This window comes from Streptomyces sp. URMC 129, assembly GCF_051386415.1.
GTDB lineage: Bacteria > Actinomycetota > Actinomycetes > Streptomycetales > Streptomycetaceae > Streptomyces.
Genome location: NZ_JBPQTQ010000031.1, coordinates 1 through 48,006, shown reverse-complemented (window position 1 = coordinate 48,006; position 48,006 = coordinate 1). Strand labels below are relative to the sequence as shown.

Annotated in this window: 37 protein-coding genes, 2 tRNA genes and 1 pseudogene; 20 read left to right on the top strand and 20 right to left on the bottom strand. The window is 73.3% G+C overall.

Going from position 1 to position 48,006, the window contains the following annotated elements:
- Positions 1-73 precede the first annotated feature (73 nt).
- Positions 74-1,189 (bottom strand): acyltransferase family protein, encoded by a 1,116-nt coding sequence (locus tag ACSNOC_RS09350; protein ID WP_436746827.1) that lies wholly within the window; start codon positions 1,187-1,189, stop codon positions 74-76.
- Between the two features lie 137 nt (positions 1,190-1,326).
- On the opposite strand from ACSNOC_RS09350, the gene ACSNOC_RS09345 reads away from it, so the two are divergent.
- Positions 1,327-1,710: a globin gene (locus ACSNOC_RS09345; protein WP_436746826.1), complete on the top strand. Its 384-nt coding sequence runs from the start codon at positions 1,327-1,329 to the stop codon at positions 1,708-1,710.
- A gap of 63 nt (positions 1,711-1,773) precedes the next feature.
- On the opposite strand, the gene ACSNOC_RS09340 is transcribed toward ACSNOC_RS09345, so the two are convergent.
- The 7 genes from ACSNOC_RS09340 to ACSNOC_RS09310 all read right to left on the bottom strand — a co-directional run bounded on the left by ACSNOC_RS09340 (position 1,774) and on the right by ACSNOC_RS09310 (position 11,970).
- Positions 1,774-2,745 (bottom strand): FHA domain-containing protein, encoded by a 972-nt coding sequence (locus ACSNOC_RS09340; protein ID WP_436746825.1) that lies wholly within the window; start codon positions 2,743-2,745, stop codon positions 1,774-1,776.
- A 29-nt stretch (positions 2,746-2,774) separates the two neighbouring features.
- Positions 2,775-4,121: a VWA domain-containing protein gene (locus tag ACSNOC_RS09335; protein ID WP_436746824.1), complete on the bottom strand. Its 1,347-nt coding sequence runs from the start codon at positions 4,119-4,121 to the stop codon at positions 2,775-2,777.
- A gap of 52 nt (positions 4,122-4,173) precedes the next feature.
- Positions 4,174-5,499, bottom strand: a complete 1,326-nt coding sequence (locus tag ACSNOC_RS09330) for a protein phosphatase 2C domain-containing protein (RefSeq protein ID WP_436746831.1) — start codon at positions 5,497-5,499, stop codon at positions 4,174-4,176.
- 2 nt (positions 5,500-5,501) lie between these two features.
- The gene (locus tag ACSNOC_RS09325) at positions 5,502-8,030 is read right to left on the bottom strand and encodes a tetratricopeptide repeat protein (RefSeq protein WP_436746830.1); all 2,529 of its coding nucleotides are present in this window, start codon (positions 8,028-8,030) and stop codon (positions 5,502-5,504) included.
- A gap of 41 nt (positions 8,031-8,071) precedes the next feature.
- Positions 8,072-9,370 (bottom strand): hypothetical protein, encoded by a 1,299-nt coding sequence (locus tag ACSNOC_RS09320; RefSeq protein ID WP_436746823.1) that lies wholly within the window; start codon positions 9,368-9,370, stop codon positions 8,072-8,074.
- Between the two features lie 69 nt (positions 9,371-9,439).
- Positions 9,440-10,537: a glutamate ABC transporter substrate-binding protein gene (locus ACSNOC_RS09315; RefSeq protein WP_436746822.1), complete on the bottom strand. Its 1,098-nt coding sequence runs from the start codon at positions 10,535-10,537 to the stop codon at positions 9,440-9,442.
- A 20-nt stretch (positions 10,538-10,557) separates the two neighbouring features.
- Positions 10,558-11,970 (bottom strand): hypothetical protein, encoded by a 1,413-nt coding sequence (locus ACSNOC_RS09310; protein ID WP_436746821.1) that lies wholly within the window; start codon positions 11,968-11,970, stop codon positions 10,558-10,560.
- Between the two features lie 205 nt (positions 11,971-12,175).
- Here ACSNOC_RS09310 and ACSNOC_RS09305 point away from each other — a divergent pair, with 205 nt between their 5' ends.
- A complete protein-coding gene (locus ACSNOC_RS09305) occupies positions 12,176-12,733 on the top strand; it encodes a GNAT family N-acetyltransferase (protein WP_436746829.1) in 558 nt (185 codons plus the stop codon).
- Positions 12,734-12,751: 18 nt separating this feature from the next.
- Here ACSNOC_RS09305 and ACSNOC_RS09300 read toward each other — a convergent pair.
- Positions 12,752-13,687, bottom strand: a pseudogene (locus tag ACSNOC_RS09300) (mechanosensitive ion channel family protein); the annotation flags it as partial.
- A 250-nt stretch (positions 13,688-13,937) separates the two neighbouring features.
- Between ACSNOC_RS09300 and ACSNOC_RS09295 the strand changes: the two are divergent.
- The 4 genes from ACSNOC_RS09295 to ACSNOC_RS09280 all read left to right on the top strand — a co-directional run bounded on the left by ACSNOC_RS09295 (position 13,938) and on the right by ACSNOC_RS09280 (position 17,247).
- Complete coding sequence (locus ACSNOC_RS09295; protein WP_436746820.1) at positions 13,938-14,474, top strand: HNH endonuclease; 537 nt, start codon at positions 13,938-13,940, stop codon at positions 14,472-14,474.
- 180 nt (positions 14,475-14,654) lie between these two features.
- Entirely contained in the window at positions 14,655-14,918 is a 264-nt protein-coding gene (locus tag ACSNOC_RS09290; RefSeq protein WP_436746819.1) for a hypothetical protein, read from the top strand.
- Positions 14,918-16,990 (top strand): 4-alpha-glucanotransferase, encoded by a 2,073-nt coding sequence (gene malQ / locus ACSNOC_RS09285; protein WP_436746818.1) that lies wholly within the window; start codon positions 14,918-14,920, stop codon positions 16,988-16,990. Before ACSNOC_RS09290 ends, malQ begins: the two co-directional genes overlap by 1 nt.
- 44 nt (positions 16,991-17,034) lie before the next feature.
- Positions 17,035-17,247 carry a hypothetical protein gene (locus ACSNOC_RS09280; RefSeq protein WP_436746828.1) on the top strand — a complete coding sequence of 71 codons (213 nt, stop codon included), beginning with the start codon at positions 17,035-17,037 and terminating at the stop codon, positions 17,245-17,247.
- Positions 17,248-17,274: 27 nt separating this feature from the next.
- Here ACSNOC_RS09280 and ACSNOC_RS09275 read toward each other — a convergent pair whose 3' ends face one another.
- The 5 genes from ACSNOC_RS09275 to ACSNOC_RS09255 form a co-directional block, all read right to left on the bottom strand.
- A complete protein-coding gene (locus ACSNOC_RS09275; protein WP_436746817.1) occupies positions 17,275-19,065 on the bottom strand; it encodes a caspase family protein in 1,791 nt (596 codons plus the stop codon).
- A complete protein-coding gene (locus ACSNOC_RS09270; RefSeq protein ID WP_436746816.1) occupies positions 19,062-19,421 on the bottom strand; it encodes an effector-associated constant component EACC1 in 360 nt (119 codons plus the stop codon). The genes ACSNOC_RS09275 and ACSNOC_RS09270 overlap by 4 nt, the downstream gene beginning before the upstream one ends.
- 146 nt (positions 19,422-19,567) lie before the next feature.
- Positions 19,568-22,135, bottom strand: a complete 2,568-nt coding sequence (gene pepN / locus ACSNOC_RS09265) for an aminopeptidase N (RefSeq protein ID WP_436746815.1) — start codon at positions 22,133-22,135, stop codon at positions 19,568-19,570.
- Positions 22,136-22,268: 133 nt separating this feature from the next.
- Positions 22,269-25,604 carry a S8 family serine peptidase gene (locus ACSNOC_RS09260; RefSeq protein ID WP_436746814.1) on the bottom strand — a complete coding sequence of 1,112 codons (3,336 nt, stop codon included), beginning with the start codon at positions 25,602-25,604 and terminating at the stop codon, positions 22,269-22,271.
- 106 nt (positions 25,605-25,710) lie between these two features.
- Positions 25,711-26,697 (bottom strand): hypothetical protein, encoded by a 987-nt coding sequence (locus ACSNOC_RS09255; RefSeq protein WP_436746813.1) that lies wholly within the window; start codon positions 26,695-26,697, stop codon positions 25,711-25,713.
- 240 nt (positions 26,698-26,937) lie between these two features.
- Here ACSNOC_RS09255 and ACSNOC_RS09250 point away from each other — a divergent pair, with 240 nt between their 5' ends.
- Complete coding sequence (locus ACSNOC_RS09250; RefSeq protein WP_436746812.1) at positions 26,938-27,081, top strand: hypothetical protein; 144 nt, start codon at positions 26,938-26,940, stop codon at positions 27,079-27,081.
- A gap of 424 nt (positions 27,082-27,505) precedes the next feature.
- On the opposite strand, the gene pepN (ACSNOC_RS09245) is transcribed toward ACSNOC_RS09250, so the two are convergent.
- Complete coding sequence (gene pepN, locus ACSNOC_RS09245) at positions 27,506-30,097, bottom strand: aminopeptidase N (protein ID WP_436746811.1); 2,592 nt, start codon at positions 30,095-30,097, stop codon at positions 27,506-27,508.
- 167 nt (positions 30,098-30,264) lie between these two features.
- Between pepN (ACSNOC_RS09245) and ACSNOC_RS09240 the strand changes: the two genes are divergently transcribed.
- A complete protein-coding gene (locus ACSNOC_RS09240) occupies positions 30,265-30,894 on the top strand; it encodes a DsbA family oxidoreductase (RefSeq protein WP_436746810.1) in 630 nt (209 codons plus the stop codon).
- Positions 30,895-31,000: 106 nt separating this feature from the next.
- On the opposite strand, the gene ACSNOC_RS09235 is transcribed toward ACSNOC_RS09240, so the two are convergent.
- Positions 31,001-31,642, bottom strand: coding sequence for a superoxide dismutase (locus tag ACSNOC_RS09235; RefSeq protein ID WP_436746809.1), 642 nt, complete (start codon positions 31,640-31,642; stop codon positions 31,001-31,003).
- 179 nt (positions 31,643-31,821) lie between these two features.
- Between ACSNOC_RS09235 and ACSNOC_RS09230 the strand changes: the two genes are divergently transcribed.
- The 3 genes from ACSNOC_RS09230 to ACSNOC_RS09220 are packed head-to-tail and all read left to right on the top strand — an operon-like array spanning position 31,822 to position 33,727.
- Positions 31,822-32,403 carry a biotin transporter BioY gene (locus ACSNOC_RS09230; RefSeq protein ID WP_436746808.1) on the top strand — a complete coding sequence of 194 codons (582 nt, stop codon included), beginning with the start codon at positions 31,822-31,824 and terminating at the stop codon, positions 32,401-32,403.
- Between the two features lie 38 nt (positions 32,404-32,441).
- Positions 32,442-32,918, top strand: coding sequence for a ribose-5-phosphate isomerase (locus ACSNOC_RS09225; protein ID WP_436746807.1), 477 nt, complete (start codon positions 32,442-32,444; stop codon positions 32,916-32,918).
- On the top strand, positions 32,918-33,727 hold the full coding sequence (locus ACSNOC_RS09220) for an Fpg/Nei family DNA glycosylase (protein ID WP_436746806.1): 810 nt from the start codon (positions 32,918-32,920) through the stop codon (positions 33,725-33,727). The genes ACSNOC_RS09225 and ACSNOC_RS09220 overlap by 1 nt, the downstream gene beginning before the upstream one ends.
- A gap of 91 nt (positions 33,728-33,818) precedes the next feature.
- On the opposite strand, the gene ACSNOC_RS09215 is transcribed toward ACSNOC_RS09220, so the two are convergent.
- Entirely contained in the window at positions 33,819-35,051 is a 1,233-nt protein-coding gene (locus ACSNOC_RS09215; RefSeq protein WP_436746805.1) for a GNAT family N-acetyltransferase, read from the bottom strand.
- A 127-nt stretch (positions 35,052-35,178) separates the two neighbouring features.
- Here ACSNOC_RS09215 and ACSNOC_RS09210 point away from each other — a divergent pair, with 127 nt between their 5' ends.
- Complete coding sequence (locus ACSNOC_RS09210; protein ID WP_436746804.1) at positions 35,179-36,333, top strand: PP2C family protein-serine/threonine phosphatase; 1,155 nt, start codon at positions 35,179-35,181, stop codon at positions 36,331-36,333.
- Between the two features lie 165 nt (positions 36,334-36,498).
- The gene (locus tag ACSNOC_RS09205; RefSeq protein WP_436746803.1) at positions 36,499-37,218 is read left to right on the top strand and encodes a M23 family metallopeptidase; all 720 of its coding nucleotides are present in this window, start codon (positions 36,499-36,501) and stop codon (positions 37,216-37,218) included.
- Here ACSNOC_RS09205 and ACSNOC_RS09200 read toward each other — a convergent pair.
- Positions 37,215-38,366, bottom strand: coding sequence for an acyltransferase family protein (locus tag ACSNOC_RS09200; RefSeq protein WP_436746802.1), 1,152 nt, complete (start codon positions 38,364-38,366; stop codon positions 37,215-37,217). The two genes, ACSNOC_RS09205 and ACSNOC_RS09200, sit on opposite strands and share 4 nt — an antisense overlap.
- 427 nt (positions 38,367-38,793) lie before the next feature.
- Here ACSNOC_RS09200 and ACSNOC_RS09195 point away from each other — a divergent pair, with 427 nt between their 5' ends.
- A complete protein-coding gene (locus ACSNOC_RS09195) occupies positions 38,794-39,012 on the top strand; it encodes a hypothetical protein (RefSeq protein ID WP_436746801.1) in 219 nt (72 codons plus the stop codon).
- Between the two features lie 68 nt (positions 39,013-39,080).
- Here the strand turns inward: ACSNOC_RS09195 and ACSNOC_RS09190 are convergent.
- Positions 39,081-39,151 (bottom strand) — tRNA-Gly (locus tag ACSNOC_RS09190).
- Between the two features lie 125 nt (positions 39,152-39,276).
- Here ACSNOC_RS09190 and ACSNOC_RS09185 point away from each other — a divergent pair.
- The 5 genes from ACSNOC_RS09185 (at position 39,277) to clpX (ending at position 43,914) form a co-directional block, all read left to right on the top strand.
- A tRNA-Pro gene (locus tag ACSNOC_RS09185) sits at positions 39,277-39,353 on the top strand.
- A gap of 109 nt (positions 39,354-39,462) precedes the next feature.
- Positions 39,463-40,863 carry a trigger factor gene (tig, locus tag ACSNOC_RS09180; protein WP_436746800.1) on the top strand — a complete coding sequence of 467 codons (1,401 nt, stop codon included), beginning with the start codon at positions 39,463-39,465 and terminating at the stop codon, positions 40,861-40,863.
- A gap of 215 nt (positions 40,864-41,078) precedes the next feature.
- Positions 41,079-41,693 carry an ATP-dependent Clp protease proteolytic subunit gene (locus ACSNOC_RS09175; protein ID WP_436746799.1) on the top strand — a complete coding sequence of 205 codons (615 nt, stop codon included), beginning with the start codon at positions 41,079-41,081 and terminating at the stop codon, positions 41,691-41,693.
- 67 nt (positions 41,694-41,760) lie between these two features.
- The gene (locus ACSNOC_RS09170) at positions 41,761-42,411 is read left to right on the top strand and encodes an ATP-dependent Clp protease proteolytic subunit (protein ID WP_436746798.1); all 651 of its coding nucleotides are present in this window, start codon (positions 41,761-41,763) and stop codon (positions 42,409-42,411) included.
- 201 nt (positions 42,412-42,612) lie between these two features.
- The gene (gene clpX, locus ACSNOC_RS09165; RefSeq protein ID WP_436746797.1) at positions 42,613-43,914 is read left to right on the top strand and encodes an ATP-dependent Clp protease ATP-binding subunit ClpX; all 1,302 of its coding nucleotides are present in this window, start codon (positions 42,613-42,615) and stop codon (positions 43,912-43,914) included.
- A 79-nt stretch (positions 43,915-43,993) separates the two neighbouring features.
- Here clpX and ACSNOC_RS09160 read toward each other — a convergent pair whose 3' ends face one another.
- Complete coding sequence (locus tag ACSNOC_RS09160; RefSeq protein ID WP_436746796.1) at positions 43,994-45,070, bottom strand: hypothetical protein; 1,077 nt, start codon at positions 45,068-45,070, stop codon at positions 43,994-43,996.
- A 123-nt stretch (positions 45,071-45,193) separates the two neighbouring features.
- Between ACSNOC_RS09160 and ACSNOC_RS09155 the strand changes: the two genes are divergently transcribed.
- On the top strand, positions 45,194-47,824 hold the full coding sequence (locus ACSNOC_RS09155) for a valine--tRNA ligase (RefSeq protein WP_436746795.1): 2,631 nt from the start codon (positions 45,194-45,196) through the stop codon (positions 47,822-47,824).
- Positions 47,825-48,006 lie beyond the last annotated feature (182 nt).

The window sequence follows — 48,006 nt, the reverse complement described above, 5'->3', positions numbered from 1 at the left end:
ACAGCGTCAACGGCGGAATCCTCGGTCCAGGTCGCGTCACACCCGACCAACGACGAATCTCCGACTCAGGACACTAGCTCCGCGTAGCGGCGGCCGGGTCGGCGGCCTGGCGCTGGCCCGGGACGGCGGGCTCGGTCCCGGGCCCTCCGGGGCTCCCCGGCCGCGCGGACTTCCCCGGCTTCCCCGGCTTCTCCGGCTCGGTCCGGAACAGCCAGTCCAGCGAGGGCTGCACGATCGGCCGGAAGACCCTGCGCACCGGTGCCGAGCCGAGGACCACGCTGAGCGCGATCGCGGCCAGCGGCATCAGCGCCTGCTCGTACCAGGGACCGACCCAGTCCACGCCCCACCAGCGCAGGGCCGGACGCAGCACCAGCGGGTGCAGCAGGTAGATGTACAGGCCGCCCGCGCCGAGATAGGTGACCAGCGGCAGCTTGCGGCGCGGCACCAGCCGGACGAAGGCGAGCGCGATGACCATGCCGCAGCACAGCACCCCGCCCCGGACGACCCAGTCCCACGGCAGCGGCAGCTCGTACGTGGCGTCGTACGGCTTGCTCATCCGCAGCCAGCTGAACGCCACCTCCTCGCGCGCGAACCACGCGGCCACGCAGGTGACGGCGATCACCGCGAGCGCGGCCCAGCGGCTCCACGCCGCCGCCAGCGCCTCCGCGAACAGGCCCTGCCGCAGCTTCCAGCCGAGCAGGAAGAACGGCAGGAAGCACACCGTCCTGGACAGCGACATGAAGTCGCCGAAGTCCGAGAGGTAGCCGACGGCCAGCGCCGCGACGACGGAGGTGGCCAGCGGGTGGCGGAGCTGCACCAGGTACGGCAGCCCCACGCGCCAGAAGAGCAGCGACAGCAGGAACCACAGCGCCCAGGGCGGCTGGGCGATCTGGAAGTTCCAGTCGCCCCAGAAGTACCGCTGCTGGAGCGTGTGCAGGAACCCGATCGCCAGATAGGGCACCAGGATCGACTCGACGAGCCGCCTGGCCTCGCGGGCGGTGAGGGTGTCGGCCCGGCTGAAGTACCCCGCGACCATCACGAAGACGGGGACGCGCAGCGCCCAGGTGGCGATCTGGAGCCAGCGGAGACCGTCACGGTCCATGATCGTGTCGGTCAGGTGCCCGAAGACCACCAGGGTGCCGGATATGTAGCGCAGGTTGTCCCAGTGCGGATCACGGCTCTTGGTCATCGAATCCCGGTGGCGCGAGGGGCCGCGCAGTCGTCCTTTCACTCTGCATTAGACATGCCACCGGTGCCCCGGGGTGCGCTTCCGGGGTGAACGATCAATAACGATTCGGCGTGTCGGGGATCTGCGACCATGGAGGGGTGACGGACCAGCAGTCGTTCTATGAGCAGGTCGGGGGCGAGGAGACGTTCCGCAAGCTCGTCCGCCGCTTCTACGAGGGAGTCGCGGCGGACCCGGTGCTGCGGCCGATGTACCCCGAGGAGGACCTCGGCCCGGCGGAGGAGCGGCTCGCGCTCTTCCTCATGCAGTACTGGGGCGGCCCGCGCACCTACAGCGACCACCGCGGCCACCCCAGGCTGCGGATGCGGCACGCGCCGTTCGCCGTGGACCAGGCGGCGCACGACGCGTGGCTGCGCCACATGCGCGAGGCCGTGGACGCGCTGGGCCTGGCGCCCGAGCACGAGCGGCAGCTGTGGGGGTACCTGGTCTACGCGGCCCGCTCCATGGTCAACACCCCCGGCTGACGCCGCCGCGCGGTCCGGGCCGCGACCGCCGTCGGCACCGCGGTGAACGGCGGCGGCCCGGGGTCAGCCGCGGTAGAGGGTCAGGGTCGTCCAGGCGCCGACGTGGACGCGGTCGCCCTCGCGGAGCGGGACCGGGACGTAGGGCTGGATCGGGTCCTCGGCCCCGTTGACGGTGGTGCCGTTGGTCGAGTCCTGGTCCACCACGGCCCAGCCGCCGTCCGGCTGCTGGACCAGGACGGCGTGCTGGTGGGAGACGCCGGGGTCCTCCGTGGGCCGGGAGAGGTCGATGTCGGGGGCCTCGCCCGTGGACTGGCGGCGGCGGCCGATGGTGACCTGCGGCCCGTTCAGCGGCATCCGCTGCTCGGGCGCGTAGGCGGGGAGGGAGAGCTGGGCCGCTTCCGGGCCCGAGCGTCTCATCATCGCCGCGAAGTACACGGGGTCGGGGCCGATGGTGACCATCCAGCCGGCGGTCCGCTGCTGCGGCGGCTGCGGCTGGGGCGCCGACGGGTACCCGGGCGGGCCCTGGTGGGGCGGCGCCTGGTGGGGCGGCGGCAGCATCCAGTCACCGCTCGGCTGCGGCTGCTGCTGCGGCGGCGGCTGGGTGTGCAGCGAGTGCTCGGTGTGCTGCGGGCGCTGCTGGTGCGGTGGCGCGGACGCCGGCTGCTGCTGGCCGTACACCGGCCGGCGGGGGCCGGGCGGCGTCGGCGGTATGTACGTGGTGGGGGAGTTGGTCAGGAAGTTGTACCGGCACTCCTCGCAGAACGGGGCCTGCCCCTCGCGCGGGGTGTGGCACTGCGGGCAGAGCTGGGTCCGCGCCATCGGCGCGGTGGCCGGGGCGGCCTGGCCGGGGTAGCCGGGGTAGCCGGGGTAGCCGGGGTAGGGCGGCGGGCTCTGGCCCTGGCCGCCGGGGAAGCCGGGGGGTGGCGGTGCCGGTGCCGGCTGCGCGGGAACGGCGGCGGGCGGAAGCATGCGGTGACCGCACACCTCGCACCAGTCCTCGGCCACCGACTGGTGGCCGTTCGGGCAAGTCGGCATGGTGGTGCCTCCCCCTCACGTCACGCGCGTCACTCGTCTTCGCTCGGCTTCTTCTTCACTCCGACCGTCTTCGTCGACCGGGTCTCCAGGGTCATCTCGTCGACCTCGGCGACCGTGGTCTTCAGTCGAACAGTACCGGTCGCCGCGTCCTCCACGTCCACTACCTTGGCGAGCAGTTTCGCCGTCGCCTCGTGCCCCGAGAGGTGTGCCAGCCGCACCGCGCGGCCGAGGCGCGCGCCGGCCCCGGCGGCGTCGCCGCGTCTGCGCAGCTCCAGCCCCTCCCTGATCGCCCGGGCCAGCTCCGCCTGACCGGCGTAGTGGGCGACCTGCGGGTTGACGGCCGCCGCGGCGGCGAGGTCGTCCGTCCACACCACCCGGATCAGCCCGTGGCCGAGCGAGGCGGCGGGCGGCCCGGCCGGGTCGGCGGGGTCCCGGACGACGAACGCGACGCGGGCGGCCAGCAGTTCCCGGCCGACCCCGGCGTCCGGCACCCGCACGCACACGTGGTAGTCGCGGGACTCGTCGCCCCAGGAGCCGGTGGGGTAGTCGCCGGAGCGCGGCGGGGACGCGGTCCGGCGGCCGGTCAGGTCCTCGACGCTGGGCGCGACCTGCCTGACGAACCGGACCGACGCCCCGTGCGGCGTCCACAGCCGCAGGCCGACGTCCCCGATCTCCTTGCCCGTCGCGGCCGTCATCATCGCCGTGAAGTCGGCGGTCAGCCCCTCCGGTTCGGCCACGATGTCGGCGGTGCCGAGCAACGCGGAGGCGATCGAGGTGACCTCGGCCACCCGCCAGTCCGTGCCCACGCCCCGCGCGTCGCAGGTGAACCGGCCCGCGCAGGCGTCCAGGGCCTCCCGCAGCCGCGCCGGGGTCTCGTGCTCGTCCCGGCCGTCGGTGAGCAGGACGCCGTGCCGGACGCCGGCCGGAGTGGTGGCGAACAGCCGCGCGGCCAGCCGCAGCCAGGTGCCGATGGCCGTGCCGCCGGAGGCGGTCAGGCCGCGCACCGCCGTCCGGGCGGCGGCGCGGGTAGCGGGGTCCGCGACGGCGAGCCGGCCGCCGCCGGGGAAGACCTCGGCGGCCCGGTGGTTCCCGGCGACGACCGCGAACGCCACCCCGTCGGGCAGCGCGCCGATCGCCGCCTCGGTGGCGAGCCGCGCGTGCCGCAGCTTGTCCGGCGGGCGGTTCATCGATCCGGAGCAGTCCACCATCAGGACCACGGCGGCCCGGGGACCGTCGGCGGGCAGCGGCCGGCCGCCGCTGCCGGTGGCCGTGACGGTGACGACGGCGTGCGTCTCCCGGGCGCCGCGGGGCAGATACGGGTTCTGGTGGACCTCCACGGTGAACCGCGGGGTGTGCGACTTCGCGAAGTCCGCCATGGCCGTGCCCTCCTGACGCCGTTGTCGTCCCCGGGGGTGGAACGGCCGCCGGTCAGGCGCTCCCGGACCGGTCCGCCTCGGCCGGGAACGGGATCACCGCGACCGTCACGTTGTCGTGGCCCCCGGAGTCGAGCGCGTGCCGCACCAGGTGCCGGGCGCCGGCCAGCGGCGCGGACCGCGCCTTGGCGGGCACCACGCGCGCCATCTCCTCGGCGGTCTCCGCGTAGTTCCACAGGCCGTCGGTGCAGACGATGACGACGCCGGGCCGGTCCGGCTCGAACGAGCGGGTGTGCGGCTCGATCTCCTGCGCGTCGGCGCCGAGCCAGGCGGTGATGGCGTGCGCCCGGTGGTCGTTCATCGCCTCGGCCTCGCTGAGCAGCCCGGCCGCGACCATCTGCGCCGCCCACGAGTCGTCCTGGGTGAGGCGGGCGGGCGCGGCGCCCTCCTCCTCGGGCACCCAGTAGGCGCGGCTGTCGCCGATCCAGCCGATGGTGAGGGTGCGGCCCGCGGTGATCGCGCTGACGATCGTGCAGGCCGGCGCGTTCCGGCCGGGCTCCTGCTCGGCGGGGTCGGCCAGCGCGCTGACCGCGCCCGCGGCGGCGACCAGCGCCTCGTGCATGGCGCGCCGGCTGTCCACGCCGCGCGGCAGCGCGTCGAGGAGGAACTCCTGCGCGGCCTCCGCCGCCGCCGCGGACGCCTCGTCGGGGCGGCTGGAGGAGGAGACGCCGTCGCAGACGACGGCGATGACGGCGGGGGAGCCGTCGGACAGGGCGGTGGCCGAGACGGTGAACGCGTCCTCGTTGCGGTGGTGGCGCAGGCCCAGGTCGCTGACGGCGGCGACGCCGCCGAGGGCGCGCTCCACGTGGTCGCGCTCGCCGGGCTGCGGACGCCCGCACTCCGTGCAGTAACCGTCCTCGGCGACCTGCCCGTTGCCGCACACCGCGCAGCGGGTCGGCGCGGCGGCGCGCGGGTCGGCGGCGGCCAGCGGCGCGCGGGGGTCGACCGCGCGCGGGTCGGCGGCCGGAACGCGCGGCGGCGTCGTCGGCATGGGCGGGATCCCGGCGGGCGCGGGCGCGGGGGCGGGCGCGGGGCCGGATTCCGGTTCGGGCCGCGGTTCGGGCCGCGGCGCGCTCTCCGCGCCGGGCCCGGTCCCGGGCTCCGCCTCGTGCCCGGTGGCCGGGGGCGGCAGGGTGAAGTCGTGCTCGGTGGGCGTGTACGACCGCGGCGGCGGCGCGGGCGCGGCGGCGCCGGACGCCGGGGGCGGGGTGCGGCGCCCGGCCGCTCGCAGATCCCTGCCGCACACTCCGCAGAAGCGGTCGTCGTCCTCGAGGGGCTCGCCACAGCCGGGGCAGGCGGAGAGTTGATCGAGCTGCGGCATTGTCACACCCATGTCCTCGGGCGGAAGCGGTTGGCCGCTTCCACCAGTTCGGTCCGTTCACTACTGGTTTGCGCCAGCCGGGCCAGGCGCCGGTAGGAGCGTTCAAGGCCCAGTCTGATACCGGTCTCGTCGAGCGGAGCACCGAGGAGCTCGGTCGGGTGCTCCGTTTGCTGACGGGACTGTCCGGGAGGTTGGGACAATACCCAGTCCAGCGCGCAACCCAGCACTTCGCAGGACAGTTGTTCACCCAGTGATGGTTCCAGTCCGGCGCGACGCAAACTGGCAACTTGCTGTCCGGCGGCCAGCAGATCGGGCAGCAGGTCCTCGGTGGACGGCCGTTGCCGCAGCCGGGCGCGCACCGCCGCGACCCGCGCGGCGGTGTAGTGGGCCGACGTCTCCGGTATCGACTCCAGCGCCCGGACCGCGCGCCGCCGGTCCCCGGCCGCCAGCCGCACCCGGGCCAGGCCGAAACCGGCGCTGACATGGCCGGGGTCGCTCGTCCACACCAGCTCGTAGTAGTCCGCCGCGTTGTCCAGCTGCCCGAGCGCCTCGGCGCACACCGCGAGCGCCAGCTTGGGCGCCACCTCGCCGGGGAACGCGTCGTAGATCGCGTCGAACGAGAGCGCGGCCAGCTCCCAGTCCTCCCGCACCAGCGCGGCCAGGCCCTGGTACCAGACGACGCGCCAGTCGCTGGCGTTGCGGGCGGCCAGCGCGGCCAGCGTCTCCCGGACCGCCCGCTCCGCCTCCTCGCCCGGCATCTCCAGATAGGCGCGCAGCTCCCTGACCCGGCGTTCCACCGAATCGGTCGGGGCCGAGCGCAGCGCCACCACCAGGTCGGCCGGCGAGGTGGCCGCCAGGCCCGCCAGGAACCCGGCGTTGGGGTCGCCCGGATCGACGCGCGGCACCGGCAGGGCCAGCGCGATCTGCCGCAGGTCGAGGGTCACGGTCTGGGGCGCGGCCGGGAGCGGCGGCGTGGCCGGCCGGGGCGGTGGCACCGTCACGGCGGGCGCGCCGGTCCCGGCGGCGGGACCGGCGGCGGATCGCGCGCCGCCGCCGCGCCGCCGTTCGCGGGTGCCGAGCTGCGACACCGGGCCGCTGGGCGGCGGCACCAGCTCGGTGTGCACCACGCGCGACTCCGGCCCGAACATCCGGGAGAGCGCCGGGCGCGGCTGCCCGGTCCTGATGGCCACGATCTCCCGCAGCACCCCGGTCAGCTGGTCGGCCATCTCCTGCGCCGAGGCGAACCTGCGGCGCGGGTCGGGATCGGTGGCGCGCACCAGGAAGCGGTAGAACGACTCGTACCGCCGGAAGACCTCGATGTGCTCCGGCTCCGGCAGGCTGTCCGCGAAGACCGTGGTGTAGCCCTGGAAGTCGAACGTCAGCACCGCCAGCGTGCGCGCCACCGTATAGAGGTCGGAGGCGACGGACGGGCCGATCTCCGCGACCTCCGGCGCCTGGTAGCCGACCGTGCCGTAGATGGCGCTCTCGTGGTCGTCCATCCGCCGCACCGCGCCCATGTCGATCAGCTTGAGCTGGTCGTCCTGCTGGATGGCGTTGTCCACCTTGAAGTCGCAGTACAGCAGGTTGCGGCTGTGCAGATAGCCGAGCGCGTCCAGCGCCTCGATCCCGTACGCGCAGGCCTGCTCCACCGGCAGCGGGTCGCGGCGGCCGTCCGGGGCGCGGCGCGCGTTGGCGATCTCCTTCAGCGACTTGCCGCCGACGTACTCCATCACGATGTAGCCGTCGACGCTGCCGGTGCGCCGGTCCAGGTGCTCCACGAAGTTGTAGATGCGGACGATGCTCGAATGCTCGATCTCGGCCAGGAAGCGGCGCTCGGAGATCGCGGCGGCCATCGCGTCCTCGTCACCGGTGTCCAGCAGGCCCTTGAGCACCACCCACCGGTCGGACACGGCCCGGTCGATGGCCAGATAGATCCAGCCCAGGCCGCCGTGGGCCAGGCAGCCCGCGATCTCGTACTGGCCCCGCACCACGTCGCCGGGCTCCAGCTTGGGGATGAACGAGTACGGGTGGCCGCACTTGGTGCAGAAGCCCTCGGTGCGGCCCGGCCGCCCGCCGCGGGAGCGGCCGACCGGCGTGCCGCAGTCGCTGTTGCCGCAGAACCGTTTGCGCTCGGGGACCTCCGGGTCCTCCAGGACGGCGGAGAGCGGGTCGGGCCGGGGCACCTCCGGCATCGTCACCAGTCCGGCGCCCAGCCGCGCGCGGGCCGAACTCCCGGTGCTCGTACGGGAGCTGCGCACCGTGACCGAACGGCCCGGCAGCCCGCCCGAGACGGCACGCCACAGCCGCCCGGACACCGAGCGGCGGGAGAACTGCGAGTGCGACGAGCCGCTGCCGCTCGAACTGCCCCGCCCGCCGCCCGAGCCCGAGCCCTCGCCCGAGGAGGAGGAGTCCGCGCCGTCCGCGCCCCGGGCCGAGCCCGTGACGCCGGTCGCGGCCGAGCCGATCATGCCCTCCGGCGAGACGACGGGCGCCAGCCCGCACACGCCGCAGTACAGCTCACCGCCGCCCATGTCCTCGTACGCGCCCGCGCAGCCGGGCCGCTGACAGGCCGTCACGGGTCGCTCCTCCCGTCCGCCGGCCGGTCCTCCTCGCCGGGGACCAGGATCTCGGCCGCCGCCCGCTGATAGCGCAGCACCGCGTTCTCCGCGGCGCGCAGGTCGCAGGGCGCGGTCCACAGCAGCCGCCGCGCCTGGTCGTACCGCTCGGCCAGCATCGGCTCCTCCGCCTTGCCGTACCGGGCGGCCTTCGCCCGGCAGGCGTCGAGCCGGCCGCGCAGCTCCGCCCGCACGGCCAGCGGCGCGGTGACCGCCGCGAGGGAGGCGCGGGCCCGCTCCAGCTCCTCCTCGGCGCGCTGCTCCAGCGACTCCAGCAGCGGGGACAGCCGGTGCCACTGCGCGCGGCGCCGGTAGTCGGCGGCGGTGGCCACCTGCTCGTGCAGCACGCTGTTCGGGCCGCTGACCGCCGGCACCTCCGAGGCGGCGATCTTCGCCAGCACCTCGCCGCGCGCGGTCCGCGCCTCGGCCAGCGTGCGGTCGGCCCGGGAGAGCACGTCGCGCAGCCGGATCAGCCGCTCCTCGGCGTCCTTGCGCACGCCGATCACGGCGTCCACCTCGCGCCGGATGTCGTCCAGGGCGCGCGCGGCGTGGTCGTAGCGCGCGGTGTCGGGCCGCCCGCCGCCGGGCGCGCTGCTCCCGCCGTCCGGGATCCAGAACGCGAGCGGGTCGGCGATCACCTCGGCGCGCAGGGCCGTCAGTTCGCCGGTGACCCGCTGGAGGTCGTCGCCCGCCGGGTGCGCGCCGGGGCGCACGCCGACGGAGTGCGCCAGCTCGCTGAGCCGGCGCAGCTCGGCGGAGAGGAGGTCTATACGGGCCGGGAGCGCCGACCAGACGGCGTCGGCGGCGATGACGACGTCGAGGACCTCGGCGTAGCCCGTGTTCATCCGGTCGACCAGCTCGGCCCAGGTCAGCCGCTCGGCGGCGTGGCCCTCACCGGGGCCGGAGGCGATCAGGTGGTCGCCGTCCACCAGCGCGCTGAGCCGGAGCAGGTCGTCCGGGCCCGGGAAACGGCTTCTGGCCCGCAGCTCCCTGGCGGTCTCCAGGGCGTCCGTGCAGGCGTCGAAGTACGCCCACAGCCGGGACGCCGTCCGCTCGGCCCGCGCCCACCGCTCCCGGGTGACGCCGGACAGGTCGGCGCCTTCGAGGAGCCTGCGGCCCGCGTGGTCCTGCAACGCGAGCAAGGAGGACTCGATCGCTTCGTGCTCGGCGCCGAGCCGCGCCAGCGCGCGGTCCACCTCCTCCCGGCTCAGCACCTGCCCGCCGGAATCCGGGGCCATCGCTCTCCCCTCCGTCATGTTTCTCCGTCGTGTCACGCCGTCCGCCGCGTGCGGCGTCCGGCTGATCCTTCCCCGGCCGGAGCCGGGTCACGGATCGGTCGGGTCCCGGTACCGCGGTTCCGGCGGCGCGGGCGGGGGATCGGTGGCGGGGTCGTACAGATAGCGGGCCAGCCACCGGTCGTACGACCGGAGCCACTCGCTCGGCTCGCCGTCCGGACCGGGTGCCCGGTAATCCTCCAGCACGGCGTTGACCCAGCTCACCAGGTCGGTGTCGGCCAGGTTCATCGCGACGCCGTAGGACTCGTGGGTGAGCGCGGTGTCGGCCAGCCGCATCGAGGGGTCCTGTGCCAGGTGCCCGGCCGCCAGCGCCCCGTCGGTCATCAGGGCGTCGGCCAGGCCGAGCTGGACCCGCACCAGGCAGTCCAGGTGGTTGTCCGCGCCCACCAGCTGCGCGCCGTGGCTCTCGCTGTCCAGCAGCCGGGCGGCGGTGGAGCCGTTGGCCCGGCACACCCGCATGCCGTCGAGCGAGTCGTCGAACCCCTCGATCGGGGAGTCGTCCGGCACCAGGAGCTGCTGGCCGGTCTCGAAGTAGGCGGTGGAGAACGCGACCTCCTCCCAGCGCTCGCAGGTGATCGACATGGTCCGCACCACCATGTCCACGACCCCGTCGCGCAGCGCGGGGATGCGCTGGTCCGTGGGGATGGCCAGGAATCTGACCTCCGCGCCCGGGCCGAGCAGGTCCTCGGCGATGGCCCGCACCAGGTCGATGTCGAAGCCGACGATCTCGCCGGTCTGCGGGGAGCGGTACCCCCACAGGTAACTGTTCTGGTCGATGCCGACGACGAGCTGGCCGCGCTCCCGGATGTCCTCCACGGCGGAGCCCGCGATCCGGGCCGGCGGGTAGCTCTCGACCGGGTCCCTGCCGTCCGCGCACCGCTCGGGGACGGCGGCCGGGGCCGGTCCGTGGTCGGCGTGCCGGGCCTCGGTGGCGCGGGTCCGCCCGGCCTCCGGCGACCCGGCGAGGGGGCCGGGCGGCAGCGAGCCGGCGAGCACGCCGCCCGCCAGCGCGAGCCCCGCCGCGGCCAGGAACAGCGCCCGCCGGTCGCGCCGCCGCGCGCGCCCGCGCCTCCCCGGCAGGGCGCGGCGCGCCGCGCCCTGCCGCTCGTCCGGTCCCCGCTCCGGCATGGTCCGCACCTCCCGCGCCCTCACCGGTACTCCGACAGCCTGCGGCCGATGCCCAGCGCCGCGCCCACGGCCCCGAGCACGGACAGCAGCACGACCCCGGTCCGCAGGCCGCCCAGCGCGGCGTGGCCCTCGTCCGCGGCCCGGGTGAACTCCGCCTTCTCGTGCGCCACCGCCTCGGCCAGCGACTGGTCCACGGCGTCGAAGCTCTCCCCCGTGGAGCCCTCGGCCCCGATCACCATCTCCACGGCCTCCTCGTACGCCCCGGCGAGCTCCAGCGCGCGGGCGTCGGTGTGCCGGGCCCGCCACTCCCCGGTGGCGGTGATGGCCAGCTCCACGGGGGCCCGGCCCTCGTCGTCGTCGGCCAGGGCGCGGGCGTCGTCCAGCAGGCCGCTCCCCGGCTGCCCCTCCGGCCCGGCGAGCCGGGTCATGTGCCGCTGGTAGCTGTCCTCGGACTCGCTGCCCGCGCCGCGCGCGATCAGCGTGATGCTCTCGTCGCCGCGCGCCTTGAGCGCCTCGGTCCGCGCGTCGTACAGCGAGCTGAGCGACTGGGCCGCGCCGTGGTCCGCGTCGTTCAGCGCCGCACGGGCCATGGCGTGCGCGCCCGCCATCCACAGCAGCAGCACGGTGGTCGTGGCGGTGGCGGCCAGCAGGCCCTGGTTGAAGACCCGGTTGGTGCGCAGGTAGTGCCTGCGCTGCGCCCAGAGCAGCACCGCCAGCACGGCCAGGCCGGTGACGACCGACACCCACGGCCAGGCCCTGGCGTCGTCCAGGTCCTGCTGGAACCGTTCGGTCTCCAGCGCGTACAGCTCCGCGGCCTCCGGCAGCATCGTCTGCTGCATCTGTTCGTCGGCGTACCGCAGATACGCGCCGCCCAGCGGCAGCCCCTGCCGGTTGTTGGCGCGGGCCGTCTCGACCAGGCCGGTGTAGTCGGGCAGCGCCTCGTTGAGCGCGGCGATATGGCTCTGCGCCGCCGCGGAGGCCGCACTGTGGGCGGCGGCCTCGGCCAGCAGCGCGGCGGCGGTGTCGATGGCCTCCTCGTACCGCCGGCGGGTCTCCCGGTCCTCCTCGGCCCCGGCCAGGAAGCCCACGGCCGCGGTGGTGTTGGCGTCGGCGAGCGAGCGGTAGATCTCGGCCGCGCGGGCGGCCAGCGGCTGGCTGCTGGCCCGCACGGTCTGGACGTCGTCGGCCCGCGCGGAGATCTCCGCGAACGTGACGCCGCCCAGGAGCAGCAGCAGCCCGGCGACGACGGCGCCGATGATGCGCAGCCGGCCGGGCTCGGTGCGCGCGCCGGCCCGCAGCCGGGCCGCGCCCTCCGCGAAGGCGGAGCGGCGGCGCGGCACCTCGGGCGGCGCGGTGGGAGCCGGCCGGGCGGGCGCCGGCGGCGCCGCCGGGGCGGGCGGCGCGCCGGGTGGCGCGGTCGGCGGGTCAGTCACGTTCCGGGCCCTCCCCCTCACGTATCCGGCACGGGCCACGGCCGTCAGTATGCCGCCCGGCCCGAGCGGCCACACAGCCCTTGCGAGATCTTTGCCGTGATCGCCGACGCGCGGGGCTTCTCCGGTCCCGTTCCCCGCAATCACGCGGGTGGCCGCCGGGCGGTTCCGCACGCACGGCAGGATCGTCCTATGACCAGTCAGCCCGATTTCGTGCTGCCGACCACTGTCCGCCTCTCGGGGCACGGCGTCCACCTCAGGCAGTGGACCGAGGAGGACGCCGGACTCATGGCGGACCTCTTCGACGACCCGGAGATCGCCCGCTGGACGCCGCTGCGGTCGCCGTTTCGGCCAGGACGCCGCCCGCGAGTACCTGAGCAACGCGCTGGCCCGCGCGGCGGCCGGCACCCGGATCCAACTGGCCATCACCATCGATGGGTTGACGCCGCTGGGTGAGGTGGTGCTGCTGCCGGACGAGGACGGCCGCCGCGAGGTGGAACTCGGCTACACGGTCGGCCGCGCCCACCGCCGCAAGGGACTGGCCGCGCGGGCGCTGCGGGTGCTCACCGGCTTCGCCCACCGCGAGCTGGCGCCCGCCCGCGTGGTGCTGCGGATCGACCGGGACAACGTGGCGAGCGCCGCGGTGGCGCGCGCCGTCGGCTACCGGCTCACGGACGACGAGCCGATGGCCAGGGACGGCGCGCACCACCGTTTCACGCTGCTGACGTGGGAGCACGCGCCGGAGTCCGCCCCCGCGCGGCACTGACGCGCGCGCCGCCGCACGTTACGCCTCGCCGCCCCCGCCCCCGCCGCCGTCCGCCGGGGCCGGGCCGCCGGCCGCCGCGCCGGGCGCGCCCGCGGGCAGCGACGGGCCCCCGGTCTCCGCCCGCGCGATGCCCGCGCCGTCCAGCGCCCGCTTGATCCGCCAGCGCAGCTCCCGCTCCACCACCGGGCCCTTGCCCGGCTGGGTCCTGGCGATGACCCGCAGCACGAGCTGCTCCCCGGCGACCGACTCGACGCCCAGCACCTCCACCGGCTCCCACAGCAGCTCGTCCCAGGGCGGGGTCCCGGCCAGCTCGTCACCGACCATGGCGATCAGCTTGCGCACCTGGTCGAGGTCGGCGCCCGCGTCGACGGACACGTCGACCGCCGCGGTGGCCCACCCCTGGCTGAGGTTGCCCACGCGCTTGATCTCGCCGTTGCGGACGTACCAGGTCTCGCCGGTGTCGCCGCGCAGGGTCGTCACCCGCAGCCCGATCTCCAGCACGGTCCCGGTGGCCTCACCGACGTCGATGGTGTCCCCGACGCCGTACTGGTCCTCCAGGAGCATGAACAGGCCGCTCAGCACGTCCGCCACCAGGCTGCGCGCCCCGAAGCCGATCGCCACGCCCGCGATGCCCGCGCTGGCCATGAGCGGCCCCAGCCGCACCCCCAGCTCGTCCAGCACCATCAGGCCCGCCGTGCCGAGCACCAGCACCGAGGCTGTGCTGCGCAGCACCGAGCCGATGGTCTCCGAACGCTGCCTGCGCCGCTCCGGGTTGACCAGCAGCCCGCCGAGGGCGGCCGAGCGGCGCTTGGCGCTGTCCTCGCGGTTCAGCCGGGTGATGAGCCGGGTGATGGCGCGGCGCACGACGAAGCGCAGGGCGAACGCGATACCCAGGATCAGCGCGATCCGCAGCCCGGACGCGAGCCAGGCCTCCCAGTTGTCTCCCATGCGTCCCCTTCAGTCCTCTCCCGCCCGCCGCACTGCCCCTGTCACCGGTCCACGGTAGTCAGGGCGCCCGCCCCGCGAGAACGGACAGGCCACGCGGGGAAGGTGGGAAAAGCGGGAGACAAGGGAGCCGTGTGGCGAACGACACAATCAGTACATTTCGCGATCGTGGTGGCGCGGGCGGCCGTGCGCGGGACACACTGAGGGAGATCGTCCCGGCGCGAGCCACGTGCCGCCGACGGAAACGGAGGGCGTTTTCGTGCCACACGTCTTGGTCCTCAACGCGTCGTACGAGCCGCTTGGGGTCGTACCTGTCCGCCGTGCTCTGATCCTGCTCCTGAACGACAAGGCCGTCAGTCTGGAGGACTCCGGCTCCTTCATGCGCAGCGCCACCGACGCGATACCCGCCCCGAGCGTCGTACGGCTGAAGCGCTTCGTGCGCGTCCCCTACCGCACGGCCGTGCCGCTCACCCGCCGGGCGCTCTTCGCCCGCGACGGAGGCCGCTGTGCCTACTGCGGCGGCGTCGCCACCAGCGTCGACCACGTCATTCCGCGCAGCAGGGGCGGCCAGCACGCCTGGGACAACGTCGTCGCCGCGTGCCGGACCTGCAACCACATCAAGGCCGACCGGCATGTCTCCGAGCTGGGCTGGCGGCTCCGACATACGCCCGGGCCGCCGACCGGACTGGCCTGGCGCATCATCGGCACCGGCCACCGCGACCCGCGGTGGCTGCCGTACCTGCGGCCCTACGGCGCCGACGACGCCCTGGCCAGAATCGAGGGCAGACCCGCCTGACCCCGACGGGCCGCCCCCTCCCCGCCGCGAAAAATCCCGCCCGGCACCGGCCGCCGCGGAAAATCTTCCGCCGCGGAGCACGTGAGCTGCGTCGCTTTCCCGTCGCGGGAATGGATGCGGTGCCGTTGACTGGGTAGAGCACCCCCGACAGCCCGCCGCCGTCACCGAACGGAGTTCCCCGTGGCCGGAGCCGCCCGGACCATCGACGACCTGGTACCCGACCTGGCAGTGCCTCCCCGGACCGCGTCCCGGCCGGTGCCCCATCCGGACGGGCCCGCCCTGACCCGCATGCCCGAGGGGACCTCCGCCCGCGAGGTCCCGCTGACCAGCGAGCCGCCCCTGGGCGACCTCACCCCCCTCACCGCCGAGCAGCCGCTGGCCGTCCAGCCACCCCTCACCGCGGAGCCCAACGGCCGCGGCGGCGCGGAGGCCGGCGAGGTCTGATGGACCGGCTGTCGCGCCTGGCCGCGACGCATGGCGTCGCCACCTCCTACGAACCGGCGCCCGGCCGCCGGGTCACGGTCCCCAGGGACACGGTCGTCGCCGTCCTGGCCGCCCTCGGCGTGGACGCCGGCGACCCCGGGGCCGCCGCCGCGAAGCCCCGGCTCCTGCCGCCCACCGTGGTGGTCCGCGAGACCGGCCACGACCCCGGCCGTGCCGCCGCGCCGCCCCTCGTGCCCGTGCCCGGCCTCCCGGCGGGCACCGCGCTGCGCGTCGGGACCGAGGACGGCACCGACCGCGCCTACGACGACGGCCCGCTCCCGCCCGGCTGCCACACCCTGCGCGCCGAGGCTCCCGACGGCCGCACCGCACGCGCCACCCTGATCGTCGCCCCCGCCCGGCTGCCCGCCCCGAAGGGCCGCACCGCGGGACTCCTGGTCCAGCTCTACTCGGTGCTGTCCGACCGCTCCTGGGGCATGGGCGACCTGGTCGACCTCGCCGACCTCGCGAGCTGGGCCGGCCACACGCTGGGCGCGGGCTTCATCCAGGTCAACCCGCTGCACGCGGCCGTCCCCGGCACCTCCGGCGAGGCCACCGACCCCTCCCCGTACCGGCCCGGCACCCGCCGCTTCGCGGACCCCGTCTACCTGCGCGTCGAGGACATCCCCGAGTACGCCTACCTCGACGCCGACGCCCGGCACCGCACCGACCAGATCCTGGCCCGCGCCGCCGCCCTGCGCGCCGCCGTCCTGGGCAAGGGCGCGCCCATCGACCGCGACGCCGTGTGGGCGCTGAAGCTCCAGGCGCTGGAGACCGTCCGCCGGGTCCCGCTCGGCCCCGGCCGCGCCGCCTCGTACTGGGCCTACCTCGCCCGCCAGGGACAGGCGCTGGAGGACCACGCCACCTGGTGCGCCCTGGCCGAGCTGTACGGGCCCGACTGGCGCGCCTGGCCCGCCGGGCTGCGGGACCCGCGCTCGGCCGAGACCGCCCGCGCCCGGGGCGACCACCTGGAGCGCATCGACTTCCACAGCTGGCTGGCCTGGCTCACCGACGTCCAGCTCGCCCGCGCCCAGCGGACCGCCGAGCTGGCCGGCATGCCGATCGGCCTCGTCCACGACCTGGCCGTCGGCGTCCACCCGCACGGCTCGGACGCCTGGGCCCAGCAGGACGTGCTGGCCTCCGGCATCTCCGTCGGCGCGCCGCCCGACGCGTTCAACGACCGCGGCCAGGACTGGGGCCTGCCGCCCTGGCGCCCCGACGCGCTGGCCGAGCGCGGCTACGTCCCCTACCGCGAGCTGCTGGCCGCCCTGACCCGGCACGCGGGCGCGCTGCGCGTCGACCACGTGATGGGCCAGTACCGGCTGTGGTGGATCCCCGAGGGCGCCGCGCCGCACGAGGGCACCTACGTGTCGTACGACGCCGACGCCATGCTCGGCGTCCTGGCCGTGGAGGCGCACCGCGCCGGTGTGCCGGTCATCGGCGAGGACCTGGGCACCGTCGAGCCGGGCGTGCGCGCGGACCTGGCCGGGCGCGGGGTGCTGGGCACCTCGGTGCTGTGGTTCGAGCGGCACTGGGAGCGGCGGAAGCAGCCGCCGCTGCGCCCCGAGGAGTGGCGCGCGGCCTGCCTGGCGACGGTCACCACGCACGACCTGCCGCCCACCGCGTCCCGCCTGGACGGCAGCTACGTCCGGCTGAAGGAACGGCTCGGCCTCCAGGACGACCCGGCCGAGGCGCTGCGCTCGCTCATGGCGGAGAACGCCGAGTGGCTGGACACCTTCGCCCGCCTCGGTCTGCTGCCGCGCGGCGCCCCCGAGGAGCAGCGGATCGCCGCCGCCTACCGCTTCCTGGCCCGGACCCCGGCCGCGATGGTCGGGATCTGGCTGCCGGACGGCCTCGGGGACCGCCGCCCGCAGAACCTGCCGGGCACGTGGCGCGAATACCCGAACTGGCGCCTGCCGATCGCCGACGCCACCGGCCGCCCGGTCACCCTGGAGGAGCTGACCGCGTCGTCCCGCGTCGCGGCCCTGGTCGCAGCGGTGCGCGAGGAGCTGGCCCGGCCTGCGGCGGGGCCGTGAACGGGCGGCGGAGGGCGTTGGCTACTGTGGTGTCCGTGGTCAACCTGAACAAGAAGCGCGCCCTCGCCGTCTCGCTCGGCACGGTGCTGCTGACGCTGATGACATCCCCGGCGGCCCAGGCCCTGAACCGGGACGACGGCGACGACCCGGGCAGCGGCCTGAGCGTGGCCGAGACGCTCGGCCTCTTCGTGCTGACCCCGATCGCCCTCTTCGCCCTGATCGCCGGCCTGGTGGTGCTGAGCGACCGCAGGCGCTGACGCCCCGCCGCCCGGCGGCCCCCGCCGTCAGGCGTACGGCAGCCGGGCGACCACACGCGCGCTCTCGCGCTCCACGGCCACCTTGCCGTACTTGTTCACCAGAGCCAGGTAGAACAGGCCCGGCGCCGAGGGGGCCCAGAGTCCGGCGCGCTCCGGGTCGAAGATGAACCGGGTCACCGGCTCGATCTCGAAGTCCACCAGTTCGTGGCGGTCGTGCTCCCACTTGTCGGACACGCCGCGGGACCGGCGGGCGATGAACTCGTGCGAGGTCACCTGGCGCAGCCGCGCGTAGAACAGGGCTCCCCACTGGTGGGTGCTCTTGTCGAGTGTCAGCGCCAGCAGGGACAGCCGGTACTCGCCCGCGCTGAACCCCAGTTCCTCGCTGACGCCGCGGCGGGCCACGTTGAAGAGGCTGGGGGCCTGGCGCGCCGCGTTGTCCACCACCCGGGACAGGGCCTCGTTGGCCGAGGAGTTCCAGGTGCCGGGGTGCGAGCCCACCATCTGGCTGCGCCGCGAGACGATCAGCTTCTCGTCGCGGGTGACCACGGCGACGTTCGTGCCGAAGGACGACGCCATGAACGCGGGCACCTCCAGCGGGTCGTACGGGTCGAGGTACCGGCTCCTGGGTGTGGTGCCGTCCGCGAACGGCCGGTCGAGCTCCTGCGTGGCCCGGAAGGTGTAGTAGTCGGAGTTCTGGAGCTGGATGTAGATCTCCGGGGCCTCCGTCTCCGCGACGCGCCCGATCGTGATCCGGTCGACGGCGTAGTTGAGCCCGTTCCAGAAGTACGGCTTCCCCGCGCGGCGCAGTGCCTCCTGCTCGGCCTCGATCTCCGCGCGCCACTGGGCCATCTCCTCCGGCAGTTCGACATCCTCGTCGATCGTCCGCACGTGGACGGAGCCCTCCTGGATGACGCTCTCCCCGTCGCCCTCGACGATCAGCAGATCGGTGCGCATCGGGCCCCACGTGAACGGCTCCCAGGACGCGCTGCCCGCGAACTGCTCGACGGCCCGGTCCAGGCCGGGCGTGGCGGCCTCCCCGGCGCCGGCTCCGGCGGCCGGCGTCCGGGCGGCCCCGGCCAGCGCGCGGTTCCGCACCAGGGCCAACTGGCCGCCCAGCGCCCGGTTCTGCTGGTCCGGCCGCGGAAGGTCCCGGGCGACCAGGTTCCGGCTGACCCGCTTGAAGATGGTGTCCATGTCGAGGATGTCGGGCGCGCCCTCGATGCCCGCCTCAAGGGTGCGTACCAACTCCCCGGTGAACGCGGTGTACTCGGCGTCGACCGGGGCGACGGCCAGCCGGGTCGGCGTGGTGGCTGCCCAGACGACGGCCCCGTGTACCTCCATCTGCCCGGACCCCATGAGCACCCCCATCTCCTCGCTGGCGGCGTGGCCGCTGTGGCAGCAGTCGAGGATGACGATGCGGCGAGTGGCGGGCGAGTCGCCCTGGAGCAGCGCGGAGCGCACCCAGTCGTAGTGGACGGAGTTGTAGCGCGCGGCCGACCGGGGCTTGCGGGTGTTCCTGAGCGCCAGGTACAGACCGCCCTCGTCGGCGAGCCCGTGCCCGGCGAAGTAGAAGATCAGCGCGTCCGTGGCGCGTTCGGCCGCGGTCTCCAGCACTGTCATCACCTGGTCCGCGTGCTCCGGGTTCCGGACGACGTGGCAGTTCGCCCGGGGCAGCCCCCAGTAGGCCGGGTCCGTGAGGATCCGGCACAGCGAGTCCAGGTTCCGGTCCACCGACTCGATGTCGGGGTGGTATTCGTACCGCGAGCCGCCGACGAGGACCGCCTGCGACCGCCGCGGGTGCGGCAGCCGGGAGTTCACCTGGCGTCCTCCCCGTTCTCGTGGAGTTCCCGCAGCAGCGCGCGGACGTCATCGACGGTCGCGTCGGGCGGCAGGACCCGGTCCTGCCCGTCGAGCCTGATGGTGCGGGACCGTTGCTTCGTCCGGGACGACAGCCAGGTGGCCACGGACACGGCGAGCCCGGCGACCGTGACCACGTCCCCGGCGATCACGTGCACGGCCTCCAGCACCCCGCCCATGGTCCCCGGCGGTTGCTCTCCCTCGACCAGCTTGACGGTGGCCGTCCCGGTGAGCTCCGGATCCTGCCTGAGCCAGCGGACCAGGGACAGCAGTTCCGCCTCGTCCTCCGGCCCCGTCCCCACGATGGTGAATTCCACGGCGAACCCCCTGAGGCATCAAATCCCCTTGAGAGAACAGGATTCAGCGCCCGGGGGACCCGGTCAACCCGCTACCGCCGACGGCACCGGCCCGGGGTCGCGGCGGCTGTGGCCGCGGGCCCGGGCCGGTCGGTGTCGGCCGGGGATCAGACGGCCGCCGCCGCGTCGGCGGCCTGGGCGTTCAGGGCGCGTTCGATGCCCGCGCGGGACTCCGTGACCAGGCGGCGCAGCGCCGGGGACGGGTCGGCGGAGTCCAGCCAGGCGTCCGTGGCCTCCAGGGTGGCCCGCGCGACCTGGATCGCCGGGTAGAGGCCGACCGCGATCTGCTGCGCCATCTCGTGGCTGCGGCTCTCCCAGACGCCCTTGAGCGCCTCGAAGTACCTCTCCGTGTACGGCGCCAGCAGCTCCCGCTGGTCCGTCTGCACGAAGCCGCCGATGACCGCCTCCTGCACGGCGTTGGGCAGCTTGTCGTCCTCCACCACCGAAGCCCACGCCTCCGCCTTGGCCTCGGCCGTCGGGCGGGCGGCCCGGGCCGTGGCGGCGTGGCGCTCGCCCGCCGAGGTCGGGTCGCGCTCCAGCTCCGCCGCGATCTCCGCCTCACCCGCCCGGCCGGTGGCGGCCAGCCGCTGGAGGAACGCCCAGCGCAGCTCGGTGTCGACGGTCAGCCCCTCGACCGTCTCGGTGCCCGCCAGCAGCCCGGCCAGCAGCGCGAGTTGCTCGTCGGTGCGGGCGGTGGCCGCGAACGCCCTGGCCCAGGCGAGCTGGTGGTCGCTGCCGGGCGCCGCGGCCCGCAACTGCTCCAGCGTCGTCGCGGACCAGGTCGCCAGGCCCGTCTCGCGCCAGGCGGGCGCCGCGTACAGGTCGAGCGCCAGCTTCACCTGCCGGTGCAGCGACTGCACCACGCCGATGTCCGTCTCCTTGGTGATGCCCGAGAGCACCAGCGACAGGTAGTCGCGGGCGGCCAGCTCGCCGTCGCGCGTCATGTCCCAGGCCGAGGCCCAGCACAGCGCGCGCGGCAGCGACTCGGTGAAGTCGCCCAGGTGCTGGGCGACGACCGCCGTGGAGTCCGGGTCGAGGCGCACCTTCGCGTACGACAGGTCGTCGTCGTTGAGCAGCACGACGGCCGGGCGGGCGCGGCCTTCCAGTTGCGGCACCTTCGTCAGCTCGCCGTCCACGTCCAGTTCGACGCGCTCGGTGCGGACCAGCGCGCCGTCGGTCAGCTCGTACAGGCCGATGGCGATGCGGTGCGGGCGCAGCACGGCCTCGCCCTTGGCACCGGCGGGCAGCGCGGGGGCCTCCTGGCGGACGGCGAACTCCGTGATGTTCCCGGCCTCGTCGAGGATGATCTCGGGCCGCAGGATGTTGATCCCGGCGGTCTCCAGCCACGCCTTCGACCATGCCTTCAGGTCACGGCCGCTGGTCTCCTCCAGCGCGGTCAGCAGGTCCGTCAGCCGCGTGTTGGACCACTCGTGCCGCTTGAAGTAGGTCTGGACGCCCCGGAAGAACTCCTCCTCCCCGACGTAGGAGACCAACTGCTTCAGCACGCTGGCGCCCTTGGCGTAGGTGATGCCGTCGAAGTTGACCAGGACGTCGTCCAGGTCGCGGATCTCCGCCATGATCGGGTGGGTGGAGGGAAGCTGGTCCTGCCGGTAGGCCCAGGTCTTCATGGAGTTGGCGAAGCTGGTCCACGCCTGCGGCCAGCGGCTGCCCGGGGCGTGCGCCTGGCAGGCGATGGAGGTGTACGTGGCGAACGACTCGTTCAGCCACAGGTCGTTCCACCACTCCATGGTGACCAGGTCGCCGAACCACATGTGGGCCAGCTCGTGCAGGATGGTCTCGGCCCGCATCTCGTAGGCCGCGTCGGTGACCTTGGAGCGGAAGACGTACTGGTCGCGGATGGTGACGGCGCCCGCGTTCTCCATCGCGCCCGCGTTGAACTCGGGCACGAAGAGCTGGTCGTACTTGGCGAACGGGTACGGGTAGTCGAACTTCTCCTGGAACCAGTCGAAGCCCTGCCGGGTGACGTCGAAGATGGCCTCGGCGTCGAGGTGTTCGGCCAGCGAGGGCCGGCAGTAGATCCCGAGCGGCACGGTGCGTCCCTCGCCCTGCCAGCTGCTGTGCACCGAGTGGTACGGGCCGGCGATCAGCGCCGTGATGTACGACGAGATGCGGGGCGTCGGCTCGAACCGCCAGATGTTGTTGTGCGGTTGGGGTGTCGGGGAGTTGGAGATGACGGTCCACCCGTCGGGGGCGGTCACGGTGAACTGGAACGTCGCCTTCAGGTCCGGCTGTTCGAAGCAGGCGTAGACCCGCCGCGCGTCCGGCACCTCGAACTGCGTGTACAGGTACGCCTGCTGGTCCACCGGGTCGACCGAACGGTGCAGCCCCTCACCGGTGTTGGTGTAGGCGCAGTCCGCGACGACGCGCAGCTCGTTGTGTCCCTGCGCCACCGAGGGCAGCGCGATGCGGGAGTCGGCGAAGACCTCGGACGGCGACAGGGCCACGCCGTTGAGGACCACCTCCTCCACCTCGGGGGCGATGAGGTCGATGAAGGTCGAGCCCGCCTCGCGGGCGGTGAAGTGCACGGTCGTCTCCGAGCGGAAGGTGCCCCCTTCCTGCGCGCCGGAGAGATCCAGGGTGATCTCGTAACTGTCCACGCCGAGCAGCCGTGCCCGCTCCTGCGCCTCTTGCCGGGTCAGATTCGTGCCAGGCACCTGGTGGTCTCCTTCTTCCTGTCTCTTCGCCGCCATCCTTCCACGCCGAGCGCCACCGGGGCGGGTGCGGCGGATGCGCCGCCCCCGCCCCGGTGAGGTGTTCCGGACACGTTGGTGAGGCAGCGTCAGGGAGTCACTCGGTCACGTGCTCCACGAGGATGTGGCCGGTGCCGACGAGCGTGCCGGCCTCGTTGACGAGCCGGACCTCCCCGAAGACCTGGCGGTCGGCGCCGGCCGCGAGCGCGGCCCCGGCCACCGTGACCTCCGCCGCGACCTCGGCCGACTCGCCGGTGCCCAGGTCCACGGACTGCCCGGTGTCCACGGCCACCGTGCCCAGGCCCGCGCTGAGGTACGCGTCGCGGTAGGCGAAGGTGGTGCTGCCGCTGGGCACCGCGTACCCGTGCACCTCGATGGTGTAGGTGCCGGCCGCCGGGTCGTCGATGCGCACGACCTCGTCGTCCGTCGGGCTGGTGGAGGCGCCCACCTCCTCGCCGTCCAGGTACACGTACAGGTCGAGGTCGGCGCCCGGGTCGGACGCGTCGCTGATCCCGACGGTGAACGAGGAGGCGCCCTCGGGCAGGCGCACCTCGCTGGTGACGTACTCACCGGGCGTGATGGTGGGCGTGGCCGACAGGGCGGAGCCCAGCTCCCCGGCCTCCAGCGAGCCCTCGACCGGCGCGAAGCCGTTGGTGACGTCCCAGGTGACCGGGACCGGCGTGCCGACCCGCGCCTCCTCCACGGTCACCGTCCCGGGCTCGAACGTGGCGCCGAGCGCGGTCGCCGTGACCGTGTACGGGTTGTCCAGCAGCGGCGACGTCCGCCGGGACTCGACCTCGATCTCCCACACGCCCGGCGCCGGGTCGGCGTAGGACCGCAGGTCGGGCCGGCAGGCGTTGGCCGGGTTGTCGTAGTTCGGGTAGCACTGGGTGGTGGCGGACTCGTCGGCCGGGGTGCCCTCGGGCGTGATGGCGATCCAGCGGGTCTGGCTGCCCTCCGCCAGCCCGCTCATCGCGACCTGGAGCGTGCCGGTGCCCTCGGGCACGGTGACGAAGTACGAGGTGGTGCTGTTGCGCTGGGCCGTGCCGGACTCGGACAGGGTGTACGCCGGGCCGTCGAGTTCCTGCGGCACGACGACGGTGGACAGGATCTGCTTGTCGGTACCGCGGGTCGCCGGGTCGTCCACGGTGAGGATCGCGCTGTGCGCGCCGAGCGAACGCGGCTTCGCCTTGATCTTCACGGTGACGGGCGTGTTCAGCGGCAGCTTGACCGAGCCGGAGCCGACGATCCGGAAGGTGTCCTCGTCGTTGTCGGCCAGGTCCAGCTCGTGCCGTACGGAACGGTCGGGGCCGGTGGTGCGGGTGATGGTGATCTCGTAGGTCTCGGACTCGCCGACCGCCGGGGCGGATTCGCGGTCGTAGACGCCGTCGCCGGAGCCCGGGGTGTCCAGGAAGCCGTCGAGGGTGTGGTCGACCGGGGCCGAGACGGTGTACTCGTGGGCCGTGGCGCCGCGGGTGATCAGCCGCCAGGCGCCCTCGGTGTCCATCAGGCCGGTGCCCTGCTCGTGGGCCTGGACGCCGCGGATCGGGTCGGCCGAACTCATCAGCGCGGTCCGCAGATCGGCGGCCGACAGGTCGATGCCGCGCTGCTCCGCGGCGGACAGCAGCAGCGCCGAGGCGCCCGCCACCTGCGGCGAGGACATGGAGGTGCCCTGGAGCATGGCGTAGCCCGGCGGCAGGTCGTACCCGGCCTCCGCGACCGGGGCGCCGGCCATCCAGGTGGGCACGGTGTTGATGGAGGAGCCGGGACCGACGATGGTCGGCTTGAACCCGCCGTCGTCGCGCGGGCCGACGCCGGAGAACGGCATCATCGCGTAGTCGGTGCGCACCTCGGAGCCGTAGTTGGCGGCCCAGGTCTCGCGGGAGACGGCGGCGCCGACGCTGACCACCCGCTCGGCCACGGACGGGTCGCTGACGGTGTTGGTGCCGGGGCCGTCGTTGCCGGCGGAGATGAACAACTGCACGTCGTGGGTGTCGATCAGCTCGTTGTAGAGCTGCGCCCGCGCGTTGTTGCCGTCGTTGAGGGCGGGCAGGCCGCCGATCGAGACGTTGACGAGGTCGACGTCGCGGTTGACGACGAGGTCGATCATGCCCTCGAAGAGCGCGGTGTAGGTGCAGCCGCCGGTGAAGAGGCAGGCGCGCGAGGAGACGATGGTGGCGCCGGGCGCGGCGCCGTTCATCTCGCCGCCGAACAGGCCGTTGGCGGCGGTGATGCCCGCCACGTGGGTGCCGTGGTCGCTGGAGACGATGCCGATGTTGACGAAGTCGCGGACCTGGCCGACCCAGTCGCCGCCCAGGGGGTCCATCGGGACGTCCTCGCGGATCTCGACCACGAACGGCATGGTCTCCGCGACGGCGGTCTCCGGGTCGTCGGTGCCGAACCAGCCCACCTGCCCGCTCTCGCCGTACGGCTCCATCGCGGCGTCGTCCGTGAAGTCGGCGTCGCCGTCCAGGTCGACGCGGACCGTGCCCGCCTCCGGGTCGTACAGCAGCGGCCAGGAGTCGGTGGTGTCACCGTCCCGGTTGACGTCGCCGCCGACCTCGCCGACGGCGACGGACTCGCGGAAGGTGCTGATCAGGAAGGTCCTGGCGGGCGCGGTGAACTCCCGCCCGGAGTAGGTGAACGACGGGCCGGAGACGGAGGTGAGCATCGCCCGCCACGAGGCGTCGCCGTCGATGATCGGGTCGGTGGCGGTCACCCAGTCGGTGATCTTCCGCTCGCCGGTGGTGGTCTCCCGCAGCGCCGGATGGGCCAGGTCGACGCCGCTGTCGAGGACGCCGATGGTGATGCCGCGGCCGTCGTAGCGGGGGTTGTCCTCGACGAACTCCACGGCGCCGGTCTCGTGGGACGGCTGGTAGGGGTTGACCGCCGGGGTGTCCTCGTCGGGTCCCGGGTAGGTCTGCTCCACGGTGGCCCGGTCGCCCGCGCCGGACTCGGGTGCCGGGTCGGGGACCTCGATGACGTCGTTGAGGTCGATGGCGAGGACCGAGGACAGCCCGGCCACCTCGTCGATGGCGGCCTCGGCCCGGCCGGTGGGAACGGTCGCCCGGACATAGCCGATCTCGTCCTCGGTGAAGCCGACGGAGGCGCCCGAGACGCCGTCGAGCTGCTCCGCCACCTCCGCCGTCTCGCCCGGCTCGGCCGCGATCATCATCGTGACGAACGGCTTGTCGGCGGCCCTGGCCTCGGCGAGGAGCGCGGCGTCCTGGGTGCCGAACTTCTCGCCGAGCGGCTTGTCGGTCCCCGCGTCGGTCCCGCCGTCGGCCGGGTCGCCGGCCGCCACGACCGGGGTGGCGCCGGTCAGCGCGAGGGCCGCCACCAGGCCGGCGGCCAGCGCCGTGCGGCGCAGGCGACCGCGGCCGGGGTCGCCGGCCGGTGGGGTTATGGGCTGGTGTCTCAGTGACATGGGCATCCTTGTTCGGAATCCGGAGCAGGATGACCGGTCATCATACGGAAGGGACCGTGGGGAAGGGAGAGGGCCTTGGAGTTGACGCGTTCCGGCCCGTCGCGTTCGCGTGTCAGCGCGGCATGACCACGACGTAGGTGGCCTGGGCCCGGCCGGGGGACGCCCGCAGGGCCTGCCGCACCGCTTCGGCGGGTAGCCCGGGCGATTCCCGGAGTTTGCGCGGCGTCACCCGGATCAGGGTGATGCCGAGCCCGGCCAGCGTCTGCCGGACGCGGTCGTGCTCGGCCCGCTCGGCCTCGTCCGCCCGCTGCCGAGGCAGCCGGGCGTCGATCTCCACGGCGACGGCCTGCTCCGGCCAGTACGCGTCCACGGCGCACAGGAACGGCCCGTCCGGCAGCCACAGGCCCACGTTCCAGCACGGGTCGGGCAGGCCCGCCGTCCGCACCGTCTCCAGCAGCCGCTCCTCGGCCATGGTCCGGCCCTCCACGAGCAGCGTGTCCACGGCGGCGGCCACGTGCGGGTGACCGAGCAGCCGGGCGCGGGACAACTCCCGGACGACGGCCTGCGGATCGCAGTGCCCGCCGCGCACGGCCTCGGTGAGCAGCCGCCGTACGGCGAGCGGGTCGGGCAGCCGGGCGATCGCGTCGGCCAGCGCCCGGGGCACGGGGGCGACCGGGAATCCGCCCAACTCCACGGGCCGGGGCAGGCGGTGGGTGCGGACCACGCGGGCGAACCCGGCCGTCCGCAGCCGCCGGGTGCGCGGCACCAGCACGTCCACCCGGTCCAGCGCGGTCAGCGGCGGCGCCCCGGTGAAGCCGTGCAGCGCGAGCGCGGCCAGCCCGCTGACGACCGCCTCGCCCTCCCGGCCGCCGATGTAGCCCAGGGCGGCACGCAGGATCTCCTCACCGGTGGGCGGCCCCGCGTGCAGCAGGAACACTCCGGGCAGCGGCATCTGCCAGGGCCCCCCGGGCCGGCAGCGCTCGTGCGCGGCGGCGAGGGACACCCCGTGCTCGCGAAGTTCCTGGCTGGTCATCACGAGCCGCCGCGCATCGGTGAGTTGGTGCAGCGGGCGGGGGGCGAACGGCGAATTCTCTTTCATGCCCGGCCGATTCCCACCTGTGGTGGCTCAGGCAACCCTTCGTTACCCATCCGTTGGTAAACAGGGACAACCCCGCTCAAAATGAACTGACGTTCGGGCCCGGGACGGGCACGCCCGTACGAAGGCCGAACGGACCGGGGAGCTCGGACGGCCGGAGACCAGCACGCCGTCCCGTCACGGGCGCGGGCCGCCACGTGCTCTTGCCACGGCTGGGGATCGTCGCGGGCGATCTCGCCCCCCATGCGCGCGCAAGCCTCGGCGTGTGCCCAGGAGGGAAGGCGGCGCCGCGGGTGGGCATACCAGGACGCGCTGCCGCGCCCGTACACCGACTTCATCGCCCTGGAGGCGGACGCCACCGACATCCGGACCTTCCGGCCGACCTGATCCCCGGGCTGCTCCGGACCGAGGCGTACCTGCGGATGCTGATCCACGCCGACCCGTCGTTCCTGCCGCCGCCGACGTGGACGAGTCGATCGCGGTCCGCCGTGAACGGCAGGCCATCCTCAAGCGCGAGCAGCTCATCCCTCCGGGCGCAATGACCGAGCTCCGTCACCTGGTGATCCAGGTGCTGCCGCACAGCGCCGGAGCCCATGCGGGACTCCACGGCGCCTGCGCTCCCACCGGCATCGGCCCCCGGCGCGGGAGCAGGCGCAGCGGCGTCAACGGCGACTGCGCCGAGGCCGCGGAGGTGGCCTGCCTTCGCGGACGGTGGGTGGTCCGCGTTCGTCGAAGCGGCGAAACGCGGCACCTTCGGCGCCTGACGGCCGGTGCCTTGCCACGGCGCGAACGCCAGGGCGAGGCACCGGCGCTACGCGTCCCGCTCCTGGGCCCGCAGGGCGCGCGCCAGGTCGTCGCGGGATTCCAGGATCAGGCGGCGCAGGGCCGGGGGAGCGTCCTCGTGGGAGGCCAGCCAGGCGTCCGTGGCGGCCAGTGTCGCCCGGTCGCCCTGGAGGGCGGGGAACAGGCCGCGCACGATCGTCATCGCGATCTCGATCGTGCGCTCCCGCCACACCCGGTCCACGACGGCGAAGTACCGTGCCACGTACGGCTCCAGCAGCGCCTGCTGGCCGCTGCGCGCGAAGCCGTCGACGGTCGCCTCGACCAGCGCGTTGGACAGCTCGTCGGACTCCACGACCTGCTCCCACGCCGCCGCCTTCACCTCGGCCGACGGCCTGGCCGCCAGGCAGCGCACCTGGTGCCGCCTGCCCGACGCGGTGTCGTCGCGGGCGAGTTCGGCGGCGAGGTCGTCCTCCCCGGCGTGGCCGTGCGCGGCCAGCGGCAGCAGGAACAGCCAGCGCAGCTCCTGGTCGACGTCCAGGCCCTCGATCCGGGCGGAGCCCGCCAGCAGCCCGGACAGGAGCTCGAAGTCGGCGTCGGAGGCGGCGCTGCCCGCGAAGAAACGGGCCCACGCCAACTGGTGGTCGCCGCCGGGCGCGGCCCGCCGCAGCTCGCCGAGCGCCGCCGCCGCCAGCTCCGCGCCCGCCGCCGCGCGCCGGGCCGGGGACGTGTAGTGGTCCAGGGCGGTGTGCGCCCAGGCGTGGACCATCTGGAGCACGCCGATCTCCGTCTCCGCCCCGGCGAAGTCCCGTACCAGGGCGAGGAAGTCGCGGGCCGGCATCAGCCCGTCACGGGTCAGGTTCCACAGCGCGGACCAGCACAGCGCGCGGGCCAGCGGGTCCGCGATCTCGCCCAGGTGGCCGCGCAGGGTGTCCAACGAGCCCTCGTCGAACCGCGTCTTGCAGTACGTCAGGTCCTCGTCGTTGACCAGGATCAGCTCCGGCCGCTCCGCACCGGCCAGTTCGGGCACCACCGTGCGCGGCCCCGTCACGTCCGCCTCGGCGCGGGCGTACCGCACCAGCGGACCGCCGGGCTCCGCGCGCCGGTAGAGGCCGATCGCGACCCGGTGCGGGCGCAGCACCGGGTGGCTCTCCGGCGCCTCCTGGAGCACGGACAGCTCGGTGACGCGCCCGGCGGAGTCGTAGGTGGCGTGCGGCGTCAGCGAGTTGACCCCGGCGGTCTGGAGCCACGCCTTGGCCCAGGCGCCCATGTCCCGCCCCGAGGTCTCCTCCAGCACCGCGAGCAGGTCCTCCAGCCGCGTGTTGCCGTAGGCGTGGCGGCGGAAGTAGCGGCGGGCGCCCTCCAGGAACGCGTCGCGGCCGGCGTAGGCGACCAACTGCTTCAGCACGGAGGCGCCCTTGGCGTACGTGATGCCGTCGAAGTTGAGCTTGGCGTCCTGCAGGTCGCGGATGTCGGCGGTGACCGGGTGCGTGGAGGGCAGCTGGTCGGCGCGGTAGGCCCATGCCTTGCGGCGGTTGGCGAAGGTGATCCAGCCCTCCTCGAACCGCGTCGCCTCCACGAGCGAGAAGGCGCCCATGAAGTCCGCGAAGGACTCCTTCAGCCACAGGTCGTCCCACCACTCCATGGTCACCAGGTCGCCGAACCACATGTGCGCCATCTCGTGCAGCAGCGTGTTCGCCCGCGCCTGGTACGCCGCCCGGGTGGTGCGGCCCCGGAAGACGTACTCCTCGCGGAACGTCACCAGCCCCGGGTTCTCCATCGCGCCGAGGTTGTACTCGGGCACGAACGCCTGGTCGTACTTGCCGAACGGGTACGGGTAGTCGAAGTGCTCGTGGAAGAAGTCGAAGCCCCGCTTGGTGGTGTCGAAGATCTCCTCCGGGTCGAAGTGCCGCGCCAGCCCCTTGCGGCACAGCGCGCCCAGCGGGATCTCCAGCCGTGAGCCGTCGGGCAGTTCGCGCGTGTAGTGGTCGCGCACGTGGTGGTACGGCCCGGCGAGCACGGCCGTGATGTAGGTGGAGACCGGGGGCGTCGGGGCGAACGTCCAGGTGGCGGCGGACCCGTCCGGCAGCTCCTCGCGGCCGGTCTCGGTGCCGTTGCCGAGCACCGTCCAGTGCGCGGGCGCGGTCACCGTGAGCGCGAACGGCGCCTTCAGGTCCGGCTGTTCGAAATTGGCGAAGACGCGGCGCGCGTCGGCCGGTTCGTACTGCGTGTAGAGATAGGTCTCGCCGTCCTCCGGATCGGTGAAGTGGTGCAGCCCCTCACCGGTGTGGCTGTAGGCGCAGGCGGCGTCCACGATCAGCTCGTTCTCCGCGGCCAGCCCGGTCAGCGCGACGCGGGTCCCGTCGAAGACCTGGTCGACCACGAGCGGCTCGCCGTTGAGCGTCACCGAGTGCACGTGCGGCGCGAGAAGGTCGGCGAAGGTGTCCGCGCCCGCACGCGCGCAGGAGAAACGGACGGTGGTGGTGGAGCGGAACGTGCGCGGCCCGGCGGCCGGCGGCGGCTCGGACGCGGACCGCAGGTCCAGCGCCACCTCGTACCCGTGGACGGTGAGCAGTCCGGCCCGCTCGCGGGCCTCGTCACGGGTCAGGTTCTCTCCGGGCACGATGCGCCTTCCCTTCGCTCTTGCGGGCGCGAGTCAGCATGTCACGGCGGTTCCGGACCGCGCACGCGGAATGCACCGGGGGTGCCGTGGCGTTGCCCGCTTGACCGCATGGACTGCCGTGACCACCCCCCTGACCACCGCCGTGCCCGGCCGACGAGGAGCCCCCGATGCCCGAGAAGATCCCCGCCGACTTCTGGTTCGACCCGCTGTGCCCGTGGGCCTGGATGACCTCCCGCTGGATGCTGGAGGTCGAACGGGTCCGGCCGGTGGAGGTGCGGTGGCACGTGATGAGCCTGGCCGTGCTCAACGAGCCGCGCCTGGACGAGATGTCCGAGGAGTACGTCGCGCTGATGAAGTCGGCCTGGGGCCCGGTGCGGGTGTGCGTGGCCGCCGAGCAGGAGCACGGCAACGAGGTGCTGGGGCCGCTCTACACGGCGCTCGGCACCCGTTTCCACAACCAGGGCCGGGAGCGGGACCGCGAGACGCTGGTCGAGGCGCTGACCGAGGCCGGGCTGCCCGCCTCGCTGGCCGACGCGGCGGAGACCGACCGCTGGGACGCCGGGGTGCGGGCCTCGCACAAGGCCGGCATCGACCTGGTCGGCCAGGACGTCGGCACGCCGGTGATCGCGGTGCCGGGCGCCGACGGCCGGCGGACGGCGTTCTTCGGCCCGGTCGTCACCCCGGCGCCGAGGGGGGAGGCCGCCGCCCGGCTGTGGGACGGCACCCTGCTGGTGGCGTCCACGCCCGGCTTCTTCGAGATCAAGCGGACCCGCGACGCCGAGCCGAGCTTCGACTGAAGCCGACCGGACACGGCCCCCGCGCGATGCCTCCGCGCGGGGGCCGTCCCCTTGTCCCGTCCGCCTGCCCGAGAGGTGAGAAGACGATCCAGGCGGCCGGGAGCCCCTACGGGACGAGCAGCAGCGAGCTGGCCCGTTCCCTGGCCGCCGCGTAACGGGCGGCCACGTCCTGCCAGTTCACCACGCGCCACATGGCCTCGACGAAGTCGACCTTCTGGTTGCGGTACTGGAGGTAGAACGCGTGCTCCCAGGCGTCGAACACCAGCAGCGGCACCGAGCCCTGGCCCACGTTCCCCTGGTGGTCGTAGACCTGCTCGACCACCAGCCGCCCGGAGAGCGGCTCGTAGGCCAGCACGCCCCAGCCCGAGCCCTGGGTGGTGGCGGCGGCCTTGGAGAGCTGCGCCCTGAAGCGGGCGAAGGAGCCGAACGACTCGGCGATGGCGTCGGCCAGCTCGCCCGTGCCGTCCCGCTCCAGCGGCTCACCGCCGCCGTCGCCGGTCATGTTGCGCCAGTAGATGGAGTGAAGGATGTGACCGGAGAGGTGGAACGCGAGGTTCTTCTCCAGCCCGTTGATCGCCCCCCACTGGTCCTTCTCCCGCGCCTCCTCCAGCTGCTCCAGCGTGTCGTTCGCGCCCTTGACGTACGCGGCGTGGTGCTTGTCGTGGTGCAGCTCGACGATCTCCCCGCTGATGACCGGCTCCAGCGCCGCGTAGTCGTAGGGGAGGTCGGGGAGGGTGTACGTGGCCATGCCGTTGCCCATCTCCACTAATTGCGAGTCAGTTGCAGTAACAACCTAGCAGCAGCAATGCGGAGCCGCCCCGGCGGGTGTCACGGAGATCACGCCGGGGCGCCGTACGCGGTCGGTTAGCGTCGGAAGGCCGAAGGAGGTCAAGGAGGTCTCCGTCCCCCGAACCGTGGAGTCGCCCCATGAGCACAGCCGTCCTCGCCGACCTGCTCCCCGCCGCCACCGCCCCCCGGGCGCGGATCAGGGACGCCGCGCTGATCGCCGGGGGCGCGGTGCTGACCGGTGCCGCCGCCCAGATCGCCGTCCCGGTGCCGGGTTCACCCGTCCCGGTCACCGGCCAGACGTTCGCCGCGCTCCTCATCGGCGCCTCCTTCGGCGCCCACCGCGCGCTGCTCTCCCTCCTCCTCTACGCCCTCGCCGGCATGGCCGGGACCCCCTGGTTCGCGGAGGGCACCTCGGGCTACGGCATGCCCACCTTCGGCTACGTCATCGGCATGACCCTGGCCGCCGGCCTCGTCGGCGCCCTCGCCGCCCGCGGCGGCGACCGCACCGTGCCCAGGACCGTGGCAACCATGTCCCTCGGCACCGCCGTCATCTACGCGGTCGGCGTGCCGTACCTCGCCGTCGCCGCCGACATGTCCCTGGCCGAGGCCGCCGGCAAGGGACTCGTGCCGTTCCTCCTGGGCGACGCGCTCAAGGCCGCCCTCGCCATGGGCGCCCTGCCCGCCGCCTGGAAGCTCGTCGGCCGCGGGGACCGGGACTGATGACGGACGGCGACGCCCCTCGTGTCAGACTCCTCCCCATGCGCGTCTATCTGGGTTCCGACCATGCCGGCTTCGACCTCAAGAGCCACCTGATCGACTGGCTCACGAGCCAGGGCCACGAGCCGGTGGACTGCGGCCCGCACCACTACGACGGCGCCGACGACTACCCGCCGTTCTGCCTCCGCGCCGCCGAGCGCACCGCCGCCGACCCCGACGCCCTCGGCATCGTCATCGGCGGCTCGGGCAACGGCGAGGCCATCGCCGCCAACAAGGTGCGCGGCGTGCGCTGCGCCCTCGCCTGGAGCGAGGAGACCGCCCGCCTCGGCCGCGAGCACAACGACGCCAACGTCCTCGGCGTCGGCGCCCGCATGCACACCGCCGAGGAGGCCACCGCCTTCGTCGCCGCCTTCCTCGCCACCCCCTACTCCGGCGAGGAGCGCCACAGCCGCCGCATCGGCATGCTCACCGCGTACGAGACGGACGGCACGCTGCCGCCCCTGCCCGGGCAGGACTGATGCCGGAGGGCCACACCATCCACCGGCTGGCCGCCGACTACGCCGAACGTCTCGGCGGCCGGCCGGTGCGGGCGGACAGCCCGCAGGGCAAGTTCGCCGACGGCGCCGCGCTGATCGACGGCCAGGTCCTCACCGGCACCGAGGCGCACGGCAAGCACCTCTTCCTCCGCTTCACCGGCGACGTGTGCGTCCACATCCACCTCGGCCTGTACGGCACAGTGGCCCTCGGGACCGGCCCGGCGCCCGCCGTCGCCGGCCAGATCCGGCTGCGCCTGGCCGGCGACGGCGGCTGGGCCGAGCTGCGCGGCCCCCACACCTGCGCCCTGATCACCCCCGGCGAGAAGGCCGCCCTCACCGGCCGCCTCGGCCCCGACCCCCTGCGCGCCGACGCCGACCCCGAGCGGGCCTGGCGCCGGATCTCCGCCTCCGCCACCACCGTCGCCGTCCTCCTGCTGGACCAGGCCGTCGTCGCCGGTGTCGGCAACGTCTACCGCGCCGAGGCCCTCTTCCGGCAGGGCATCGACCCCTACCGGCCCGGACGCGGCCTCACCCGCCCCGAGTTCGACGCCCTCTGGGCCGACCTCGTCGCCCTGATGCGCGAGGGCGTGCGCGCCGGCCGCATCGACACCGTCCGGCCCGAGCACACACCCGAGGCCATGAACCGCCCGCCCAGGGTCGACGACCACGGCGGCGAGGTGTACGTCTACCGCCGCGCCGGCGCCCCCTGCCATGTCTGCGGCGGCGAGGTCCGCACCGCGATCCTCGCGGCGCGGAATCTTTTCTGGTGCCCGGAGTGTCAGCCTCGCTGACTATTCCCGGCACTCGGGGCCGCCCCGTATCCTCGGGCATCACAACGTCAGGGGGTGGGCGGTGAATTCGGGACCCGAACCGGCGCGGCGGTCAGAACCCGTGCGGCAGCCAGGGGGCGAACGGCGAGGAGAACGCCGTCGCCGTGGCGGCCAGCGCCCCCGGGCGCAGCTCACCGGCCAGCCCCGCCGCGGCCGGACCGGAGAGCGAGGGGCCGCCCAGATACGCCGCGCTCAGCGCCCGCACGTCGACGGCCAGCTCGGCCGCGTCCCCGGTACGCTCGCACACGGCCCCCTGCGGGCCGCCGCTCAGCCGCCAACGCCCCTCGTTCCAGGGGCAGAAGTCGTCGGCGACGTCCAGCACCACGTCCACGTCGGTGGCATACGTCCGCGCGGCCAGCGCCGCCCCGACGTCCACCGGCCGCAGGAACAGCCGGTCGCCCAGCCGCGGCCGGCAGCGCCTGACGTCCGAGACCAGGTACAGCAGCGCGTCGTCCTCCGGCCGGTGCCGCAGCGACACGGTCGTCATCAGGTCGGTGCCCACGAAGAACCGCAGCAGCGCGGCGTACGCCGCCGGTTCCACCACGTCCAGGTCCCGCACCAGCACCGTCCCGTCCGGCAGGCCGCCCTCGGCCCAGTCCGGCTTCAGCGCGTACCGGGCGTAGCCCACCAGCTCCCCGTCCCGCTCCGCCAGCACGGCCCGCAGCTCCGAGGCGCCCTCGCGCTCCTGCGGCGGGTCGAGCAGCGGCACCTTCTCCCAGCCGGGCCGCCGTTCGAGCATCCCGGGACGGCCCCGCACCAGCCGCGCGTACAGCGCCTCGCACCGGTCCAGCACCGCCGTCGGCTCCGCGTCCCGCAGCCGGATCCCGTCCGTCCCCGGCGGCACCCGGACGGTGACCCGCGCGGTGTCGATGTCCACCGACAGGCCCCGGGTCGCGAGGCCGTACCCGAAGCGGCCGTAGATCCCCGCCTCCGACGCGGTCAGCGCCGCCAGCGGCTCCCCGGCCTCCCGGGCGTCGGCCAGCGTCCGGGACATGAGCCGGCGCAGGATGCCCTGCCGCCGGTGTGTGGCGGCCACCCCCACCATGGTCACCCCCGCCGTCGGCACCACGGCCCCGCCCGGCACGGACAGGCCCAGCGAGAAGGCGCTGATGGCGCCCACCAGCCGGTCGTCGTCCCAGAGCGCCAGCGACCGGTCGAACTCGGTCAGCTCCCGCCACAGCGCGCGCTCCTCCGGCGCTTCCCACAGCCCGCCGAACGCCCACTCCAGCGCCCGGTACCAGGTCTCCCACGCGGACGCGTCCAGGCGGCGCAACTCCATCGTCATGGCCCCATGCTCACCAACGCTCCCCGCGCGGAGCGACAGATTTTCCGCCCCGGCGCCGGTCCGCACGGATATCCGGGAGTGGCAAGGGTTCGACGCACCGCCGAACGGGTGGGTAGGGTCCGAGGTCATGGCGCGCGGCAGTGAGACGGCACCCCGGAGGGCCCGCAGACCCGGGGCCCAGCGGAGGCTGCACCGCGTCCGCGTGGGACTGCGGCGCTCCGCGGTCGACTACTTCCGGGGCGACGCCTCCGACTGGCTCGCCTTCGCGGCGCTGCTGCTGACCGTTCCGCTGCTCGGCGGCGCCACCGTCGTCTGGCCCGACTGGTGCTCGCCCGAGGCGCTGGTGCTGCCCCTGGTCGCGGGCGGGCTGCTGCTGCGCCCGGCCAGCCTGCTCGGGCTGTACGCGGTCGCCGCCACCGCGCTGGTGCTGGAGACGGTGCTCATCGACGCCCGCCGCTCGATGCCCGACCCGGTCACCCCGGGCAGCATCCTGGTGGTGGCCGCCGTGGCGCTGATCGGCCTGCTCATCGCCCAGTTCCGCAGCCGCGTCGGCGTGCCCTGGCGGCGCGGCGGCACCATGCTGTTCGACCTGCGGGAGCGCATCCGCGCCCAGAGCGCGCTGCCGCGCCTGCCCAAGGGCTGGCACCGGGAGATGTCGCTGCGCCCGGCCGGCGGCCAGTCGTTCTCCGGCGACTTCGTGGTCGCCGCCCGCACCGGGCCGGAGGCGCGCACCCTGGAGGTCGTCCTTACCGACGTCTCCGGCAAGGGCATGGACGCCGCGTCCCGTTCCCTGCTGCTCTCCGGCGCCTTCGGCGGCCTGCTCGGCTCCCTGCCGCCGCACTCGTTCCTGCCCGCGGCCAACGGCTACCTGCTGCGCCAGAGCTGGGACGAGGGCTTCGCCACCTCCATCCACCTGGTGCTCGACCTCGACACCGGCGACTACGAGCTGCTCTCCGCGGGCCACCTGCCCGGCGTCCAGCTCAACGCCGGCACCGGCCGCTGGCACCAGGTGGAGGCCGAGGGCCCGCTGCTGGGCGTCTACGACGGCGCCGAGTTCCACCCGGCGAAGGGCACCCTGCGCCGCGGCGACGTGCTGATGCTGTTCACCGACGGCCTCGTGGAGCGCTCCGACCGGGACCTGTCCGAGGGCATCGACCGCCTCACCGGCGAGGCGGACCGCTATGTCACCACCGGATTCCGGGGCGCCGCCTGGCACCTCATCGAGTCTGTCGCCAAGGACGTCAACGACGACCGGGCCCTGCTCCTGATCAGCCGGGAGTGATCACCCAGCGGAGCGGATCACTCGCGGTGCGTCCCCTCCGCCCGACAGGCCGCGCTGACCTGGGGTGACGGGCATCCGGCGGGCGCGCGCCCTGTCCGCCGATCGGCGGGCCCGGCGCCCCTGGGCGGGATGCGGCGGCCCCCGGCCTGTCTTTGGCTCGGTGTCATGAGCGAACGCAGGATCACCGCACCCCCGCCACGCCCCGTGACGCGGCGTCAGCGACGACCGCGCGCCACCCCCGCCCGGCTGGCCCGCCGCGCCGTCGGCAGCACCCTCCTGGGAGCCCTGGTGATAACGGGACCGTGGACCGGGGAGGCCGCCGGTCAGGACCTGCCCCCGGCCGAGCGCTCCGAGCCCCCCGCGGCGAGCGTGCCGGAGCCGCGCGAGACGTCCCGGCCGTACGAGGCGCCGTTCGGCCCGTACCCGGCCCCGCGCCGCGAGGAGCCGGAGCCCCCGGCGGTCCGCGCCGCCGACTCCTGGGTCGCCCCGGTGAGCGGCCACCCGATCTCCGAGCCCTACGGGACGCCCGGCTCCTGGGCGGCCGGTCACCACACGGGCGTCGACTTCGCCACCCCGACCGGCACCAAGGTCAGCTCGGTCGGCCCCGGCACGGTGGTGCTGGCCGACAACGACGACGACTACGGCGAGGTCGTCGTCGTGAAGATGACGGACGACCACTACACGCTGTACGCCCACCTGTCCGAGATCGCGGTCCGCGAGGGCCAGCAGGTGAAGGCCGGGACCAAGATCGGCGAGACCGGCAACACCGGCAACAGCACCGGCCCCCACCTGCACTTCGAGGTCAGGGAGGAGCGCGCCTACGGCACCGACGTCGATCCCATCGCCTACCTCGCGGAGCACGGTGTGAAGATCGACGGGTCCTAACGCGCCCGGGACCATCCGGACGGGGCCGGGTGGTGGTCGGCCCGCGCGGTCTCCTTGGTCTCCTTGGTGAACGCCCAGTCCATCGAGGGCTCGACCAGGAAGCGGAACATCCGGCGCACCGGAGCCGTGCACAGCGCGGTGATGACCGCGGCGCCGATGACCGTGACCACCACCCGGCCGGCGGGCGAGTTGACCCAGTCCGCCGCGTACCAGTCCCACCACCGCGAGCCCTTGGCGATGAAGCCGTGCAGCAGATAGCCGTAGATCGTGCCCGCGCCCAGGGCCGTGTACCAGGTGCGGCGCGCCGGGACCCAGGCCAGGAAACAGACCGTCAGCGCCAGCCCGCACGCGGTCAGCGCGAACGTCATCACCACCCCGGCCCACCACGGCGCGCCCATCTCCTGGGCGCTGTGCGTCCGGTAGAACCAGCTGTGGTCCACGCGCGGCACCACGGCGTAGGCGGTGACCAGCGCCGCCGCCACCACCGGCACCGCGGCGGCCCGCACCCCGGGCCGCCGCACCCGTTCGAAGTGCTCGGGCCGCAGCAGCAGTCCGAGCACGAAGAACGGCAGGAACTGCAGCACGCGCTGGATGTTGAGGTCGTCGCCGAGGTGGGGGGAGATCGCGGCGACGGCGGCCACGGCCAGCGCCACCGGGACCGGCCGGCGGACGACCCGCCAGACCGGCGCGGTGAAGCGCCAGACGAACAGCGCGATGAGGAACCAGGTGACGTAGTACGGATCGAGGATGCTGAACGGGTAGTCCGGGTCGTCGTCGCCCCACCGCTTGAAGAGGATGTAGGCGATCTCGAAGACGAGGTACGGCACCCCGATGCCGCTGATCAGCCGCTTGAGCTGGTCCGGCCGGCCGGTGAAGCCGCGGGAGAAGTACCCGGCGATCAGGATGAACGCCGGCATGTGGAACGTGTAGACGAACAGGTACAGCGCCGAGGCCGTGCGGGAGTCGTCCCGCAGCGGCGTCCAGGCGTGGCCCACGGCGACCAGGACGATCGCCAGGTACTTCGCATTGTCGAAGTAGGGGTCGCGTGACGTGACCCCCGACGGGGCGTCCGTGACTGCCGGTGTGGGGTCAGCCACCGTCGCCCGGGCCACGGGCAGGGGGGCTCCTTGATTACGGACGTGCAACATTGACCGCACGATAGTCCGTGCGCCGCGCCAGGGGAATTCTCGCTCCGGTATGCCGCGACATCACCGGGAATTCCGCACCCGGTCCGGCCGGTGAGCCCGAAATGGCGGGATTGATGCGTATCAAACCGGGCGAATCACCGCATGCCCCGGCTTCGGGGAGCGCGCCGCCGTTCTCCCGGAAAGGAAATCGAAGAACGCCTCCGTGCCGGGCGGAATTCCCCGGCCGGGTGGCCGCGGCGGCTAACGAACCGGTAACGTGCCGCCTCGGTACGCAGGGTGTCCCCGCGGGCCCGGTCGGCAGCAGACGGCACGTCAGCGCTCTCCACGCCGCCTCCGGTTGATGGCACGATGGTGTCTGCGGGGGTGCGGCGGCCGTGGTCAAGCCCCTGATGGAGCAGAGGCGAACCTTCCGAAGGTGTGATCAGTTGTGGTTATCTCGTTCTCTCTGGCCCTGTTGTTCGGCGTGATCATGTTCTTCTTGATCCGCGGCGGGGCAATCAAGTGGGGGCCGGCCATCGTGGCGATCCTCTTCGGCTTCTCCCTCGCTTCCACGGGGGCCGCCGAGCCGATACAGGACTTCCTGCAGTCGGTGACGGACGGCGTCAACGAGGTCGACGACTCGATCAACAGCTCGAACGGCGAGTGATCTCGAAAGCCCCCCACAGCGAAGGCCCGGCACCCGTGAAAGGGAGCCGGGCCGGGGCCGCGCTGCGGAGCGGGCGACGGGAATCGAACCCGCGTAGCTGGTTTGGAAGACCAGGGCTCTACCATTGAGCTACGCCCGCGTCGGCCGGGCGATCGTCGTCGGCCGGCATGCACCGCATCGTACCAGCGCCCCAACAGGGCCCGGGATCCCGGCAGACCGCACGCGCGCGGACCTGTACGCTACGTGTCGCGTCAAGAGCCTCCGCGGGGTGTGGCGCAGCTTGGTAGCGCGTCCGCTTTGGGAGCGGAAGGCCGTCGGTTCGAATCCGGCCACCCCGACCACGTACTATGAGTAGCCTGCGTGCCTGTGGTGTGTCCGTGTCCGGCGCGGACCGGGAAGCCCAGGAGTACAGCGCCACCCCTCTCGATGTCAGCCCCAAGGAGACCGACCGTGAAGAGCGCCGTGGAGACCCTGAACCCCACCCGGGTTCGGCTCACTGTCGAGGTGCCCTTCGAGGAGCTCAAGCCCAGCCTCGACGCGGCGTACCGGAAGATCAACCAGCAGGTCCAGGTGCCCGGCTTCCGGAAGGGCAAGATCCCGGCCCGCATCATCGACCAGCGGTTCGGCCGCGGCGCGGTGCTGGAGGAGGCGGTGAACGACGCGCTGCCGAAGTTCTACAACGAGGCCCTCTCCGAGGGTGAGATCAGCCCGCTGGGCCAGCCCGAGGTCGACATCACCGAGCTCAAGGACAACGAGCTGCTGACGTTCACGGCCGAGGTGGACATCCGCCCCGAGATCGAGATCCCGGACTACTCGGGCATCTCGGTCACCGTCGACGCCGTCGAGGTCACCGACGAGGACGTGGACAGCACCATCGAGCGGCTGCGCGAGCGCTTCGCGTCCACCACCGTCGTCGAGCGCGCCGCCGCCGAGGGCGACGTGGTGAAGATCGACCTGGAGGCGCGGGTCGACGGCGAGGTGCTGGAGGACGGCGTCGCCAAGGGCGTCAACTACACGATCGGCTCGGGCCAGATGCTCGACGGCCTCGACGAGGCCGTCACCGGCCTGGAGGCCGGCGGCACCGCCACCTTCACCAGCGAGCTGAAGGGCGGCTCCGCGGCCGGCCGCGAGGCCGAGATCTCGGTCACCGTCGAGAGCGTTTCCTCCCGCGAACTCCCGGCCCTGGACGACGACTTCGCCCAGCTCGCCAGCCAGTTCGACACGCTGGAGGAGCTCCGTGAGGACAGCCGCCGCCGGCTGACCGACGAGAAGCGGTACCAGCAGGCCACCGAGGCCCAGGAGAAGGTCCTGGAGGCCCTGCTGGAGCTGGTCGAGGTCCCGATGCCGCAGAAGCTCCTCGCGGACGAGATCCAGACCCGCAAGCACAACCTGGAGCACCACCAGCTCTCCCAGCTCGGCATGGACCTCGACGCCTACCTGGCGCTGCAGGAGAAGACCGCCGAGGAGTTCGACGCCGAGCTGAAGGAGCAGGCCGAGAAGGGCATCCGCACCCAGTTCGTGCTGGACGAGATCGCCAAGCGGGAGAACCTCAACGTCAGCCAGGCCGAGCTGACCGAGCACCTCATGCGGCGCGCCCAGTCCTCCGGCATGAGCCCCGACCAGTTCGCCAAGGCCGTCGTCGAGGGCGGTCAGGTGCCGATGCTGGTCGGCGAGGTCAGCCGGGGCAAGGCGCTCGCCACCGTCGTGGACGCGGCCACCGTCACCGACAGCAACGGCGAGCCGGTCCGCCTGGACGACGAGGACGAGGACGAGACCGCCGCCGAGGCCGCCGCCGAGGTGGCCGCGACCACGGACGAGCCGGCGGAGACCGGCGAGAAGACCGAGGACTGATCCAGCGGCACGGGGCCGGACGCGGGACTGCGCGTCCGGCCCCGCGCCGTTGGCCGGCGCGCCCGCGGGCACCGGCGACCCTGCGCTGACAGCGAACAGTTCCCAGGTCGGGCAGGGTCCGTCAGGCCAGCGCGTTAGGGTCCCTAGAGACAACGCAGATGTCGAGCGACGGCCGGGCGAAAGCGGGGCCGTTATGAGAATGAGCAGGTGGATACGTGACGCTCTTGATGCCTTCCGCCGCAGCGGAGCCGATCGGCGGCAGCCTCGGCGATCAGGTCTACAACCGGCTGCTCGGCGAGCGGATCATCTTCCTGGGCCAGCCGGTCGACGATGACATCGCCAACCGGATCACCGCGCAGCTCCTGCTGCTGGCGGCCGATCCGGACAAGGACATCTTCCTCTACATCAACAGCCCCGGCGGCTCGATCACGGCCGGCATGGCGATCTACGACACCATGCAGTACATCAAGAACGACGTGGTCACCATCGCCATGGGCCTCGCCGCGTCGATGGGCCAGTTCCTGCTGACCGCCGGCGCCCCCGGCAAGCGGTACGCGCTGCCGAACGCCGAGGTGCTGATCCACCAGCCCTCCGCGGGACTGGCCGGTTCCGCCTCGGACATCAAGATCCACGCCGAGCAGCTCCTGCGCACCAAGCAGAAGATGGCCAGGCTCTCGGCGCAGCACTCGGGCGTCAGCATCGAGCAGTGGGAGCGCGACGCCGACCGGGACCGCTGGTTCTCCGCCGAGGAGGCCCGCGACTACGGCCTGCTGGACGAGGTCATCACCAGCGCCGCGGACATCGCGGGCGGCGGCGGCACGGGCGCCTGAGCGCCGCGACCGACCGACCCGCCCCGCAGCCCCGTCCGCGCCCAGACCCAAGGCGGTACACCACCCCATGAACAAGTTCCCCGGCTCCGGCCTCTACGAGCGACTCCCGGCCGAGTCCCGCTACGTCGTCCCGCGCTTCATCGAGCGCACCTCGCAGGGCGTGCGCGAGTACGACCCGTACGCCAAGCTCTTCGAGGAACGGGTGATCTTCCTCGGCGTGCAGATCGACGACGCGTCCGCGAACGACGTGATGGCGCAGCTCCTGTGCCTGGAGTCGATGGACCCGGACCGCGACATCCAGATCTACATCAACAGCCCCGGCGGCTCCTTCACGGCGCTGACCGCGATCTACGACACGATGGAGTTCGTCAAGCCGGACATCCAGACGGTCTGCATGGGCCAGGCGGCCTCCGCCGCGGCCGTGCTGCTCGCGGCCGGCACCCGGGGCAAGCGCATGGCCCTGCCGAACGCGCGTATCCTGATTCACCAGCCCTACACCGAGACCGGACGCGGTCAGGTCTCCGACCTGGAGATCGCGGCGCGCGAGGTCCAGCGCATGCGGAATCAGCTGGAGGAGATGCTCGCGAAGCACTCCACCAAGCCGATCGAGCAGATCAGCGACGACATCGAGCGGGACAAGATCCTCACCGCCGAGGAAGCCGTGGAATACGGACTGATCGACCAGATCATCACCACGCGCTCCACGACGGCGGTCTGACCGCTCGGCGCAGCGGTTCCCGGCACCACCCGACACGACAACGCAAGTCAACGACTGGCCACCCCTCTCGACGGGAAGGCCCCGCCGAGGGGGATTCCCGTCGAGGGGGACCATTCCGCCGGGGCGACAGGGTACCGTCGTGTTCAGAAAGGACGAGTGCACCGTCTCCCCGGCGGTGCGCAGGCGAAGGGGAAGCACCTCGTGGCACGCATCGGTGACGGCGGCGATCTGCTCAAGTGCTCGTTCTGCGGCAAGAGTCAGAAACAGGTGAAGAAGCTCATCGCGGGTCCGGGGGTCTACATCTGCGATGAATGCATCGATCTCTGCAACGAGATCATCGAGGAGGAGCTCGCCGAGTCACCCGACTCGGAGCTGAGCGAGCTCCCCAAGCCGCGCGAGATCTACGACTTCCTGGAAAGCTATGTGGTCGGCCAGGAGGACGCCAAGAAGGCCCTTTCGGTGGCCGTCTACAACCACTACAAGCGGGTGCGGGCGAGCGAGGCCGACGCCGGTTCGCGGGACGAGGAGATCGAGCTCGCCAAGTCGAACATCCTGCTGCTCGGCCCCACCGGCTCCGGCAAGACGCTGCTGGCCCAGACGCTGGCCCGGATGCTCAACGTCCCCTTCGCCATCACCGACGCCACCGCGCTCACCGAGGCGGGCTATGTGGGCGAGGACGTGGAGAACATCCTGCTCAAGCTCATCCAGGCCGCGGACTACGACATCAAGAAGGCCGAGCAGGGCATCATCTACATCGACGAGATCGACAAGGTCGCCCGCAAGAGCGAGAACCCGTCGATCACCCGCGATGTGTCCGGCGAGGGCGTCCAGCAGGCGCTGCTGAAGATCCTGGAGGGCACCACGGCCGCGGTGCCGCCGCAGGGCGGGCGCAAGCACCCGCACCAGGAGTTCCTCCAGATCGACACCTCCAACGTCCTGTTCATCGTGGGCGGCGCCTTCGCGGGGCTGGACGACATCATCCGGGCCCGCTCCGGCGCCCGCGGCATCGGCTTCGGCGCCGACATCCGCTCCAAGCGCGACCGCGACTCGGCGCAGCTCCTGACGGACGCCCTCCCCGAGGACCTGGTCAAGTACGGCATGATCCCGGAGTTCATCGGCCGGCTGCCGGTGATCACCTCCGTGCACAACCTGGACCGCGAGGCGCTGCTGCGGATCCTGGTCGAGCCGCGCAACGCGCTGGTCAAGCAGTACCAGCGGCTGTTCGAGATCGACGGCGTGGAGCTGGAGTTCGACCTCCCGGCGCTGGAGGCCATCGCCGACCAGGCGATCCTGCGCGGCACGGGCGCCCGCGGCCTGCGGGCGATCATGGAGGAGGTCCTGATGTCGGTGATGTACGAGGTGCCGTCCCGCCAGGACGTGGGCCGGGTGCTGATCACCGAGGACGTCGTCCGCTCCAACGTGAACCCGACGCTGGTCCCGCGCTCCCGGCTGACCAAGCAGCGCGGCGGCGGCAGCACGGCGCCGCACGAGAAGACGGCCTGACCCGTCGCGGCCCGACGAGAGGGGGCCCGGACCGAGTCACTCGGTCCGGGCCCCCTCCGCGTCACGGGGATGTGCGGGCTCACTGGGACGACGGCGGGGGGACCTCGATCTCGCCCATGTCGCCCGTGCCGCCGCTCTCACCGCCGCCGCTCTCGCCGCTGTCCTCGGCGGGCGCCTCGCCCTCCTCGACCAGGGCGTCCGCGCGCAGCCGGACGGTCCACTCCGCGACCTGGTCCAGGCTCAGCGGCTGCGGCGCCTCGAACTCGGGCATCTCCGTGGAGTTGGGGTCGAAGTCCGCCGGGAAGTCGGGCATCGGCAGGGCCACCACGCCGCCGAGCGTGCTGTAGTCGGCCCAGGCGCACACCACGCCCTCCGCGATGTAGCCGAAGTCCGCGTCGGGCTCCGTGCCCCGGACGGCCTGGCACTTGACGATCGCGCCGTCATCGGTGAAGTCGGTGGGCTCACCGACGAGTTCCCCGTCGCCCTCCTCGGCCACCGACTGGGCGAGCATGCCGAAGAGGCCGTCGATGGCCGCCTCCGGGTCCCCGACCTCGCCCCACGCGCCACCCGCCTGGAGCACGATCGTGCCCGGCTCGGGGACCTCGGCCTCCGGGTCGGTGTTCATGTAGGCGGCGTTGTCCTGCTCCATGTCCCGGACACCGGCCGCCTCCAGCTCCTCCTCGTCGAAGAAGGTCTCCTCCTGCCCGGGCACCAGCGTGAACTCACCGGTGGTGTCCGGCATGGAGAGGCTGTAGCGCGGGTCGTCCGAGGACGGGCCGCTGCCCTCGTCGCCGCCGAGCAGGAAGAACGCGCCGGCGCCGACCACCGCGAGGCCCGCGACGACGGCGATCGCGACGACGACCGCGCGGTTGCCCTTCTTCCCGGGCGGGGGCGGAGGCATCTGCCCGTAGGGCGGCTGCTGACCGTACGGGCCCGGCGCCTGCGGCTGGCCGAAGGGAGCGGGCTGCTGGCCCGGCTGCTGCGGGTAGCCGTATCCGGGGGCGCCGGGGGCACCGCCCTGGCCGTACGGGGCCGGGCCGCCCGGCGGGGGCGGCGGCGGGCCCTGCGGCGGCGCGCCGTACGGGCCGGGCTGTCCGGGCGGCGGCGGCCCCTGCGGGGGCTGCTGCCCGTACGGTCCCGGCTGGTTGTAACTCATGTGCTTCCCCTCAAGACCTCTGCCTCAACACTTCCGCACATCCTGTCTGACAAGATGCCGCTCTGTACATCCGCCCCCGGAATCGGTTCAGGGGCATGACAGCGGCGCCTTTAGACTGACGCCGTGACCGAGAAGACCCAGCCGCCCGCGTACGGGCCCCACAGCGCCTCCGCCGACCTGCCGACGCAGTACACGCCGGCCGATGTAGAGGGGAAGCTGTACGAGCGCTGGGTAGAACGGGGTTACTTCACGGCGGACGCGAAAAGCGAAAAGGAACCGTACGCGATCGTCATCCCGCCGCCGAATGTGACCGGAAGTCTCCATCTCGGCCACGCATTCGAGCACACGCTCATCGACGCCCTCACCCGCCGCAAGCGCATGCAGGGATTCGAGACGCTGTGGCAGCCCGGCATGGACCACGCCGGAATCGCCACGCAGAACGTCGTGGAGCGCGAGCTGGCCAAGGAGGGCAAGTCCCGCCACGACCTCGGCCGGGAGGCGTTCGTCGAGCGCGTCTGGCAGTGGAAGGCGGAGTCCGGCGGCCAGATCTCCGGCCAGATGCGCCGCCTCGGGGACGGCGTCGACTGGGCCCGCGAGCGCTTCACCATGGACGACGGCCTGTCCCGGGCCGTCCAGACCATCTTCAAGCGGCTCTTCGACGACGGGCTGATCTACCGGGCCGAGCGCATCATCAACTGGTGTCCGCGCTGCCTGACCGCCATCTCCGACATCGAGGTCGAGTACCAGGAGGACGACGGCGAGCTGGTCTCCATCCGGTACGGCGAGGGCGAGGACACGCTCGTCGTCGCCACCACCCGGGCCGAGACGATGCTCGGCGACACCGCCGTCGCCGTTCACCCGGACGACGAGCGGTACGCGCACCTCGTCGGCCGTACCGTCAGGCTGCCGCTCACCGACCGCTCGATCCCCGTCGTCGCGGACGAGCACGTCGACCCCGCGTTCGGCACCGGCGCGGTCAAGGTCACCCCGGCCCACGACCCGAACGACTTCGAGATCGGCCGCCGCCACGGCCTGCCGCAGCTCACGATCATGGACGAGCACGCGATCATCACCGCGCACGGGCCGTTCCTGGGCCTGGACCGGCTGGAGGCCAGGTCCGCGGTGGTCGCCGCGCTGCGCGCCGAGGGCCGGATCGTCGACGAGAAGCGGCCCTACCGGCACTCGGTCGGGCACTGCTCGCGCTGCAAGACCACCATCGAGCCGCGGCTGTCCATGCAGTGGTGGGTCAGGGTCGCCCCGCTGGCCAAGGCGGCCGGCGACGCCGTCCGCGACGGGCGGGTGACCATCCACCCCAAGGAGATGTCCTCCCGGTACTTCGAGTGGGTCGACAACCTCCACGACTGGTGCATTTCGCGCCAGTTGTGGTGGGGTCACCGCATCCCCGTCTGGTACGGCCCGGCGGGCGAGACCGTGTGCGTCGGCCCGGACGAGGAGCCGCCGTCGGGGGCGGGCTGGCACCAGGAGACGGACGTCCTGGACACCTGGTTCTCCTCGGGCCTGTGGCCGTTCTCCACGCTCGGCTGGCCGGAACGGACCGACAGCCTGGCGAAGTTCTACCCGAACTCCGTCCTGGTCACCGGCTACGACATCCTGTTCTTCTGGGTCGCCCGGATGATGATGTTCGGCCTCTACGCGATGGACGGCGTCCCGCCGTTCCACACCATCGCCCTGCACGGCATGGTCCGCGACCAGTTCGGCAAGAAGATGTCCAAGTCCTTCGGGAACGCGGTCAATCCGCTCGACTGGATGGACACCTACGGCTCGGACGCCGTCCGCTTCACCCTGGCCAGGGGCGCCAACCCCGGTGTGGACGTGCCGATCGGTGAGGACTGGGTCCAGGCGTCGCGGAACTTCGCGAACAAGATCTGGAACGCCACGCGCTTCGCGCTGCTCAACGGCGCGACGGTCGAGGGCGACCTGCCGTCCCCGGAGGAGATGTCGGCCACGGACCGGTGGATCCTCTCCCGGCTGAACTCGGTCGTCGCCGAGGTCGACGCGTACTACGACGACTACCAGTTCGCCAAGCTGAGCGACGCGCTGTTCCACTTCGCGTGGGACGAGGTCTTCGACTGGTACGTCGAGCTGAGCAAGACGACGTTCGCGGCCGGGGGCCGCCCGGCGGAGGTCTCGCGGCGCGTCCTGGGCGAGGTCCTCGACGTCACCCTGCGGCTGCTGCACCCGGTCACGCCGTTCGTCACGGACGAGCTGTGGACGACGCTGACGTCCGGCGAGTCGGTCGTCGTCGCCGCGTGGCCCGAGGACTCCGGCTTCCGCGACCCGGCGGCCGAGCGGGAGATCGGCACGGTCCGGCAGGTGGTCACCGAGGTCCGCCGGTTCCGTGCCGACCAGGGCCTCCAGCCCGGCCAGCGCGTCCCGGCCGCCCTCGACCTGACCGGCGCCCCGGCCCTGGCCGCCCACGAGGAGGCGATCCGCTCCCTGCTCCGCCTCCAGCCGGCGGAGGAGGGCTTCACGGCCACGGCCACCCTCCCGGTCGCGGGCGCCACGGTGGCCCTGGACCTCTCCGGCGCGATCGACTTCGAGGCGGAGCGCAAGCGCCTGACGAAGGACCTGGCGGCGGCGGAGAAGGAGCTGGCGCAGACGACGGCGAAGCTCGGCAACGAGGCGTTCCTGGCCAAGGCCCCCGACCACGTGGTGGACAAGATCCGCGCCCGCCGCGCGACGGCGGAGGCGGACATCACCCGCATCCAGGCCCAACTCGCCAAGCTCCCCTGACCCACGGCCCGGCTCCCCGTCGGCCGCGTCCCGGCCCGCCCCTGTCGTCGCGGGCGGGTCGGGACGGTCATGGTCTGCCTGCCGTCCGGGGGCGCCCGCGGACGTTCCCAGAGTCTTTCCCCGTTTTCGGCGTCCAGCGCGTACAACTGACCGTCGAGGCTGCCCACGTACACGACGCCGTC

Coding starts and splice junctions, on each gene's coding strand:
- ACSNOC_RS09340 (WP_436746825.1), bottom strand. CDS start 2,745: ATGCCGACTTGCCCGAACGGCCACCAGTCGGTGGCCGAGGACTGGTGC.
- ACSNOC_RS09205 (WP_436746803.1), top strand. CDS start 36,499: ATGAGCGAACGCAGGATCACCGCACCCCCGCCACGCCCCGTGACGCGG.
- ACSNOC_RS09230 (WP_436746808.1), top strand. CDS start 31,822: ATGAGCACAGCCGTCCTCGCCGACCTGCTCCCCGCCGCCACCGCCCCC.
- ACSNOC_RS09255 (WP_436746813.1), bottom strand. CDS start 26,697: ATGAAAGAGAATTCGCCGTTCGCCCCCCGCCCGCTGCACCAACTCACC.
- ACSNOC_RS09330 (WP_436746831.1), bottom strand. CDS start 5,499: ATGCCGCAGCTCGATCAACTCTCCGCCTGCCCCGGCTGTGGCGAGCCC.
- ACSNOC_RS09220 (WP_436746806.1), top strand. CDS start 32,918: ATGCCGGAGGGCCACACCATCCACCGGCTGGCCGCCGACTACGCCGAA.
- ACSNOC_RS09325 (WP_436746830.1), bottom strand. CDS start 8,030: ATGGGCGGCGGTGAGCTGTACTGCGGCGTGTGCGGGCTGGCGCCCGTC.
- ACSNOC_RS09225 (WP_436746807.1), top strand. CDS start 32,442: ATGCGCGTCTATCTGGGTTCCGACCATGCCGGCTTCGACCTCAAGAGC.
- ACSNOC_RS09200 (WP_436746802.1), bottom strand. CDS start 38,366: ATGTTGCACGTCCGTAATCAAGGAGCCCCCCTGCCCGTGGCCCGGGCG.
- malQ (WP_436746818.1), top strand. CDS start 14,918: ATGGACCGGCTGTCGCGCCTGGCCGCGACGCATGGCGTCGCCACCTCC.
- ACSNOC_RS09320 (WP_436746823.1), bottom strand. CDS start 9,370: ATGACGGAGGGGAGAGCGATGGCCCCGGATTCCGGCGGGCAGGTGCTG.
- ACSNOC_RS09160 (WP_436746796.1), bottom strand. CDS start 45,070: ATGAGTTACAACCAGCCGGGACCGTACGGGCAGCAGCCCCCGCAGGGG.
- ACSNOC_RS09250 (WP_436746812.1), top strand. CDS start 26,938: ATGCGCGCGCAAGCCTCGGCGTGTGCCCAGGAGGGAAGGCGGCGCCGC.
- ACSNOC_RS09315 (WP_436746822.1), bottom strand. CDS start 10,537: ATGCCGGAGCGGGGACCGGACGAGCGGCAGGGCGCGGCGCGCCGCGCC.
- ACSNOC_RS09210 (WP_436746804.1), top strand. CDS start 35,179: ATGGCGCGCGGCAGTGAGACGGCACCCCGGAGGGCCCGCAGACCCGGG.
- ACSNOC_RS09335 (WP_436746824.1), bottom strand. CDS start 4,121: ATGGCGGACTTCGCGAAGTCGCACACCCCGCGGTTCACCGTGGAGGTC.
- ACSNOC_RS09260 (WP_436746814.1), bottom strand. CDS start 25,604: ATGCCCATGTCACTGAGACACCAGCCCATAACCCCACCGGCCGGCGAC.
- ACSNOC_RS09350 (WP_436746827.1), bottom strand. CDS start 1,189: ATGACCAAGAGCCGTGATCCGCACTGGGACAACCTGCGCTACATATCC.
- ACSNOC_RS09235 (WP_436746809.1), bottom strand. CDS start 31,642: ATGGCCACGTACACCCTCCCCGACCTCCCCTACGACTACGCGGCGCTG.
- ACSNOC_RS09240 (WP_436746810.1), top strand. CDS start 30,265: ATGCCCGAGAAGATCCCCGCCGACTTCTGGTTCGACCCGCTGTGCCCG.
- ACSNOC_RS09170 (WP_436746798.1), top strand. CDS start 41,761: ATGAACAAGTTCCCCGGCTCCGGCCTCTACGAGCGACTCCCGGCCGAG.
- ACSNOC_RS09215 (WP_436746805.1), bottom strand. CDS start 35,051: ATGACGATGGAGTTGCGCCGCCTGGACGCGTCCGCGTGGGAGACCTGG.